Here is a 45965-nt window from a genome sequence, read left to right on the forward strand (position 1 = left end):
GCAAGACCTTCGACAGCGCTTGCTCTTTGAACTCGACAGAATACGTTTGTTTCGTCTTCAACCTACACCTCTGATTTCTTCAAATTAAAAAAATTCAGAGGCGACAACTACTATGACACCGGGGGACAGGTAAGCCTGGTGCTGCGAACGATCCTCGCGCTCTGGAGTATTCCCGTCAGCGCACGCCGTGGCCGCGACTTGGGCGGCCAGAGGACGTTGCCGGCGCAGCGCTGTTTCTTGCCAGTCCTCTCGCGAGTTTCGTTACTGGCATCAACCTGATGGTCGATGGCGGCTGGATGGCCGGCTAGACAGTTGCTCCATTGAGGGTCATAGGAACATGAACCAGATCTCTGCCATGCGCATGTTCGCCAAGGTCGCCGAGTCACTGAGCTTCACCACTGCTGCGAAGGAGTTGCGGGTTTCAACCGCGATGGTGACTCGCAGTGTTGCGGCGCTGGAGACATATCTCAATCTGCGACTGCTGAACCGCACCACCCGAAGCGTGACGCTTACCGAGGCGGGGCATGAATACTGGCAGGGCTGCAGGGAGCTTTTACGCCAGCTGGAGACACTCGAAGCAAACGTCTGCTCGGCCGCACGTGAAGCGGGTGGGTCACTCAAGGTGGCGGCGCACGAATCGTTTGCCGCTGCGGAGCTGACCGAGCTGGTCGCCAGGTACCGCGAGGAAGCGCCTCGCGTGGATTTTGAACTCACGGTTTTTGCGTCGACGCAGGACCTCGCGGTAGGCACCTACGACGTGTGCTTTGTTGCTGAGCGGCGGCTGCGCGACTCCACGCTGGTTTGCCGCCCGCTGACCCAGTTCCGGGATGTGATCGTCGCCTCGCCAGCTTATCTCTTCCAAAGAGGGGCACCGACGCGGCCCGCCGACCTTGCCAATCACGACGTATTGTCGACTTCCGAACCGTGCGTTCGTTGCTGGGAATTCGGCGATGCATACGGAGTTCAGCGCATACCGTTACGGCCGGTGTTCATCTCCTCGAATCTGCTGACTTTGATCCGTGCCGCCAAAGCGGGTCTTGGCATCGCGCGTTTGCCCGCTTCGCTGGTCGCGACGGAGTTGCAGGACGGCTCACTCGTGCCGCTCCTTGAGGGGTGTGAACTGGAGAACGGCGAGCGCACGCTTTGGATGCTGTACTCGGGGCATCGCTACATGACGCCGCGAGTGCGTAGCTTCATCGATTTCGCCGTGGCGCACTACCGGCGTGACGTTCCGCATCGGGACGGATTGTCACTGAGGCCAGCCATGCATTCCGCCCATGCTGGTTCTGCGCCTATGAGCACATCGTGGCGGCTGGGAAGCCCGGCGGTGGAACACGTTGCTTCTGATTGACACGACCGGTCGGCAGGCCGGATTTCAACGCAAGCCGGCAGCATTGCCGGACAGAATGGATACGACATGGATCTGGGAATCAAAGACAAAGTCGCACTTGTAACGGGTGCGGGCGGTGGCCTTGGTAGTGCAATTGCGCTAGCCCTTGCGCGCGAAGGGGCGAAGGTTGTGCTGGCGGACATCAACCCCGCGGCGCTGGAATCCGCCGCCGATGCCGTCCGCAAAACTGGCAGCGAAGCAATGACGCTGGAATGGGATCTCGGCGATCTGTCTGTCATCGACTCCCGTGTCGGCGCAATCGAGACGCGATTTGGCGGCGTCGACATCCTCGTGAACAACACCGGCGGACCGCCGCCGACGCCGGCTTCCGGCCAGCCCGCAGATTTATGGGAAAGGCACTTCCGCTCCATGGTGCTCTCGGTGATCGGAATTACCGACCGCGTGCTGCCTGGTATGAAAGAGAAAGGGTGGGGCCGGGTGGTGACGAGTGCGTCGTCGGGTGTGGTCGCCCCAATTCCTGGGCTGGCGATCTCGAATGCCTTGCGCATGTCACTGGTTGGCTGGTCCAAAACCCTTGCTCGGGAGGTCGGTCGTGACGGCATCACCGCGAACCTTGTCGTACCGGGCCGCATTGGCACGGATCGGATTCGCTTCCTCGATGAGGCGAAGGCTGGGCGGGAGGGGCGTACGGTCGAGGAAGTAACGGCGGAGAGTACCGGCTCGATTCCGCTCGGGCGGTATGGGAAGCCTGAAGAGTACGCACAGGCCGTCGCTTTCCTCGCCAGCGAAGCGGCATCGTATGTGACCGGGTCAGTCATGCGAGTGGACGGCGGCCTGATCGTGAGCGTGTAAGAGATGAACCGTATTGCGATACTCAGCTCGCTTCGAATAATTAGGAAAGCGAAATATGTACGAAAGGTGAAGATGCTTTACACAGGTTTGATCGATCGATCTGTGGGGCATCGGCAACGGATTTTGGTCAAAACTGTATTTCAGGTGAGCGTAATTTCGTCCAACTTAGTCTTTCGTTGTCCACGAAGTTTTGGGGCGTCGAAGAAGGTTTGGAAACCCAATCAATCTCTCTTTCAGGGTCGATCGAAACATGAAACAAAAATTGAAGAATGCGCTTTTTGCCTTGACGGCGACCGGTGCCGTTGCCGTTGCCGTGCCGATGCATGCATTTGCGCAGAGTACGGTGACACTCTATGGCGCCATTGACGAAGGCTTGCAGTACACAAGCAATGTCAAGGGTAAGAGCAATATTGAAACGACGTCAGGGCAAGATTCCGGCGATCGCTGGGGCCTTAAGGGAAGCGAAGATCTCGGTGGGGGACTGAAGGCGCTGTTCCAGATTGAGAACGGCTTTAACCTCAACACCGGTAACCTCGAGAATGGCGGCCGGATCTTCGGACGTCAGGCGTACTTGGGCGTTCAGTCAGACAGTTTCGGCACGCTTACTGTCGGCCGCCAATATGATCCTCTGGTTGATCTGCTTGGTCCTCTGACCGCAAACGGAAACTGGGCAGGCAGCCTGCTCTCGCACGTATACGACAACGACAATACCGACAACTCGATCCGGGTGAGCAACTCAGCAAAGTTTGTCAGCAACAAATATGCGGGCTTTACATTTGAAGGCATGTACGCATTCAGCAACCAGGCCGGGGGTTTTGCGGACAACCGTCTGTATGGTTTTGCGGGGCAATACGCAAATGGCCCGGTTACGGTCGTAGGCGCATATCTGCAGGTCAACGGAAGCGACACCACGAATTCTGGCGGAGCTGTTTCTTCTGCCGATACCGATTTCACCGCCCAACGCAATCAGATCTTCGGCGCCGGTATCAACTACCTGCTGACATCCGCCGCCACGGTCGGTTTCATCTACACGCATACGAACCTGACAAATGTCACCGGAAGCGAGTACTTCGGCAATCTGACCAATCCGGCGAGTTCACTCAGGTTCAACAACTTCGAGGTCAATGCAAAGTACCAGTTCACCCCGGCCTTCTATGCCGGCCTGATGTACACGTACACGATGTCTCATTACGACAGCGCGGCTGGTCAGGCTCGACCGCATTGGGGGAACTTCGGCGGAATGGTCGACTATAACCTGACCAAACGCACCGACGTTTATATGCAGCTCGCCTATCAGCGCGCATCGCACACCGATGGCTTCGCGGCTCCGCTCGGTCAGGCCGTTCTCGTGGGTACGGACGCGCCGTCCTCGAGCCTCAATCAGACGGCGGTGCTCGTCTCCTTCCGGCACCTCTTCTGATAGGTGTGCTAATCCCTCCGTCCTGCGGTCCGATGGTGTGGCAGCAGGAGGTTGGGATTCGCGAAGACGTGGTTGCGCGTCCTGCTCATGTAGATTCACGTCGAAGCACGACGTATTGTCTGAGGTGGACGGCCTGTTGTTACGGCTTCGCTGTTGCAACCGGCCACGCCGGGATGCTTGCGACCCCTATCAGGAGCAATCAGAAGCGAATTTGCACGTTTTTTCGGGCGGGAATAGGCGTAAGTTTCTGCGCCTTGCGCGCATCCCTGGCGGATTCTAGCCGTGCACGCCAACGCGAGCGCTCGCGGGAATGAGGTTTGCTTGGCAACTGGCTTGCAGAAACCTCAAAATTCTTCCTTCGAGGCAGCCGTCGAGCAGGGCGATTTGTCCCAACCGTCAGGAGTTCCGTCATGACCGAGCAGTCAGCTCCCATCCGTATTGTCGACCCGACCGTTGGGCCGAAGGTCGAGGTCCCGCAGGCGCAAAGCCATACGCGTGCCACCCAGCCGGTGACCATGCCCGTTGAATTGAAGATAAACGGCAAGCAGTATCCACTCGCGCTCGACCCGCGCACCACGCTGCTCGATGCGCTGCGCGAGCACGTGCTACTGACCGGCACGAAAAAAGGCTGCGACCACGGCCAGTGCGGTGCATGCACCGTGCACGTCAATGGGCGACGCGTGAACGCGTGCCTGTGTTTCGCGGCAAATCACGAAGGCGACGAGATTACGACGATCGAAGGCATCGGCAATTCACAGTCGCTACATGCCATGCAGGCCGCGTTCGTCGAATGCGACGGCTATCAGTGCGGATATTGCACTTCGGGCCAGATCATGTCGGCGGTCGCGTTGCTCGATGAGCCCGTCGGCCCGAGCAACGCCGACGTACGCGAGGCCATGAGTGGCAACCTGTGCCGCTGCGGCGCCTACCAGAACATCGTCGCCGCGATCCAGATCGTGCGCGGCAAGGCCTGAGGAGCGCGCCATGGAACTCTTTCAACTATCCCGCGCCTCCAATGTCGAAGATGCCGTCCGCGTTGGCGCGACCTCCCATACCGCACAACAGGGCGCCGAGGTGCGCTTCCTCGCAGGCGGCACGACGCTGCTCGACCTGATGAAGCTCAATGTCGAAAAGCCCGGCCGCGTGGTCGACATCAGCCGCCTCCCGCTGGGCGCCATCGAAGCGACGGCCGCTGGAGGCGTGGAGATTGGCGCAACCGTGCGCAATGCCGATCTCGCCAATCATCCGCTGATCCGTGGAGCCTATCCGGTGCTCTCCCAAGCGCTGCTTTCGGGTGCCTCCGCGCAGTTGCGCAACATGGCGACGACCGGCGGCAATCTCCTGCAGCGCACGCGCTGCGTCTATTTTCGCGATACGGCCATGCCGTGCAACAAGCGTAACCCCGGTTCGGGTTGCGCCGCGAAGACGGGCTTTAACCGTACACAGGCCATCCTCGGCGTGAGCGATGCTTGCATTGCGTCGAATCCATCGGATATGAACGTAGCGCTGATGGCTCTCGAGGCGTCCGTGCACATCCAGGGTGCGCGCGGCGAACGCAGCGTGCCCATTGACGAGTTTTTTCTGCTGCCGGGCGATACCCCCGAACGCGAGACGGTGCTCGAACCCGGTGACCTGATCACCCACGTAACGCTGCCGCCGCCAGCGCCGGGCGGCCGTTCCTTGTACCTCAAGCTGCGCGACCGGGCGTCTTACGAGTTCGCGCTCGCCTCCGCCGCGGTAATTGTCACCGTGGTAGACGGGAAGGTAAGCCATGCACGTGTGGCGCTGGGCGGCGTGGGCACGAAGCCATGGCGCTCACGAGAGGCGGAAGCCGCGCTCACAGGGGCCGCTCCGGGCTCGGAGGCGTTCCAGCGCGCCGCAGCCGATGCCCTCGCTGATGCGCAGCCGCAATCGGAGAACGGCTTCAAGGTCGAGCTTGCGCAACGCTGCCTCGTGCACGCGCTGACGCTCGTCACGACGCCGGCCTGATCCCGCCCGTCCCCCAAACAGGAAGCAACCATGTCCGACGTTCTCCATTCCGTACACGAAGTCATCGGCCGCGCGCATTCGCGCATCGACGGTCCTGTGAAGGTAAGCGGCGAAGCCACCTATACCTCCGACATCCATTTCCCTGACATGCTGCATGCCGTGCCGGTCTGCAGCGCGATAGCCGCGGGCAAAATCGTCTCTCTGGATTTCGCCACCGCCGGAGCGATGCCTGGGGTGCATGCGGTGCTGCATCGCGGCAACATCGGCCAGTTCTATCGCATTTCCGGCAACTCCATGGATACGGGCTTTGTAGATGAAGCGCGGCCGCCGTTTGAGGACGACGTGATCCGCTACTACGGCCAGTACGTGGCGCTCGTTATCGCCGAGACCTTCGAGGCGGCCAGCGCAGCCGCGGCGGCCGTCCATGTGAGTTATGAAACAGCGCCGCACGACGTGAGCACGACGCTCTCCACCGACGAGGAACTGACGGTGGAAAGCGAGCGCGGGGACGCGGACGCGGCCTTTGCCAGCGCGCTGGTTACCCTCGACGAAACCTACGTGACGCCCGTCGAGACGCACAACCCGATCGAGCTGCACGCAACCGTCGCGCGCCTCGACGCAGATGCGTACACCTTCTATGAGACGTCGCAGGCGGTCTCGAATCATCAGGGGACGCTCATGCAAATGCTAGGCCTTCCGAAGGAAAAAGTGCGCGTAGTGTCGCGCTATCTCGGCTCTGGCTTTGGCGGCAAACTCTGGATGTGGCCACATTCGCTGCTGGCCGCGGCTGCGGCACGCCATACGGGCCGCCCCGTGAAGCTCGTTGTCAGCCGCAAGATGATGTTTCAGAACGTCGGTCACCGGCCGCTCACGCAGCAGCGCGTGCGGTTATCGGCGTCCCAGGATGGGAAGCTGAGTTCGCTCACGCATGAGTACCTGAATCACACGGCAATCGCCGATGTCTACGCCGAAACCTGCGGTGAACTCACTCCCGGTCTCTATAGCGTACCGAACCTGCGCGTCGCGTCGACGACAGTGAAGCGCAATGTGGGCTCGCCCACCGCCATGCGCGGGCCCGGCGCCGTGCCAGGATTGTTCGCCATTGAATCAGCCATGGACGAACTGGCGGTCAAGCTCGGCATCGATCCAGTTGAGCTGCGGATCCGCAACGAGCCGGAGGTGGATGAATCAAGCGGCTTGCCCTTTTCGTCCCGGCACCTCGTCGAATGCCTTCGGACCGGCGCCGAGAAGTTCGGCTGGGCTCAACGCACGCCCGGCGTCGGCTCGATGAAACGCGACGACGGAGTCGTAATTGGCTGGGGCGTGGGCGCGTGCAGCTGGCCCGCCCTGCGCTTTTCGGCGGAGGCGACTGTGGACTTGCGCGACGATGGCACGGCTCGCGTGGTCTCGGGTACACAAGACATTGGCACGGGCACGTATACCATTCTCGCGCAGTTGGTCGCTGCCCAGACGGGCCTGCCGCTCGACCGGATCGAAGTCGGTCTCGGCGACACGGCATTGCCGCTCGGCCCGATCTCGGGAGGATCGGCCGCAACGGCGTCACTCGTGCCGGCGGTGTCGGATGCAGCGCGCGCCGCGGTAAAGGTTTTGCTGACGCGTGCCGCAACGCTAAGCGGCTCTCCCTTTGCCGGTATAAACCCCGACGAACTGCGCATGAGCGATGGCCGGGTATACCGCAAGGACGAGCCGGCGGCGAAAGGCGTGCCGTTCCAGCAGATCCTGTGCGCGGCGAAGATGCGCTCGGCCTCTGGTAGCGGCAGCGCGAAAGGCGGTTTCGACGACCCGCTCAAGAAGAAATATTCGCTCCACTCGTATGGTGCGCACTTTGCCGAAGTGACGTGGCAGCCGGAGATCGCGCAACTGCGCGTGTCGCGTGTGGTGACCGTGATCGATGCCGGCCGCATTCTTAACTTGAAGGCGGGGCGCAACCAGATCGAGGGTGCCGTGGTGATGGGCGTAGGCATGGCGCTCTTCGAGCACACGAGCTACGACTCGCAGTCAGGCGCGCCGATCAACAGTAATCTGGCCGACTACATCATCGCGACGCACGCCGACACGCCTGAACTCGACGTCACTTTCCTCCACCACCCCGACACGATCTTCAATGAGCTTGGCGCCCGGGGTATCGCGGAAATCGGGCTCGCCGGAATCGCACCAGCGATTACTAGCGCGGCGTACCACGCAACGGGCGTGCGGGTGCGCAAGCTGCCGGTGATGATCGAGGATCTGCTTGCGGCGAGATGAGAGTGTCGCATCCCGAACGGGTGCCGCCGGATGGCAATCACCTGTCGTCGCTGTCCGGCCCTAAGGCATCTTCCGCTTGTGCTGTTTTCCAGGTACTCGCACGTCGGCTTGGTCAGGCAGAAGCCGGTCAGCCCCCGCTCGCAATTCTTGCAAAAACCACAGCCGAATATGACGGCTGTGCATGAGACCGAGCAGCACGCATGCCCGGCAACGGCGGAACGACAGCGCTGATATGTGGGCGCCGCGTTTTATATCTCCGCAACCCGACGTTTGCGCCCCGTAGGCGTGGAGGCGGCGTTGACCGCATGGCAAGGGCCCTTCGATCAGGGTGGCCTGGAGGCCGGACAGCCAGTGCTGATCCCTGCCAACGCGGGCGGCGTCGGACACTTCGCCGTGCAGTTCGCGAGACAAGAGCCCGCGGCCCGTTTTTTGCTGTACGGCAGGGTGTCGCACCGACGTAGCGGATGGTTCTGGATGCGTCGGTGGCTGCATTGGAGATCGGGTCGATGCGCACACGCTGGAGCGATGCGGGGGTGAAGAGCGATGCCTTGACGGCAACTGGCGGCGCGACTCGTCTGTGGATCCTGGCGGCTCTAATCGTGCCGGCGGCCGCTCGTGCCCAGCGCTCGGGAGAGCAGCCGGCACCGCTTAATTACTTCCTTCATGCCGCAGGTCCCGCTGCAGCGCCCACCATGCGGCTCGGCTGGACGCTGACCGCCGTAGCGGTCGCCGTATCCACGCTGGTGGGACTACTTCTGGTAGTGGCGATCCTGCGCGGAAGGCCGCCACGCGATCCCGGCACATTGCTACCCGAAGGCGGCGGGCTGGCCTGGATCTACGTCGGCACAGCTATTTCGTCGGTCGTGCTGCTCGCAATGCTCGTGTATGTCCTGATTACGCTCGAAAGCGTCGCATCGCCTGTGCAGCCGCCTTCGCTCACCGTCACAGTTACCGCCTATGACTGGTGGTGGAAGGTGGCCTACGACGATGCGGCCGATCCTGCACTCAATTTCGTCACCGCGAACGAAATTCACATTCCGGTCGGTGAACCGGTAAAGGTAGCACTGCGAAGCGCCGACGTGGTCCACGCGTTCTGGGTGCCGCAACTGGCGGGCAAGACCCAGACCATCCCAGGCCAGACCAACGAGCAGTGGATCGAGGCGGATCACGCCGGTGTTTACCGTGGGCAGTGTTCGCAGTTTTGCGGTGCGCAACATGCACACATGGCATTCGAAGTGGTGGCGCAAAGCCCGGCAGACTTTGCCGCGTGGCGCGCGGCACAAGCTCAGGGACAGGGCGCACAGCCGGCCGGCAGCCCCGACGTTGCAACCGGCAAGCGGGTGTTCGGTGAGCGCTGCGCCGGATGCCACGCCATACGTGGCACCGATGCTCAAGGCACCCAGGCACCCGACCTCACGCATCTGGACTCGCGCCGCCTGATTGCGGCCGGCGCCTTGACCAATACGGCCGCCCATCAGCTCAACTGGATCGAGCATGCGCAACAAATCAAGCCCGATTCGTTAATGCCGGATATCGCGCTCACCGTCGCCGATGCTGCTGCCTTGTCGGCCTATCTGTCCACATTGCATTGAGCGGAGCGCCAGCCGATGGCCGACCCCACAACCCGACCCGCGAGCCGACCCGTCAACGATGCCGCGGTCCCCCTGGTGCCTTTGCAGGCCGACATGCAGCCCCTTTCGCGGCCGCTGAGGGTGGGCCGCATTGCGCCCGGCAGCGAGGAGGCCGAACGTTTGCGGCAAATCTGGGAAGCGCGGCCCGGCTGGCGCGGATGGTTTTCGACGGTCGATCACAAGACCATCGGTCTGCGTTATCTCGTGACGGCGTTTATGTTCCTGTTGGCGGGTGGCGTCGAGGCGCTGATCATGCGCGTGCAGCTTGCGCGACCTGACGCGACGCTACTCACACCAGAGCAGTACAACCAGTTGTTCACGATGCACGGCGTGACAATGATCTTCCTCTACGCGCTGCCCATACTGTCAGGCTTTTCGAACTACCTGTGGCCATTGATTCTCGGTGCACGCGATATGGCGTTTCCACGTCTGAACGCGCTGTCTTACTGGGTATTCGCATTCGCCGGGGTGTTCCTCTACTCGAGCTTTCCGCTTGGCGAGGCGCCGGATGCCGGCTGGTTCAACTACGCGCCTCTCTCGGGGCTCGAATACAACACCGGGCCCAATATCGACGTCTACGCACTCGGTATGGTGCTGCTCGGTATCTCGACAACGGCCGGTTCGGTCAATTTCATCGTCACCCTGTTGCGCATGCGGGCGCCGGGGATGTCGCTTGCGCGGATCCCCGTACTTGCGTGGGGCACGCTGACCGCCTCGGGCGGCAATCTGCTGGCCGTGCCTTCCGTGAGCCTCGCGTTTTTCCTGTTGTGGCTCGACCGTCGCGTCGGTACGCACTTTTTCGATGTCCTTAACGGCGGTCGGCCGCTTCTTTGGCAGCACCTGTTCTGGATTTTCGCGCACCCATGGGTATATGCGGTTGTCCTGCCTGCCATGGGTATCGTCTCCGACGCACTGCCGGTGTTTTGCCGCCGTCCGCTGGTGGGCTACGGACCGGTGGCGATTTCGACGGTGGCGACCATGGCGATCGGTTTCGGTGTCTGGATTCACCATATGTTTGCCACCGGCATCGCCGCGCCGGTGCTTTCAGTGTTCGGCGTTGCGAGTTTCGTGATTGCAGTGCCGAGTGCGGTGGCTACCTTCGCATGGATTGCCACCATCTGGACGGGGCGGCCGGTATTTCGCGTGCCCTTCCTGTTCTTCGCAGGCTTTGTGTTCCTGTTCGTGGTGGGTGGGGTGTCGGGTGTAATGACGGCAGCCGTGCCGTTCGACTGGCAACTCACCGATACCTACTTCGTCGTCGCCCATTTACATTATGTTTTGCTTGGCATCAACGTATTCCCGGTAATCGGCGGTATCTACTTCTGGTTTCCGAAATTCACTGGCCGGATGATGAGCGAGCGACTTGGACGGGCTGGCTTCTGGGTGATGTTTATCGGCTTTAACGTGACTTTTTTCCCGATGCATATCGCCGGTCTGCTCGGCATGCCGCGCCGTATGTACACCTATCCGGCGGATATGGGTTGGAACACCGTCAATCTCATCACATCGATCGGTTCGTTTGTGTTCGCGCTGGGCGTATTGGTCTTCCTCGTCGACCTGTTTTATAGCCTCAAACGCGGGCCGCTGGCGGGCGACAATCCGTGGGATGCACCGACGCTCGAATGGGCCGTCGCCTCGCCTCCGCCGCCATACAACTTCGCGGTAATACCGCAGATCAACAGCCGCCATCCGTTGTGGGAAGAGCGGCTTGAAGCAGCACATGAGCGCGGCGGTGCAGCGCGCCGCGAGCACGACCGTTCGAGGCTCGACGAGGGATTTCTACTGGGTGATGGCCGGGAGGCACTCGGCACGACAGCACTTGAGGCTAGCCCGGATGTGATCCTGAAGATGCCTGAGGATTCCTATACACCCTTCTGGCTCAGCCTCTTCGCGACGCTCGTATTCGTAGGGCTGCTACTGCACGCGGTGTGGTTCACGGCGGCGATGCTCGCGGGTTGCGCAGTATCGATCGTTGTCTGGCTTTGGCCAGAGCGAAGTCTGATCCAACGCGAACCACAGACCGTCAGCGACAGTGGAGATTGATATGAGCGACGCTATACAGCACCACGAGACCGTGCTGCCGGTTGGTAGCGCTGGAGAGCGCTCGGGGGGATGGTGGGGGTGTCTGGCGTTGATTGCCACAGAGGGGTCGCTGTTCGCCTATCTGATCTTTTCATATCTTTACCTCGCGACCCAGCAGGGGCAGAACTGGCCCCCAGAGGGGTTGCCGAAGCTCGGGCTCGGCATCCTCAACACGGCGATTCTGCTTGTCAGCAGCGGTTTCGTCTGGTTCTGCGAACGCTGTGTGAGACGCCGGCGGTTGCGTTGGGGCGTGGCTTCGATGTCGGTAGCGGTGGTGCTGGGCATCGTCTTTATCGGCATTCAGTTGCGCGAGTGGCAAAACCATCCGTACGGGCTGACCGCACAACTCTACAGCTCACTTTATTTCACGATTACGGGCTTTCACATGGCGCACGTGGCGGTGGGCGTCGTGGTACTCGCGTTCCTGCTGATATGGACTGCGCTCGGCTATTTTGATGAGAGGCGTTGCGTCGCCCTGACCATTGGCGGTCTGTACTGGCATTTTGTCGATGCGGTGTGGTTGTTCATCTTCACGACGCTATATCTCACGCCGTATTTTCTGCGGACGGGATCATGAGCAGGGGTGGATGGCGAACCGCCTCGCGCGTTTTTGGCACGCAGCGTCCACGCTGGATCGCTGCCGCCTCGGCGTTGCTCGTCGGTCTGGTCATGACAATGCACATGTCGGGTCGCGCAGGGTCGGCACACGCAGACGCAGACCCGGAAAGTGACTCGAACCCCGTGCTAATCGCGCGCGGTGCCTATCTCGCGAAGGCGGCCGACTGCGCCGGCTGCCACACGGCCGCACCTGTTCCAACGCAGCCCGGCGCCGTACCGAAACTCACGGTGCCGTTTGCGGGTGGTCTGGGTATGAGTTCGCCGTTCGGGACGATCTATTCGTCGAACATTACGCCAGACCCGGTCAACGGCATCGGCCGCTACAGCTATGACGACTTCGCCCAGGCATTGCGCAAAGGCGTCGCCCCTGGCGGCAAGCGTCTTTATCCAGCGATGCCGTTTCCTTCGTTCGCGAAGATCGACGATGACGACCTGCATGCGCTCTACGCGTATTTCATGCATGGCGTAAAGCCGGTCGCGGCGCCGGCTCCGCCAACCCATCTGCCGTTTCCGTTCAGCCAACGTTGGGCGCTGACGTTCTGGGACTGGGCGTTCGTGCCGGACAGGCGTTACGAACTGGCCCCGACGCATGACGCACAGTGGAACCGGGGCGCGTATCTGGTGCAGTCGCTCGGTCATTGCGGCGCTTGCCACACACCACGCGGCCCCGCCTACGAGGAGCGCGGCTATGACGGCGACGCGCATCTTTATCTGACCGGCGGCACTAACGACCACTGGTTTGCGCCCAATCTGACCGGCGACCCCGGTTCAGGTCTCGGAAGAATGAGCGCGCAGGATATTGCTGCGTTTCTCAGGCACGGGCATGGCGCTGGACTCGTGACCTTCGGCAGCATGGTTCAGGTGATCGAGGACAGTACGCAGTACCTGAGCGACGATGACCTTGCAGCGGTTACGGCATATCTGAAGAGCTTGCCTGCCCGCGAACCGGCCGGACATTACGACGGGCAGTCGCGCGCCGCATCACAAACTGCACAGGCCCTCAAGGCTGGCGACGTGGAACGGCCGGGTGCGGGAATTTTCGAAAGCTACTGCGCACGTTGTCATCAGCAGGACGGCAATGGCGTCGCGCAGAAATATCCCCGGCTCGCTGGCAATCCGGCGGTACTCGCGGCGCAGACCACGTCGTTGGTGCGACTGCTGGTTGAAGGCGGGGCGAGTCCGAACACCGAGGACGGGCCGCCGCCGCGCAAAATGCCCGCCTTCGCCGGCAAACTCACCGACGCTGAAATGGCTGCGGTGCTGACGTTCATTCGCAGTACATGGGGTAATGCTGCACCACCCGTCACGACGCGGGAAGTTGGCGCCATCAGGAGCGCAATTCATAAATAGAATTCAAGAAGGCCGCCTGCCATAAGGCCCTCAGGTTCCGCGGTGTTGGACAAGGCGGTCGCCGTCATTTGTCGCGATGCCCGGGAATCACCGCATCCAGTACCTGCTTCGCTGTCTCGATGATCACGTTGCCCTCGCTAAAGCGAACGGTCGCGCTCGGCAAGAGCGTTCACCATCTCTGCCATGTTCTCGGTTCCCCAAGTGCATAGCGGGACGATCTTATCGGCCAGACTACGACCGAGCGGAGTTAACGCGTAGTCCACGCGTGGCGGCACCTCCTTATAGTCGGTCCGCGCCAGCACACGATCGGCCTCCAGTTCCTTCAATTGCTGGATCAGCACTTTGGCGCTGACACCGTGGACATTGCGTTTGAGTTCGCCGTAGCGCTTCGGGCCGTCGAGCAGGAAGTAAAGGATCAACGGCTTCCACTTGCCCGCGATGATGCTGAGGGTGGCGGCGAGCCCGTAGGAGTACCGGCCACCGCATTTTTCAGAGCAGTCGTTCATTTGACAGTTACCAAAAGGTGCATACTTGTACTGAGGTTATCAGAACTGCATACTGGTCTCAAGTAAGCAGTTCGCTGCTTCCCAACCACGCCAAGGAAGGATGCACATGATGACCAGACTGAATGGAAAGACCGCTGTGATCACCGGTGGGGCTACCGGCATCGGCCGGGCCGCAGCAAAACGCTTCATCGAGGAAGGTGCCTTCGTTTTCATCTTCGGCCGCCGGCAGGAGGCGCTCGACGCCGCTGTCGCCGAACTCGGGCCCAATGTCCGCGCGGTGAAAGGCTCGGTCTCCGACGAGGCCGACCTCGACCGACTCTACGCGGCGGTGCAAGCCGAGCGCGGAACACTCGACATCGTGTTTGCCAATGCCGGGGCGGGAAGCATGCTTCCGCTTGGCAAGATCACCGCCGAGCACATCGACGAAACCTTCGACACCAATGTGAAGGGCACGATCTTCACAATCCAGAGGGCGCTGCCGCTGATGAGCGAGGGCGGTTCGATCATCCTGACCGGATCGAGCGCGGGCACCACGGGTGCGCCAGGAATGAGCGCGTACAGCGCGAGCAAGGCGGCCGTGCGCAACCTCGCGCGAACCTGGGCGCAAGATCTCAAGGGCACTGGCATCCGGGTAAATGTGCTGTCGCCAGGCGCGACGGCCACGGAACTCGCGAAGGAGGCGCTGGGCGAGGAAGGTCAGAAGGCCTATGCCTCGATGACGCCACTCCAGCGCATGGCCGATCCGGCGGAGATCGGAGCGGTGGCGGCCTTTCTTGCGTCGCAGGACAGCAGCTTCATGACCGCTAGCGAGGTCGCCGTCGACGGTGGTCTGGCGCAACTCTGACACCAGGCATATACGGATAGCAACTCAGTGCGCCGTGAGCTATCCATCGCAGTCAAGGCGACATGCATCGATGTAGTCCACTGCGAGCGTCGAGTTCCTCCCTGGATGCTCTCTGGGCCTCCGCCCGACGCATTGTCGCCAATATTGAGTGCCGCTTCCCGGATCACCCATTTGCTTCTCTGCGCCGCGCTGGTTATCGTGCCGGTGTTGGGATGGGTCAACGCATCTTCACGTGGCTGGACCGTAAATTTTTTGGGCGTCGTGCCATTCCCCGGCTTGACCTCGACAGGTTCCGCATTCGGACGCGCGATGGGGGACGTCCATCGAGTCCCGGCGTGGGTGCTGTTTGCACTGATCGCGGTACATGTTGCTGCGGCGTTGTTTCATCGCTTAGTGCTTCGCGATCAGGTCATGCATTGGGTCTTGCCGTAATGTCAGCGTTGTTGCGGCACAGGCGGGACACAGATGTTAAGACCTTTGTGATTCTTGCTGGCCAGTTCATGCGGGCCGGAGTGCTGTCTTTGTCAGGCTCACATTCAAGAATGTCTGACGCAACCACGCTGTGAGTCAACACCGGTTGCAGCGGACACCTTTGTCCGCAAGGGGCAGCGGGGCTAGCGGTGCCACGAGCCACGTCGGATACAAAGAAGGGGCGGGGCTCGCGCTGAAAGGATGCCGCCCATTTAACAGGAATCGCTTACGGCTGGGTGTCCGGCTTATCAGCGCTTAGCTTGTCGAAGTCTTGAGGAGAAATGCCGCGTCCTTTGTAGAGGAACGCTGTCAAGTCCCAGATGGTCTGGTCGTCTTGCGTTTTGCCGAACGCGGGCATCGCGGTCATTTTCACGCCGTTTTTGATCACCCAAAACATCATCTGAGGGTTGTTGCGGCGCCTTGCACTTAGCAATTCCGGCGCAATCGGAAAAATGCCCTGGCCAATTGGGCTCAGCGTTTGCCCCGGTGCGCCGTGACACGCCGCACAGGTGCCCCGATAGAGACGGGCGCCGGCTTCGACATTGGCGACGGTCATCAGGTCGGTCGGCACCTTGATACCGGCCGCATGGCGGTGCAGCGACTGCATGTAGGTCTTATGCAGCGCCCAGGCGACAATTGGGTTGTGCCCCGATGCAGCCGATACATCGTACAGGCCCGAATACATCACTCCGAATCCGGCCGCCGCGATCGCCACAACGGCCGAGACAAATGCGCTGAGCGTGGGATGGCGGAGAAGAAAAGAGGAGCCTTTAGCGATGCTCATGTTTGATCACCTGTTGGAAGCGGTATAACTGTCGGCTAGTTTCGAACAACGGATATGCCTTAAAAAGGCGGCGGTTTCCTGCCCCGCAGTTCGCTTCACGTCAAGGTGAATACGCACGCTCTGCCCAGCGCTGCGACAGACATGGCGGTGGGCCCGGACGACTGGACTTGAAGGCGCCCTGTTGGCGTTGATACCGTGCGGACATTATTGGATCGGGTAAATGACAGCACTCTTGCCCGCTGATTACAGATTTGTCATTTACTGGTAACCAGCAGACTTTGGCAGCGTTTGTGATGGGACGACGCATGCTGGCCGTTTGGATCCAGAAGCATGATTTCGGCCGTACTAGCCGCGTGTAGAAACGGGCATTCAGTCGGGACTGTGCCGCGCAAACGTGACGCCCGACTGTCTCTTGCCAGCGGGCAAGCTGTCGGGAAGAGGATCGCACGAACAGTTCCCGACGATGCCGCCCCGCAGTCGAGGGTATCAATGGGCCCAGTCAGACCCGGTCACCTTGCCCGTTGCGCCATCAGGCGTCTGTACTTGCGAGTTCGGCATGCATCGGTTGTTTGCTGCAGTATCAATGCGCGCAGCGGCGACACTTCTGGATCGGTTTTCATGCCCTGGCTTAGCTTGCGCAACTGGAATTTGACGGTGGCCATGTTCGCCAGCGAAGCCAATGTTTTGTTCTTCCAGGTGATCGGGGAAAGTTCAGGAGCGGTGTCTTTTCCACCTTGCCAGGCCCGCGGCAGATCTGGTTCGATCGCGAGAGCGGTGCCCACGCCGACCATGTCCACACCGCTCTTGACCACCTGTTCGGCAACCTGCCGACGGCGGATCCCTCCGGTGACCATGACCGGCATCTTCGCCACCTTCCGGATGTCGCGTGCGAACTCCACGAAATAGGCTTCGCGCGCCAACGTGCGACCGTCACGAGCCTCACCCTGCATGGCTGGCGCTTCGTAGCTGCCGCCGGACAGTTCAACCAGATCGACTTTCAAACCGTTAAGCATTTTGACCACTTGCCTGGCGTCGTCGGCAGTGAAGCCGCCGCGCTGGAAATCGGCTGAGTTCAGCTTGACGGCAACGGAGAATTGCGGAGAAACCACGGCACGGACCGCTTTGACAACTTCCAGTAGCAGACGCGCACGGTTCGCAAGCGTTCCTCCCCATTCATCCGTTCGTCGGTTCGCGAGCGGCGAAAGGAATTGGCTCAACAGGTAGCCATGGGCCGCGTGAATTTCCACGCCCGTGAATCCCGCCCGCTCTGCGAGTTGCGCGGTACGGGCAAATCGCACGATCACGTCGTCGATGATTTCCTGCGTCATGGCGAGCGGCGTATTAAAACGTTTGGACAACTTGCCCAGGTCGAGCGGTATCGCAGAAGGTGCCCATGTCGCCTGGCCAAGATTGGCTTGCATCTGACGGCCTGGATGATTGATCTGCAGCCAGAACTGTGCGCCCCTGGATCGGCCGATCTGCGCCCAGCGCGCGAATTTTGCCAGGTGCGTGTCGTCCTCCAGGACCACGCCGCCCGGTCCCGTCATGGCGCGGCTGTCGACCATCACATTGCCCGTTATCAGCAAGCCGGCGCCGCCGTTGGCCCACGCCTCGTAGAGCCGCATCAATTTCTCTGATGGACCCTGGCTGGCATCCGCCATGTTTTCCTCCATGGCGGCTTTGGCGATACGGTTGGGGATGACCGAACCGTTAGGGAGAGTCAGCTTGTCGAACACGTTCATAGGAACACCTCAATTGATCGTGTTGCAACTCTAAGTTTGAAGTTAAGTTCAAGGTCAAGCAATTTTTGACGATGAGATCAAAACGGGACGAGCCACGCATGGGTGGCTCGTTGAGTTACCTGCGCGCGTCAGCAGCGGCGCGATTGCACGCTGCTGAAGGCTTTAAGACCCCTTGATGAACGCGAGCAGATCGGCATTGATCGCGTCGGCGTTGGTCGTCGGCATGCCGTGAGGAAAACCGGGGTAGGTCTTTAGCGTACCGTTTTTCGCCAGCTTCGCAGAAAGCGGCCCAGAATCCGCATACGGGACAATCTGATCGTCGTCGCCATGCATGACCAGAACGGGAATGGTGGTGCTTTTCAGGTCTTCGGTGAAATCCGTCTGCGAGAACGCGACGATACCGTCGTAGTGAGCCTTCGCGCTACCCATCATGCCTTGCCGCCACCAGTTCCAGATGATGCCATCAGAGGGCTTCGCATTGGGCCGGTTGTAACCATAGAAAGGACCCGCGGGAACGTCGTAGTAAAACTGCGCCCGGTTTGCCGCGAGCTGCGCCTGGAGATCGTCGAAGACCTGCTTGGGCAGGCCGCCCGGATTACTCTCGGTCTTGACCATGATTGGAGGCACGGCGCTGATGAGTACCGCCTTGGAAACGCGATCTTCACCGTGGCGAGCGACATAGTGAATAACCTCACCGCCGCCCGTGGAGTGGCCCACGTGTACCGCCTTCTGCACGCCGAGATGGTTCACGACCGCCGCAACGTCGTCGGCGTAATGATCCATGTCATGGCCGTCCCAGACCTGACTCGACCTTCCATGTCCGCGCCGGTCGTGCGCGATGACCCGGAAACCCTTGGCCAGAAAGAAGAGCATCTGGGCATCCCAGTCATCCGCACTAAGCGGCCATCCGTGATGAAAGAAAATGACCTGTGCGTCACGCGGGCCCCAGTCCTTATAGAAAATATCGACGCCATCCTTCGTTGTGACAAATCCCATTTTCGCTTCTCCGGTGAGGTGTTCGCAATCAATCGGTGTCGTGCGCCTGGTCGCGGCCGGCCAGGCTATCGTACTGCTCTTCAGTCTGCGGAAATCCATTGACGCCTTGCTTGACCGTCTTTTGACTGTAGGATTAAAGTGAACTTCAAGGTCAACACTTTTTAAAAGTGCCACATGAAAATCGGCGAACTGGCAGAACTCAGCGGCCTCACCGCGTCGCGCATCCGCTTCTACGAGGCGACGGGCCTGATCGCGGCCGTCGAGCGAACGGCAAACGGCTATCGCGACTACCCTCCGGAAGCGCTGTCGATGCTCGAAATCATCGCCAGTGCCCAGCGCGCGGGCTTCTCTCTCGAACAGATCCGGCAACTGCTGCCAACGGGCCAGGGCTCGTGGCAGCATGGCGAACTGGTCGAGGCGCTGAGGCATAAAGTGACCGAAATCGAAAAGATGCAGGAACGCCTGAATCAGAACAGGGCGCAGCTACTCGTAGCTATTGAGAGCATCGAAAACAGACCAGCAGATCTGAATTGTTCAGACAGAAAGGAGTGGGTTCTGGGCCGCCTTCGCGAAAGCGGGGTTGTGCCGGAGCGGAAGAAACACTCACGATGATGACCGGGCGTGATGTTCCCCGCCAGACGTATGTCGGTTTTCACGAGGTCGTAATGGATTAGCTGCGCAGAAATGCTTGACCTTGAAGTTGAGTTGAATCTTAGAGTGTGTCCTGCAGGGGCGATCGGTTTATCACGACCGTCCGCAGGTCAACCATCTAGAAAGGTCAACGGATATGGACAGGCGGTTCACACAGGTCGAGTTTGGATCACACAAGGTTGAAGTTATTGAGGGCGGATACTACGACCGTTTCCGCATGAATCCTGACCTCGACGAGGTGGCGCGTGATCCCGCAGTCGGGAACATCGACTTTTTCCGCAGGATACCGAAGCATCAGGTCGAGTCACGGGTCGGCCCGATATGGGCGCCGAATTTCTACTACCGCACGAGCAGTGTCCAGGTCCTGATGCTGGCCCCGTTGGAGCGATTGCGTTCCGCGCTGCCGACGCCTCTTGAGCCCTTGCATGCATTTCCCGGCTACGGGCTAGTGGCGCTGACTTTCTTCTCGTACTCCGTATGCGATAACGATCCCTACGACGAGGTGTCGGTTGCAGTCGTTATCCGCCGGCCGGGCGCGCGCGGGGCGCATCTGATCGAACTGCTTGACTCGATGCGGCGTCGCAGCTTTTTCGCGCACGTGCTGGCCCTCCCAGTCACCACCGAGATAGCGCGAGTGCGTGGGGTGTATGGTTATCAGTTACCCAAATGGCTGGCTGGCATCAACGTTGATATTGGTGTTGCGAGCGTCGAAGCCGGTATATCCGCCCTCGACGGAAAGCCGGATCTCGTGCTGAGCGCGCCGCTGCCCGCACTGCAGAGCGTCAAGCCGCAATCCCACATGGGAACGTCGACAATGGTGCACGTCATCGACGGTGAGTGGCATCAGACATCGGTCCAGACCAACACGTTATCGTTCGCGCAACGCGTTCTCCCACGGAACGTAAAGCTGGTGCGCGGTGGCGGCCCGTTGAGCCAGCTTCTCGATGGACTGCGCGTCTCGACGATTGTTCGCTTCGACGTGGTCAAGGACGCGCAAGTGGTTCTGAATCTGCCCGCGCGCCTGAAGACCTTCGATTGAGCTGGAAGCGATGTGCAGGTCTGTGGAGACCCGCAACGAGCGTCACGCAAGAGCGGATTCCTGACTAACGACGGAGTATCAAGCCTATGAAGATCGGGGAACTCTCGGAGCGCACCGGACTGACTCCGTCACGCATCCGCTTCTACGAGCGCATTGGATTGCTGAAGGCTGTCCAACGCCAGCCCAACGGCTACCGGACCTATCCGGACGAGGCCCTGCTGGTGCTCGATCTGGTTGCGACGGCGCAGAAGGCCGGCTTCAGCCTTGATGAAATTGGCATGCTGCTGCCGCCCGATCCGACGCAGTGGCAACACGGCAAGTTGCTCGAAACGCTTCGCCTCAAGGTGCAGGACATCGAAGCGTTGGAAGCGCGACTGGCGCAGAGCAAAACGCATCTCGTCTCGTTGATCGCGGAGATCGAAGCCAAGCCAGCAGAGATCGATTGCACGACTAACGCCAGGAGAGTGCTGTCGCGAATGCGCCGCGGCGAGATGGCAAGCCCGACGCTCGCGTCCGACGATGTCAAGGCGCTGGGGAAGGCAAACCGCCGGCGACCGGTCAGGTCCAGCTAGGTCAGCGTCACCGCGACGCTCAATGAAAGGATGTTTCGACATGACAAAACGCATATTGCACGTCGTCAGCAACGTTGCCAATTATGCCGACCAGACGGAGCCCACCGGTCTGTGGCTGTCGGAGTTGACGCATGCGTGGCACGTGTTCGGCGAAAAGGGATACCAGCAGCAGATCGTCAGTCCGAAAGGCGGGGTTTCGCCGCTCGAGCCGCGCTCCCTTAAGTGGCCCCTTGCCGATGCCTCGGTGAAGGAATGGCTCAACGACACGAGCCGGCAGGCGCTACTTTCGGCAACCGCCCGTCCTGACCAGATCGATCCGGCGGACTTCGATGCGATCTATTTCACAGGCGGCCACGCCGTGATGTGGGACTTTCCGGACGACGGCCCTCTGCAGCGAATCACGCTCGACATTTACGAGCGGGGCGGAATCGTCTCGTCTGTCTGTCACGGCTATTGCGGTCTCCTGAACACAACGCTCTCCAACGGCGCGTTGCTGGTCGCCGGACGCCGGCTTACCGGCTATTCCTGGATCGAAGAAGTGCTTGCGGGGGTTGCCAGCAAGGTGCCCTACAACGCTGAGCAGGAGATGGTCCGCCGCGGCGCATTGTACGAGAAGGCGTTGCTGCCGTTCGTCTCGAAGGTCGTCACCGACGGGCGCCTCGTGACCGGTCAGAATCCGCAATCGGCCAAGGCAACGGCGAGCCAGGTTGCAGCACTCCTTGATAACTGAATCTCTCTCCAGGCGAACTGAATGTGTCCACTTTGAATGGCATCAGAACCCACGACTTCGACCTCTATCTGGAGTCCGTTCGAGGCGCCGACGCGCAGGCACTTCTGGACCGTCAGCGTGCCGCCTTTCTCAAGGAGGCGCGACCGGACCATGACCAGCGCAAGGCGCGCCTTGCGCGGTTGCGTGCGGCCGTACTGGCGTACCGCGGTGAAGTGGAAGAAGCGATCAGCGCGGATTTCGGCCATCGCTCGCGACACGAGACGGGCATCATGGAACTCGTCGGCGTCATTCAGGCAATTGACTATCTGACACGTAACCTGCGTCGCTTCATGAGACCCGAACGCCGGCACGTCGGTTTCATTTATCGCTCAGGTCGGGCGTATGTCGAGTACCAGCCCAAGGGCGTCGTCGGTGTGATGGCACCGTGGAATTACCCGTTTTCCCTGACGCTCATTCCGCTCGCTACCGCCCTTGCTGCGGGCAACCGCGTGATGCTGAAACCCTCGGAACTGACCCCTCGCACCAGTGACGTGATCCGGCGCATGCTCGCGGACGTTTTCCCGCTCGAGGAAGTGGCGGTTGTGACCGGTGGTCCGGATGTCGGCGCAATGTTCAGCGGCCTGCCCTTCGACCATCTGTTTTTCACAGGCAGCACACAGGTCGGGCGCAAGGTTATGATGGCGGCAAGCGAGAACCTCGTGCCCGTCACGCTTGAACTCGGCGGCAAGAGCCCGGTGATCGTGGCGCGCGGGCATGTCGACGATCGAACCATGAGCAGTATCGTCTTCGGCAAGCTCGCCAACGCTGGACAGACGTGCGTCGCGCCCGATTACGCCCTGGTCCATGAGCACGACAGGGAAGCCTTTGTTGCGCAGTACAAGGCGACGGTGGCTCGATTCTACCCGGACGGTCCTGCCTCCGATGACTACACGTCGATTGTCAGTGACAGCCACTATGACCGCCTGACCCGTCTTGTTGAAGATGCCCGGCACAAGGGGGCGAGCGTGATCGCGGCCGGCGTCAAACCGGAGAGCGCCGCAGGGCGGCCGCGCACATTCCCTCCCACGCTGATTGTCGGAGCACGCGACGACATGATGGTGATGCAGGAGGAAATTTTTGGTCCGATTCTCCCGGTGCGCACGTACAGAACGATGGACGAGGTCATCGCTTATGTGAACAGTTGCCCGCGCCCGCTAGCGCTTTATTACTTCGGAGCCAGCGACGCTGAATGTGAAAGTGTGCTTCAGCGCACCACATCGGGCAATGTCGGCATTAACAACACCATCATGCATGTCGCGCAGGATGATCTGCCGTTCGGCGGCGTTGGGCCGAGCGGAATGGGGGCTTACCATGGCCTGGAGGGCTTTCGCGCAATGAGCCACGCGAAGGGGGTGTACATCCTGGGGCGATGGAGCTTGGCAAGACTGCTGCATGCACCGTTCGGCAAGCTGGCCAATCTGGCTCTTTCTGCGACGCTCGGGAAATCACATCGTCGTCCTTCGGACCATTTGTCGAAGCCTGGCTTTTGAGGATGGAAACACGCCGCCGCCGCGAGTTCAAGTCACGCGCTATTTCGCCGCGAACCTGAGATTTTGGATCTCGACCCAGTGGCGTAGGCGCATAGTGTCACTGAGTGGCGAAGCACTGTTACACGCGGCGGATGCCGCAATGTGTCGTGCGAAAGTCCAGGCAAGGCGCGTATTGTCGTGCACAAGCCTCACGATTCACCGGTCGGGTTGCACGGTTGAGATCGACGCCCATGTCATGTCGGCCGAACCGCACCAGCCAGCTTTGCGCTGCAACTCGATTCATCTGCACACAGGGCGCCTGGTGTCGCGACCGCTTTATCGAGCTGCGCCGACCACGGGTATCCATAGTTCAGACGTATATGGTGTCGAAATGCGCCATCCGCAGAGAAGACCGGTCCGGGCGCGATGCTGATGCCACTGTTGAGCGCAGCCAGGAAGAGGCGTATCGAGTCGACGTGATCCGGTAGCGCCACCCATGTGAAATAACCGCCGCCAGACCTCGTCGCCATCGCATTGGCCGGGAAGTACCGGCTCATCGCGTCGAGCATCTGCGATTGCTGAAGGGCCAGCCCGCGACGTAGCTTGTGCAGGAAACGTTCATAGCCGCCGTGCTCCAGATAGTCGGCGATTGCGCGCTGCGCCGGCATGCTGGCCGATAGCGTGGTCATCCATTTCGCCCGTTCCAACCCGCCCGCGAACACTCCGGCTGCCGCCCAGCCGATACGATATCCGGGCGCAAGGCACTTCGCAAACGACCCATAATGCGCGGCGTGGTCGCCTCGACGCATACCATCGGCACTGAGTCCGTGGCGCCGAGGTATCGTGGCGCGGTGTCGGGTCGGATTGGCGGTGGCGGAGCGGGACTGGGCGCATTGCTGGCTTCGCTCACCTTCCTTACGATGTCGGCGTTGTTCCCGGGTGAGCAGTTCGAGGCGTGGGGCTGGCGCTGCATGTTTTTCACGGCATCGTCAGTTCGATGCTCGGACTCTTTGTCTTCAACAGTCTCGAAGAGTCGCCGCTGTGGAAAAAGCTTGCGGCCGAGAAGGCCGCCAAAGCGGCTGCGATTGCTTCACGCGACGGCATCGGCAACGCGCCTGCCGAGGTTGTGCGCTCGCCGCTGCGCACGTTATTTTCCAGGGACTATCGCTCGATCCTGCTCGTGAACCTGCTGCTGACCATCGGCGGCGGCAGCGGCTACTACCTGACCTCAGGCTATCTGCCGACCGTGCTGAAGGCGGTCAGCCACGTGCCGAATGGCTCGGCGGCTGCGATCCTGATGATCTCCAGCATTGGCGTCGTGATTGCGTCAGTCGGGGCTGGCCATCTCAGCATCTTCATCGGCCGCAAGAGCACATTCATATGGATTGGCCTGATCCGGCTCTTTGCGTTGCCGGCACTGTTCCTGCTGCTGCCTACCGCGCAGAGCATGACGATGATCGGCGTCTATGCGGAAGTGTTGAGCGCGCTCGGTAGCGCGGGCTATGCGCCGATCCTGATCTTTCTCAACGAACGGTTTCCGACAGCGATTCGCGCGACCGGCACAGGCCTCTCCTGGAACATTGGCTTTGCCATTGGCGGCATGATGCCGACCGCCGTGTCGCTGGTCGCCAAAGACGCAAGCGAGTTGCCGCTGACGCTGGCGGTCTTCGTGGGCGTGATCAGCGTGATCTTCCTCGCCGGCGCGTTTGTGGTGCCTGAGACGCTCGGCAAGCTCGACAAAACGGTTTTCCGCGAAGCGGTTTAAGGCACGCTGAGGGCGTTGGGCGAGCGCCCATGAAGACCGCCAGCGTCAGCGCACAGACACACCGGTCGTCATCCGGCGAATCTCGTCCGTGATGATTTCGATCAGCGCGTGCGCTGCCGGACCGATAGGCCGCTTCGGATGGCTCACGCGAATGATGTGCCGCACGATCGGCGGCGAGACGATGGGATAGGCGCGCAGCAGGCCTTCGTCGACCTCGCGCTGCACGACGACACGCGGCAGGATCGTCGCCACCTGACTCTGTTCGACGAACTGCACAATCGTGCTCAGCAGGTCGATTTCGAACGTCGGCTTGATGACGATATCGGCCGCCATCAATTCCGCGTCGAGCACGCCGCGCAGGCCGTTGCGCCGCGTCGGCAGCACCAGTTCGACGGCAGGCAGATGGGCGAGGTCGACTTCCGCGGACAATTCGACGCCGTGTGCGGCACTCGTCACGGACACCATCTCTTCGTCGAGCAGCGGCGCCACATCGAGTGAGAGGCGCCGCGCGGCTTGTTGATGATGGCCGCATCCAGTCGGCCCGCTTCAACGGCGTCGATCAACTGCGTGCTGAACCCGTCAGCCACCGAGACTTCCACTTGCGGAAACAGCGCGTTGAACTTCGCGAGCGATTCAGGCAAAACGCTTTGCGCCTCGGACGCGACGATGCCAAGCGAGACCCGGCCGGTGACGATCACATCGCGCTGGCTCAATTGCTCGCGTGCATGGTCGATGTCGCGCATGACAGTTTTTTAGTGGACAAACGCGCGCGTGGGCTACCCCCGTGCACAGCACGCATCCGTCAACGGTAGGGCCACAGTAGGGCGCGCAGGGCCGATTGTCTTCCCTATGCCTGCGCAGTTTTTGCGGAATGCTGCCGTACTTTCACATCTGAAGGCTGCGCAGCTGGGGGCGCAGAGATCCGACAAGTCTTCGCAGAAAAGGAGCACCTGATCGACCTTGAGGATGCCCTCGAGTTCGTCGGCACTCTGAATCCTCGTGCGTCGCGTGAATTTCGACAAGGTCCTGCCACAGCTGAAGCTTGCGTCAGGGTTGAATCCCGGTAGGTCGTTCGATGCGCCAATGCCCAAAAATCGAGGCGTCTGTCGCCACACGGACGCCTCGATCTCGCACAAAAAACGCTCCTGCGAAGTCTCGTAGGAGCGAGCGTCGCAACGCTACTGCCCCAGATGTTTGCGCACGTCCTTTACCTGATCCGCCGTCACGCGTGAAGCGTTATTGCCCCAGCTCGATCTGACGAACGTCGCCAGTTCGGCGACCTGTTCGTCGTCGTAGCGCCAGGCGAATGGCGGCATGGCAAGCGGCGACGGCGCGCCTGCAGTCGACGGCAGACGCGAGCCATTCAGGATGACTGTAATCAGCGAGTCAGAGTGGGCTGCGAGCACCATCGGGTTGTTGGCGAGCGAAGGGAACACCCGCGACGCGCCCTGCCCATTCTGCCGGTGACATGCCGCGCAGCTGTCGATGTAGATGCTCGCGCCCGGCCCCGTTGCCGAGCCGGCCATGATCGACTTGAGCGTCGCATCGCTCGCCTGGAACGACGTCGCATCTTGCTGGCGAGACGACAGGCTCTTCAGATACGTCGCGATCGCATGCAGGTCAGCGTCGCTGAGATACTGTGTGCTGTGCTCGACCACTTCGCCCATTGGACCCGTCACGGCAGAGTGAGGACCACGTCCGGTTTGCAGTAGCGCGACAATATCCTGTTCGGACCAGCTACCCAATCCCGATCCGGCATCGCTGCGCAGATTGATCGGCGAAGCATGATCCAGCACGGCACCGGACAGATAGAGCGAGGTCTTGCCGCTCAGGTCCAGCTCCTGCATGGCCGCCCCGCGCGGCGTGTGACACGCGCCGCAGTGGGCGAGACCTTGCACGAGATAGGCGCCGCGATTCCATTCCGCGCTCTGGGAGTCGACGGGCTGGAAGCGTGAGTCGTCATGGAACGCGCGGTCCCACAGCGCGAGCGGCCAGCGGACGCTCAATGGCCAGACAATGTCGGCACGCCGGTTTGGCTGACTCGAAGCCGGCACCTTGGTGGTGAAGTACGCGTACAGATCCTTGAGATCCGCGTCGCTCACTTTCGCATAGGACGTGTAGGGCATCGCAGGGTACAGATGCCGTCCGTCCTTTGCGACACCTTCACGCATGACGAGCACGAAGTCGTCGAACGAGTAGCCGCCCACACCATGCTCGTGATCCGAGGTGATGTTGGTCGAATAGATCGTGCCGACCGGCGTCTTGAAGGGGTAGCCGCCCGCGAACGGATCGCCGCCCTTCGCCGTGTGACAGGCCATGCAGTCGGCGGCGCGGGCAAGGTATTCGCCATGCACGGGGTCGCCGGCACGCGCCGCGACATCTGCGGCCACGTTCACGGCGGGCTTGCTCCATGTGGAGGCCCAACTGCCTGCAACGACAATCGCGATCGCGGCGATGGGGATGAGGAGTCTCTTGCGCATCGTCGTCTCCCCTTATGCCTGGACCATCGGTCCGGGGTTCTTCAGGTACTGCGAGCGGATGTTGCTTGCCGCCCAGTACGCGAGACCTCCCACCAGACCCGTCGGGTTGTAGCCGATCCCGTGAGCGAACGTGTTCGAGCCGAGCACGAACAGGTTGGGCACATCCCAGCTCTGCAGGTACTTGTTGACCGCACTGGTCTTCGGATCGGCGCCCATCGGCGTGCCGCCGCACACGTGCGTGCTCTGGTACACGCGTGTATCCCAGTGCATGCCCGGCTTGAAGACGCGGCCCGAGATGCTCTTCGGATTCATCGCGTGGCCGATCTCCATCATCTTGCCGCCCACATACGCAGCCGAGCGCAGATCGTTGTCGTTCCAGTCGAACGTGAGGCGCAGCAGCGGGGTGCCATACGCGTCCTTGTAGGTCGGATCGAGGTCCGCGTAATACGCACGGTTTGCGAGACTCGTGCACTGCGATTCAATGCGGCCGGTGTGCAGGAAATTATCGACGACAGCCTGCTTCCAGCCGGTTCCCCACTTCGGCGAACCACTCGGAAGCGGAACGCCGCGTACCGGACCGTTGCCCGTCTGACGCCCCCAGATCACGCCGCCGCCAATAAAGCCGAGCGGGCCATGATCGAAGTTGTCGGCATTGAATTCCTCAATCACCTGGCCACCGCCGCCTGTCCCGATGAACTGGTTGATGTAGACGTCCTTGTCCCAGAACACGTTGACGCTGTTGATGTACTGGTAGCAGAGGTTGCGACCCACCACACCTTCGTTCGTGTCAACGTTGAACGGCGTGCCGATTTTCGACGACAGCATCAACCGGATGTTGTGCAGATGGAACGCGGCGAGCACGACCATGTCCGCGGGTTGTTCGACTTCGTTGCCTTCGGCGTCGATGTAAGTCACGCCGACCGCGCGTTTGCCGCTGTTGTCCAGATTCACGCGCGTCACATGTGAATTCACGCGCAGTTCGAAATTGGGTTTGCGCAGCAGGGCAGGGATGATCGTTGTCTGCGGCGAGGCCTTCGAATAGTTCAGGCAGCCGTAGTCGCTACAGAAGCCGCAGAAATTGCACGGTCCCAACTGGCAGCCGTATTCGTTCTGGTAAGCGCCCGACGCGTTGCCGGCCGGCAGCGGGAACGGCTTGTAGCCGAGGCTTTTCGCGGCGGCCGCGAACAGACGCCCGGTCGGATGATCCGGAAGCGGCGGCAGCGGATATTCGCGCGAGCGATAGCCTTCGAACGGGTTGCCCCCTTCGACCGGCGCGCCCTTGATGTTGCCTGCCTTGCCGGATGTGCCGCACACATATTCGAAGCGGTCGAAGTGCGGTTCCAGCTCATCGTAGCTGACGCCCCAGTCTTGCAGGTTCATGTCCGAAGGGATGAACTTCTCGCCGTAGCGCTCCTTCACGCGGCTATAGAGACGCAGTTCGTCCGGCGCCACCCGCGACTGCACGCCCGACCAGTGTGTGCCGGCACCGCCCACGCCTTCGCCCGGTTTGAACGAGCCCATCTGGCGATACGGCAGCGCGACGTCTTCCTTCCGGTGACGCGCCGTGATCGTGGTCTTCGCGAGATTCTGAAGCAGCGCCTGGCGTGCGGAATATTTCACCTCGTCGACGATCTGCGGATACGCGAAGTCAGGAATCGTATCGCGATTGTCGCCGCGCTCGAGCGCTACGACGTCGAGGCCGGCGTTCGCCAGTTCGATTGCCATGATGGCGCCGGTCCAGCCGAAGCCGACGATCACCACGTCTTTATGCGGTTTCTTGATGGTTGCCATTCGCTTAGCCTCGCTTGCCGTACATGCTGACCGGTCCATACGGATAAGGCTTGGATTCGACAGCCCATTCCAGATAATCGGCGCGCACGCCGGGGTAGCCGATCATTTTCCAGGCGGCCATGTCTTTGTTGCCACCGTGCATCGGATCGCAGAAGTAGCCTTCCATGACGTTCGTCAACAGGAAACCGCTGAAGAACGACTTCAGATTGAAGTCGTCCTTGATCTCGCCCGCTTCCATCTGTTTGAGGAACTGCGTCTGCTGTGCAGGCGGCAATTCGGCGAAGGTCTTGCCCGCGAAATTCTTGCGGAAATACGCGTTGATGGCGCGGATGCCGAGACGGTATTGCTGTTTCGGCGTGAGCTTGGACTGATAGCCGAAATCGGGCGCGCCCTTCAGGAACGGTCCTTCCATGTACCAGCGCGACGCGTCGCCGTAGGGCGTCTGCATCTGCCGGTCGATGTACTGCGGCACGCCGAGCTCCACCGCGCCGGGTCCTACGTGGTCCTTAGGAATCAACTGGTCGCAGGCGGCATTCACGAAGGCCCATTCTTCAGGCGTGAAATAACCGGGGCGGTAGTTTTCTTCGGTGGGTTGATTGGGCGGAGGGGCGCTCAACGCGCGGTCTGCGTCCGTCGGCAACAAAGCGGTTGCTGAGGTTGAGATCGCTGCGATGGGGGCAATGACTATCGTTCTCTTGAGAAACGAGCGTCGACTGTTGTCCTGTGAAGTCGTCATTCGGTTTACCTTTTGAAAGTGATCGGCCGCGTTGCGTGGCCGGCCTCAGAAAGCGATGCTGCCGGTCGGGCCGGCAAGACGGGTGTGTGCTGACGGGCGTCACGTGATCGTGAAAACCTCTACGAAGCTGTGCAACTGGGCGGACTGCTCGTTGAGCGCCTGTGCCGCGGCGGTGGCCTGCTCGACGAGTGCCGCGTTTTGTTGCGTGATCGCGTCCATCTGACTAACGGCCGTATCGACCTGCTCGATGCCCGCGCTCTGCTGGACGGCTGCCGCTGCAATCTCGTTCATGATGCCGCTGACCTGGCGCACGGAGCTCAACACTTCGCCCATGGTCTTGCCTGCGTCCGCCACGAGCTCCGTACCCAGCGCGACGGTTTCGCTCGATTCGGCTATGAGGTCCTTGATTTCCTTCGCGGCGGCTGCCGAGCGCTGCGCAAGGCTTCGCACTTCGGATGCAACGACGGCGAAGCCCCGGCCCTGTTCCCCGGCGCGGGCGGCTTCGACGGCCGCATTGAGCGCGAGGATGTTGGTCTGGAAAGCGATGCCTTCAATGATCCCGGTGATATCGGCAATCTTGCGAGAGCTGTTGCTGATGTCGCCCATTGCGCTGACAGCGCGATCGACCTTTTCGTTGCCCTGAGAGGACACCACGGATGTCTTGTCGGCGAGCGATTGCGCTGCGCGCGCATGTTCCGCGTTCTGCTTTACCGTGGCGGTCAGCTCGCTCATGCTCGAGGCAGTCTGTTCGAGCGATGCAGCCTGTTCTTCGGTGCGGGACGACAGGTCCATTGTTCCCGATGCGATCTCACGCGTGGCGGTGGTGATCGCTTCACTGCTGTCGCGCACGGCGCGTACAGTCTTGGTGAGGCTTGCCCGCATGTCTTCGACGCCATGCAGCAACGTACCCATTTCGTCGTTCGTGAGAATCTCGAGAGGGCGGCTCAGATCTCCTGCGGCTATGGCCCGGAAGTGGTCGAGCGCATTGTTGAGCGGACCCATGATTGCGCGTCGCAATGCAATCCAGCTGACGCAGGCAGCGAGCGCGCCGATCACGATCATGCCGACCGATAGCACGAAGAAGAGACGGAAGCTCGATTCGGCGGCGTCGTAGTGGTTCTTTGCATTCGCGTAGAGCGCCTTCTTGACGTCTTCGTTAGCCGCGCTCATCTGCGAGTACAGATCGCTCAACTGTGTCATGGCGATGGAGTCGATTCGCGCCCGGTCGTTCGCCTTCACGGCGCCGATGAAGGCCATCACCGCGTCGCGCATCGCCTTGCGGCGCTGCGTTGCCTGGTCGATCATTGCCGCTTCATTGGGCTCGTGAACCTGATCGACAAATTGCTGCCACCACTTATCGGACTGCGCAAAAAAGCCGCTGGCTCGCGCGAGTTGGTCACCTGCCTGCGGATCGTCGGGATGTAGCGCGACGCGATCCAGCACGAGGCGCGTTCGGGCGATGTAAATCTCCGCGTTTCCGATGTTTGTCGCAGCGGTCAGCTTGTTCTGATACGTGTCGCGGTTCGCGTCGTTGGCGCGCTTTGCTCCCACCAGGCCGAGAATGCCGATTGCCAGCATAAGGACTGCCAGAAAACCCATCGTCAGGGCGATACGCGCCTGTAATGAGACGGTTGCCTTACTCGAATTCATTTCAACTCCCAGATACCGCAGCATACGTTGTAAATATTTACAGATAACAAGAGCTGGGTCGCACCGCCCTTTTGCGCTTCCGATGGTTGAGCGAGGCGGTCTTGACTGCGTCTCGCTCATGGTTTTTGAATGCAAAATTCAAAATACCCTATATACATCGGCAAATTCCGGAGGAAATTTAGGGTTGTTTTCAACTTCTTTGCGGAGAAGAGGGCATTCGATGCAATCTAATGCGTGCCCCGTGGACGTGGCGATGCCATGAAATAACGCGAAGAATGGAGGAGATGGCTGATGTACGGCGACGATTGCCTGCTATTGCAACGTCGCTTTCAATGCGCGTGATGTGCTTCTGGCGCCAGGGAACAACCTTTCAACGTTTCACAATGAGTCGTCCTGCGCAGGCGGGGCGGCGCCGAGTGCCGCTTCGTTGCTTTGTACGATGCGATTGCGGCCCTCGCGTGGGAGCCGAAAATATAAATGCCGAGCGGCGATGAAATGACCGGCGACGCCGCCCCCGCGCCCCTATCGCCGTAGTAGTGAAAAAGTCACAAAAATGAGTTTAATTCGAAAGACACGGGTGTCGGTCGTGGAAAGAATATCGGGTACAGAGTGTCCCGAACCGGAACCGGTTGGACTCGCAATGTGCGAACAACGCACCAGGAAGGTCGCGATTGTCTCCTAATGAAGGGTCGCCGAGACCTCGCAGAAAGCAGGGTGCTATGGGCGGGGCCGCTGGTTTCCGTACAAGGTGATGGTTCGTTGCAGTGGAACTCCAGGCATCAAACCTTCCTTGGACTAGCACCTATGATTCGCATCGGCTCGCTGGACATTGACCTTGAACATCGGCAATTGCTGCGCGACGGTGCGCAGTTGCGGGTCGGCAGCCGCGCGTTCGACGTTCTCACCGTACTGATCGAAGCACGGGGCGAGTTGGTGTCGAAGAATGATCTGTTGAGGCAAGTCTGGCCCAATACGATCGTCGAGGAAAATAATCTCCACGTTCACCTGTGCCGATTGCGAAGCCTGCTAGGGGAAAGCCGGGGGCTTCTTCAGACGATATCTGGGAGGGGGTTCCGGCTAACCGGCGCGAAGGCGCATGAGAGCCCGGTTGCTGCATCGCTTGATTCGTCGGGGACGACAGAATCGGATGCTCAACGTCTCGTGCCGAATAACCTGCCACGGCGCACAACGGAGATAATCGGCCGTGATGACGCGATCGCCGCCGTCGTTGACGCGCTCACGTTCGGCAAGCACGTTACGCTGGTCGGTGCCGGCGGAATCGGCAAGACGAGACTCGCAGTCGAAGTCGCCCACCGGATGCTGAACTCGTTTCGGGACGGCGTCTACCTGATTTCGCTTGCGTCCGCGACGGATTATGAAAGCGTTCTGGATGCGGCGTCGAGCGCATTGGGTATCAATCCGATAGAGGGGCCGCTGTCACTTGCGCGCATCGGCAAGGGGATGGGCGGTCCGCGCATATTGTTCGTACTAGACAACTGCGAGCAGGTCGTGGAAGCAGCTGCCGAACTGGCGGAATCGCTTGCCGGAATCAGCGATGAGGCGCGAGTAGTCGCGACCAGCCGGGAACTGCTCAGGATTCCCCGTGAGAGCGTGTACCGGGTCGAATCGTTGCAGGTGTCCGCTCAGTCCGATCGCATGGACGACACTGTGCAATGCAGCGCTGTGCAATTGTTTTTCTCACGCGCCCGCGCAATCGATCCCCTGTTCCCATTCGACGAACGAAGCGTCGAACTGATTCACACTGTCTGCCGGCGGCTTGACGGCATTCCCCTGGCGATTGAGCTCGCCGCAGCGCGCGCGACCATTCTCGGTGTAGAAACCTTGTCCGCACTCCTCGATGACCGATTTCGCGTGCTGACCGGCGGCAACCGCTCCGCACTGCCGCGACATCAGACGCTCAGGGCGACGTTCGACTGGAGTTATGCGCTGCTCGATGAAACGGAGCGCGCCACGCTTCGGCGGTTGAGCATATTTTCGGCGGGCTTTACGATGCCCGCCGCCATCGCAGTCGTGGCCGATGACGCGTTGGACGAATACGCGATCATTGCAGCCGTGTCGAGTCTCGTAGAAAAGTCATTGATCGTGCGGCCGGCCGGTGGGACCCAGGTTGCGTATCGGCTGCTCGAAACTACCCGTGCGTATGCATTGGAAAAGCTCGATCACAATGGCGAGAGACGTATGGTGAGATTGAGCCACGCCAGACATCTCACGAGTCTTCTTGGGGACGCGTCGTACGCCGCTGTGTCGAGAAATTCCGGGGCATGGCACCGCGATATGCGTGAATTGCTTGAAGACGCGCGCGCGACTCTCACATGGGCATTCTCACCGCAGGGCGATAAATCCGTTGGCGAGGCGCTGTCGGTGCGTTTCGTGCGGCTTCTGTTCGAGTTGTCGCTAGTCGATGAATGCTGCTCGTGGGCGCGCCGATCGCTCGAAGCAATGCAGAACTGGCCGAACGATATCGATAGCCGTAGGTTGAAACGCGTTCGCATGGATCTGAAGGCTGCGCTTGCTGCGGCGCTCTTCTACGTGCAAGGCCCGATTAAAAAGACGAGTGAGATCTGGTCCGAAGTATTGTCTCTGGCGATCGCATTCGGCGACCGGAACCTCGAGGCGCGTGCACTATGGGGCATGTGGAACTCTTCTCAGAGCGCTGGCGACGCGTATGACGCGGTTTCGTTCGCCTTACGCTTTGGCGCGCTGGAACAGCAGGCTTGTCAGGTCGGGGAGAGCGACGGGAGCACGGCTGGCAGCGACCAGATGCTTAGGCATCGTATTATCGGCATCGCTTTGCACTACGTGGGCGACCAGCACGAGGCGTATGCCGCATTGCAACGCTTCCTGCCGCACGCGCGTGGCTTGCGGTCATGGATGCCGCTGGGTCGCTCGATTGATCAGCAAGTCGTTGCTAGCGCGACGTTCGCGCGCGTGTTGTGGATGACGGGGGAACGTGACGAAGCAATGCAGATCGCCGAGCAGTGTTTGGCCGAAGCGCTCGCACAGGAACACGCGATTGTCACGTGTTACGTATTGATCGAGGCGGCCGTTCCTATCGCCCTGCTGTCGGGCGAACGGGAGCGCGCAGCGGAAGCCGTCGCCGTATTGCACGAGATCTCGACCCGTATCGGTCTGAACATTGGTGAGGCATGTAGTCGCGCGTTTGACGCCTATCTAGCCTCTCTCGACGACTCGACTGCCGTGCGCCTGCGAGAATTTGCCGAGACGTTGACCCGCCTCGATGAACTCGGCTTCTGCGCGCCGAACGCCATGCTGGTCGCTCAATATGCGAAGGCGCTGGCGCGAGCCGGAAGACGAGACGAAGCGCTCGTGGCCGTTGCGCGTGCTCTAGAGCGCTGCGAGGAAACCGGGAACATGTGGTTCGCGAGCGAACTATATCGCATCCGTGGAGAGTTGTTGATCAGCGAATCCCTCGACCTCGGTGGGTCGTCGCCCCACATGACCCTAGCCGATGCCGAAAGATATTTCATTACAGCATTCGATACGGCAGTGCTCCAGGGCGCCGCGTCGTTGCAATTGAGGGCGGCCCTTAGTCTTGCGCTGCTCTGGCATGCGCAGGGCGATGACGTCCGGGCGCGCGGCGTGTTGGAACCCGCGTGTGCATTGTTTCCCGGAGGTCGAAATTGGCCGGATTATCAGGAAGCCATGCGGTTGCTGCAAACCGTTCAGCGGGCGGACAGATCACAGCGGCTTAATGCGGGCACGCAGGCGGTTGGCGGCGTGGTTTCGTCTGTCAAAGCGCCCTTCACGGAAGTTCAATCAATTTGCGCAGCTTTTTCCAACGAACGGCAAGCAAAGCCTGTTTAGCGGCGTTCATCAATCGCCACAGCCTTTCGTTGCTCGTCGGTCATCGTTTGCAGAGTCAAAGCCATGGTTGCCTCCAGAGACTGGTCAAGGAGTCAAAGTCGCACTGCCTGAACGGTTGAACGCGCTGTTTGTTTGGGCGGCACGCTTAAAGAAAATTAAGAACCTTTAGCGGCTACTAGACCTACACTCCATACGCGTCCTGTTGATGGAAAGACTGTTCGATTTCGGGCTACAGCGTGGGCGCCATGCTTTCGACGTGATCGTCGAAACCGGCGCCAGGCAGCGGGCGCCGGATGTGACCGGACAAGGAGAAGCAATGACGGCGCAGGTCGCAGGAGTTGCGATACCGGACAGTGAACTGGCGCGGCGGGCGATCGCCTTCGTTGAGCAGGACATGCCTCGTGTTTTGATTGGCCACGCATTCCGCGTATTCCTGTTCGCGTCTCTTATCGGCCGACACAGGATGCACGATTTTTCCGAAGAACTGCTGTTCGTCGCCGCTGTATTCCACCACCATGGACTCGCGCCGCGTTTTGGCGGCTCTAATCGCAGGTTCGAACTGGACAGCGCGGACGCCGCATTTAATTTTTTAAAGTCGCATGGAATCGCCGAGCAGGAAGTACGCAATGTATGGTACGCGATCACGCTGCATTCGACATTCGGCCTGGACGGATTCGACTCACCGCTCGTCGGCCTGCTGCACGCTGGCGTCGAGACGGATTTGATGGCCTTGCACTTCGACGAAATATCGGACAGCGACCGCGCTGCGGTGGTCCGTGCGTACCCACGCGAACGCGCGTTCAAAGCGCTGGTGATCGACGCGCTCGCCGACGGCATGACGTGGCGGCCGGAAACAACGTTCGGCAACGTCAATGCGGACGTAATGGAACGATGTAATCCGGACTACAGCCGGATCAACTTCTGCGGTCTGATCCTCGGTTCTCAATGGGACGAATGAGAACGGCCTGTGCCTGACCTGCTCATATCTTCTTTCTGTTTGGGAATTCGGTCACCAAGGGCATTCATTCGCAAGGGAAAGACGAGCAACATGCGAACAAACGGATGCTCAATCCGGCCTTCGCCAGCGAGTGACATCGGCGCTGCCCGAATTTATTTCGACAGAAGCGACGTGCTCGCCACGAGCTGGTGTCCCATTGGGATCAGTTGTGCGCCGATCACCATCCCCAGTAATCCGATGAGGGCCACAATGGGCGGCGCTGGCGAACGCACACGAATTACGCTGTATATCGTGCCGGCGAGAAGACCGGCAAGAAGGGAGAAAATATAAGGTTCCATTTGTCGACATTCAGCTTGATAGTTTGACGCGTCCGGTCATCTGCTGCTGGCGCGGTGCGTGCAGTGAAAACCGGAAGAGGAGGCCGCAAACGGGCAGGCAGCGGAATTGAGCCAATCCGGCTGCGAGCCCGCTCGGGTCGGGTCAGCAGGGATGGCCGGTTCAACTCTTCGCCGGGACGGCCGCGAGCGATTCGTGCTTCGCTTGCGTACGCTGGGGTGCTTTGTGGACCATCGTATAAGCGTAGTCGACGCCCATGCCGTACGCGCCCGAATGCTCCTTCGCGATCTTCATCACGTCTTCATACGTTTCGCGGTGAGCCCAGTCGCGTTGCCATTCGAGCAGAACCTGCTGCCAGGTGACCGGTACGGCGCCCGCCTGGATCATTCGCTGCATCGCGTAGTCATGTGCGTCCTGCGACGTCCCGCCCGACGCGTCTGCAACCATATAAATTTCGTATCCGCCTTCGAGCATCGCGCAAAGGGCGAACGTGGTGTTGCAGACCTCGGTCCAGAGTCCGGATACCACCACCTTGTTCCGGCCGTTCTTCTTCAACGCATCCCGAACCTTCTGGTCGTCCCACGAGTTCATCGACGTACGTTCGAGCGTAGGATGGTCGGGGAAAACGTCGAGCAGCTCCGGATACGTGAAGCCAGAAAAAGATTCGCTTTCGACGGTCGTGATGGTGGTCGGAATATTGAATGTCTTCGCGGCTTTCGCCAGACCGACCACGTTGTTCTTTAGCGTTTGCCGGTCAATCGACTGGACCCCGAATGCCATTTGCGGTTGCTGGTCAATGAAGATGATCTGGCTATTCGTTGGGGTAAGCACTTCCAGTTTCTCTTTGCTCATGATGTCGTCCATTCGTAGAAGGTTTTCAACCGTTACGCCCTGATCCTGCAGGGATCGTCACCTGATATCCGTCACTGGAGCCACGATAGATGGCATGTCCGTTACTGGCGGATCGAGGCGTGCCATTGCCGTCGCGTGGCCCTGGATAAAGCATAGTCGAGGCACTCGAAATCCGTAATAGCTGTGCAGCCCATTAAGAATTTTTAATTCATTAAGTATCCTGAATGTTCTTCTATTTAGAAGTAGAAAATCATAAGCTTCGGTGGGAAGAAAAAGCGAGGCGCGCTGGGAGCATTCATGGAGAGGAATCGATGAAAGCGTATGTGCTGTCACTGCTTGCGGGAATTCTCATAGGCCTCGTCTACGGTTGGATCGGCGTGCCGTCTCCGGCGCCGCCGGTCGTGGCGTTGATCGGCCTTTTAGGCATCCTGGCGGGCGAGCAGATTATTCCCGTCGCAAGAAAAATGCTCTCGGGGGCTCATTTTCGCGTGGCGTGGAATGAGGAACACTGCAATCAACATTTATTCGGGGCGTTGCCCGGCCGCAATTCCGGCCGGTCTCAACCCAGGGCGGGAATTTCATCCGAGGAGAAGCGTTCATGACATCCCACCAAGATGCGCCGGAACTGATTCTTTTCAATGGCCGGTTCACGACATTGGACAAATCGCAGCCGAGTGCGACTGCGGTTGCGATCAGGGGCGGGAGATTCACCGGCGTCGGCAGCGACAGCGAGATAAATCAACTGAAGACCGACAGTACGCGCATGGTCGACCTGAAAGGCCGCTCGGTGCTTCCCGGCCTGATCGACAATCATCTTCACATCATCCGTGGCGGCCTGAATTTCAACATGGAGCTGCGCTGGGACGGCGTGCGCTCTCTCGCGACCGCGATGGAGATGCTCAAGGCGCAAGTGGCTGTTACGCCGCCGCCGCAATGGGTGCGCGTCGTCGGCGGATTCACGGAACATCAGTTCGACGAAAAGCGTTTGCCGACCATCGAGGAGTTGAATGCTGTCGCGCCGGATACCCCTGTCTTCATGCTCCATCTTTATGACCGCGCGATGCTCAACGGCGCGGCGCTGCGAGTGGTCGGATACACGAAGGACACACCCGAGCCGCCGGGAGGCGAGATCGTGCGCGACAGCGCGGGTAATCCGACGGGTTTGCTGCTGGCGAAACCCAATGCGGGCATCCTCTACGCGACGCTGGCGAGAGGACCCAAGCTTCCTCCGGACTACCAGTTGAATTCGACGCGTCACTTCATGCGCGAATTGAATCGTCTGGGCGTGACGGGCGCCATCGATGCGGGCGGAGGTTCGCAGAATTTCCCGGAAGACTACGAAGTCATCCAGAAGCTGGACGCCGAAGGACTGCTGACCATCCGGCTGGCGTACAACCTCTTCACGCAGAAGCCGAAAGGCGAGAAGGAGGATTTTCTCAACTGGACCAAGACGTCGAAGTACAAGGACGGCAATGATTTTTTCCGTCACAACGGCGCGGGCGAAATGCTCGCGTTTTCGGCAGCGGACTTCGAGGACTTCCGGGTGGCGCGTCCCGACATGCCGCCCGAAATGGAAGGCGATCTCGAAGGCGTCATCCGCGTGCTCGCGGAAAACCGCTGGCCGTGGCGCATGCACGCCACTTATGACGAGACTATCAGCCGCGCGCTCGACGTGTTCGAGAAGGTGAACCGCGATACGCCGCTAGCCGGACTCAACTGGTTCTTCGATCATGCAGAAACCGTCACCGAGAAGTCGATGGACCGCATTGCGGCGCTGGGTGGCGGCATTGCGGTTCAACATCGAATGGCTTATCAGGGCGAGTATTTCGTCGAGCGTTACGGCGAAAAGGCAGCCGAGGGTACGCCACCTGTCGCGCGCATGCTCGAAAAAGGTGTACAGACGTCGGCCGGCACCGACGCGACCCGGGTGGCGTCGTACAACCCGTGGGTCTCGCTATCGTGGCTCGTGACCGGCAGGACCGTCGGCGGCCTGCGCATCTATCCGCAGCGCAATTGTCTTGACCGTGAGACGGCTCTGCGCATGTGGACCGAGAAGGTCACGTGGTTCTCGAACGAAGTCGGCAAGAAAGGGCAGATCGCCGTGGGGCAGCTCGCTGATCTCATTGTTCCCGACCGCGACTATTTCGCTTGCGCCGAAGACGACATCGCCGGCGCTTCATCGCTGCTGACGGTCGTGGGCGGCAAGGTGGTCTACGCCGCGGGCGAATTCGCTTCGCTGGACGGCAATCCACCGCCGCCCGCGATGCCCGACTGGTCGCCGGTGCGAACGTACGGCGGGTTTGCCGCATGGAAGCAATACGGCGAGTCCGGCGCGCCGCTTCAGCAGGTCGCGGCCGGATGCGGGTGCGCTCGCGCGTGCAACGTGCACGGCCACGATCATCGCCGCGCGTGGCTCGGCAATGCACCGACCTCGGACTATAAAGGCTTCTGGGGAGCACTCGGATGCGCGTGCTGGGCGGTCTGACGGGAGGCTCCGGGTTGGATAATCCATCGTGGGTCGTGGTATTGCTGCGTCAGCCGTGGGTCATGCCGTTCGTCCGGATTTGCCTCGTCTCCGCGTACCTGATCGGCGGCGTCACCAAGCTGCTGCATTTCGACGCCGCGGCCGCGGAGCAGGTGCGCTTTGGCCTCCATCCTGGATGGCTATGGGCTGCCATTGCAATCTTCGTGGAGCTTGCCGGATCGCTCTGTATCATCTGCAACCGGTTCACGTGGCTCGGCGCGGGCGGGTTGGCGGCGTTGACGCTGGTGGCCATGTTGGTGGCAAACAACTTCTGGCGTTTGGAAGGGGCAGCGCAATTCATTGCACTGAACAGCTTTTTCGAGCATCTGGGGCTCATCGCTGCGTTCGTGATGGTCACCTGGATGGCGAGTGGCGAGCGATGCTCGTCTGAATAACGGGACAGGAAATTTACGACTATGCATAACGTTCAATCTCTCGGCGTCGCTGTTGCCCTGGCTTTCGGTCTGATTGCGGCTGTACCGTCGACATCATTCGCCGAGGCAGCCAGCGGGGAGCCACAATCGACATCGTTCGCGGTCGGCGCGCAATACGACACGACCCACATCTACGTGGCCCCGGAGGACTTCGACAAGTTCACCGACAGCTTCGTCGCTACATTTGGCGGCCACAAATCGCAGCAGGGTGTGTTTCAGGTAACGCCGACTCCCAGCCAGACAATGTCGCAACTGGTCTTCACACCGGTCGGAACGATTTCGGTATTCGGCTTCAAGACACCGGTTCCATTTCCATTCGGTGACGAGCGCACCGGCTATCTCGTTTCGGACATGGATGCCGCCGTGAAGTCGGCCAAGGCGCACGGCGCCGACGTGATCGTCGACACTTTCCCAGACCCGATCGGACGCGATGCGATCGTTTCGTGGCCGGGTGGCGTGCACATGCAGCTCTACTGGCACACGAAGGCGCCGAACTACGACCCACTTGAGAGCGTGCCGGAAAATCGGGTGTATGTTTCCCCGGCGAGCGCGAATGCGCTCGTCAGGAACTGGCTCGCGTTCTCGCATGGCAAGCTTGTCTCCGACAATCATCATGCGCCGGGCGTGGAGATCGGCCGCCCGAACGACACCTTCCGGCGCGTGCGGCTCACCTCGGGCTTCGGCAACCTGACGGTCTTCGCGACCGACGGCCATCTGCCATACCCGTACGGGCGGGAAGTGACCGGCTACGAAGTGAAGGACTTCGACGACACCATGAAAAAGGCTCAAGCGGCCGGCGTCTCCGTGCTCGTTCAGCCTTTCACGTCGGATCATCGCGAGTCGGCGGTCGTTCAGTTCCCGGGCGGATACATCGCGGAAATTCACGCAGCGGCGAAATAGGATTTACCGTGTCATCACGACGAAAGCGCATCGACGCTCGAGAGGCCAATTCTCGCTAATGCTTCTTGATAGGGTGGTCAATGAATGACGACAACGTGCTTTCGGCGACCGCGGGCTACGTCGACACGCTCAGCTTTGTCTCGCTGTTCGGCCTGTTCACGGCACATGTCACGGGTAATTTCGTGCTTATCGGCGGGGGTGTCGCGGGGTACGGGCAAGGCATCTTTTTAAAGCTGATGGCGTTTCCCGCTTTCATCGTCGGCGTCGTGCTGAGCAGTCTCATCATCCGCACCCGCAATCCCGGGACGCCCATGCGGGGAGCATGCATGCTCTATGCCGTACAAGCGATTCTGCTGCTGGCGTTCTGTGTTGCGGGGATCAACCTCGGGACCCGATTCAGCCCCGAGAGCTGGCCGGTCGTAGTGTGCGGGATGATCGGCGCGACAGCAATGGGTGTGCAGAACGCCCACAGCCGGCTGGTCGCGCGGCCCGGCGTGCCGAACACCGTGATGACCGGCAACGTGACCCAGGCAATCCTCGATCTGCTCGATCTGTGTTCGCCTCGCGTCTCGGCAGATGCGAAGCGAGCATCGCGAGCGCGCGTGGCGAAAATGCTCCCGGCCATCGTCGCGTTCGGGCTGGGTGCGATCGCCGGTGCGCTGGCCTACCGGAATGTCGGCTTCTGGGCTTTGCTGTTGCCGGTCGTCGGACTCGCCTCGCTGGCAACGCGCGCGTGGTTGCGCCGTAATGCGGCCGGCAAGCCAGCCTCCTGAATCTTGTCGATTACGCGGACATGCTCATTGCGCGACAACACAGGGTTGTCGTCGACGACGCATTCATTCAGGCCGGGCGAACAACCTTTAACAGGACGGGAGGGCAATGCGGATGCAAGTCGCGGCACACATCGGGATTGCCGTTGCTGGGCTTGCCCTCGGCCTGTGTCAGTACGCGCGGGCTGATAACGAAGCGCAACCGTCGCAGCAGGAGGCTGGGGCGACGCAGACGTGTGACGCAAAGCGGCCAGTCGTCATGTTCAATCGTTGGCAGGAGGACTGGAGTGTTCTTCGGGACCCCTGTGTACCGCGCAAGCCGCTCGACAGTCTCAAGTACATTCCGCTGGGCGGCGATCCGGATTCCTGGCTCTCGCTAGGTGCCAACCTGCGTGAGCGACTCGAGGTCAGCGACACGCCGCTGTTTGGATTGAGTCCGGTGGCGAAGTCGGACACCTGGCTGATTCAGCGCATACAGGTTCATGCTGACGCGCAGCTGGGTCCGTACCTGCAGTTCTTTGCCCAGCTCGAAGATGCGAGAGCCTTCGGTAAGGACACGGTCGGCCCGACGGACAAAAATCCACTGGATCTCGAACAGGCGTTTGCGGCGTGGGTCAGCCCGGCCGGGCCCGGCACATTTAAGTTGCGTGTCGGCCGGCAGGAAATGGCGTTCGACCTGCAACGGTTTGTCTCCGTGCGCGATGGCCCGAATGTGCGGCAAGCGTACGACGCGGTATGGGCGGACTACGAGTATGAGAAGTGGCGCTTCATCGGGTATGCGACGCGGCCGGTTCAGTATCGGGACGTCGTTGCATTTGATGATGCCTCGAACCGCCATCTGACTTTCAGCGGCGTGCGCTTCGAACGTCAGGGCGTCGGCGTGGGCGACCTGTCCGGCTACTATTCGCTCTACACGCGCGCGGGTGCGCAGTTTCTCGATGCGAAAGGCGACGAGCACCGCAACGTTTTCGATCTGCGATACACGGGCAAGATCGCTGCTGCAGACTATGACGTCGAGTCGATGTATCAGACGGGTCATGTCGGCGCGAGTACGATCGATGCGTGGGCAGTGGGCTCGCTGTTCGGCTACACGCTCAATTCGCCATGGACTCCACGATTCGGCGTACAGATCGATGCGGCATCGGGTGATCGGCATCCGAACGATGGGCGCGTCGAGACGTTCAATCCCCTTTTCCCCAACGGCTACTACTTCACGCTCGCAGGGTATACCGGCTACGCGAATCTTTTCCATGTAAAGCCTTCGCTAACGCTTAAGCCGTCCAGCAAGCTCTCCTTGTTGTTCGCCGTCGCGTTTCAATGGCGGATGACCACGAACGACGCTATCTACCAGCAGGGAAATGCCGTCGTTCCGGGCACCGCCGGCCACGGTACGCGATGGACCGGCTCCTACGCGCAGATACGCGCCGAATGGACCGTCGCGGCGAATCTGATTGCATCGGTCGAAGCGGTCCGTTTCCAGGTCGGAAACTCGATTCGTGAACTTGGCGGCAGTAATTCGGACTATGTCGGCGTTGAGCTGAAGTACGGGTGGTAATTACGTGGATCTATTCGCGATCCGCTCGTTCGGGATTGCCGGCAGATGTCAGCGGACGGCGGAGCGAGAGGGACCGGCCCCCGCGACGTGCGAATTAAATCGCCAACCTTCCAATTTCATTTCCACGGAGTAAGATATATTACAAACAAATGTGAGCGCCGGTGCGCCGCGAAGGTCTCGAGGAGGGTCCGTTGAAAGCCGATTCGACCAGCTCATTAGCGATACCGGAGTCGCACTGGAGTCAGCGGCCGGTAGTTCGTTCGCAGGAAGAAGATTTTCGTGCAATCCTCAGCAAATGGAGCCTTCCTAAACCGAAGCAGCCGCTTGAGTTCAGGCAGGAACTCACCGACGGCACCCATACTGTCACCGTCAACCGGAGTGTTAGCGCGGGGCGATTCCTGGTCGGGAAGAAAGAAGTTTCCCTGAGCAATGTCCCCATTCGCTCCAGTCTGCTCGTTCCTCCGGGTGAGTCGACCCGTATTGTTTTTACAGAGGCTGCGGACGCCTATCGCCTTTACCTCTCTCAGGCACTGCTGTCGGAGTGCCATGAACATATCTTCGGTGTTCAGGCAAGCGGCGATATCGTGCTGTCGAATATCACCTTCCTTGACGACCGGCCGACTCGTCACCTGATTGAGGCGATGCTCGAAATTGGTGAAGAAAATTGTCCCGCCAATCAGTTGGTGTTTGAAAGCATCAGTCTCGCCATCGCATCGAGGTGCATCGCACTGAATGTGCAGAGGCCTGCCACCAAGGCTCGCGTTGGGCCGTTGGCCAACTGGCGACTCCAGCGAGTGACGGAATACATTGACACCCACCTGTCCGAGCCGATTTATCTGCGCGATCTGAGTAATGTCGCCAGATTGACGAGAATGCACTTCCTGACGCAATTTCGCCTGGCGACGGGTTTCACGCCAAGCGCTTACGTCACAAGAATGAAAATGGAGCGTGCGCGGCGACTGCTTGAAGAGACCGATCTTTCGATCATCGATATATCGGAAATGTTGGGCTTCAAAAGCCAGAGTCATTTCACTTCGGTCTTCGGGAAAATTGTCGGCCATACACCGGCGCGCTGGCGTATGGCCTCCAAGTGAGCAGATTCCAGCATCGGCCGTGATGGCGTTCGTCATAACGCTGCGATGAACGCCGCCTGACGACCGCTCCAGTTGCGGGCGATGTATTGCACTCAGGCGTGCTTGTCCGAATGAGCAGCGCCTTGTTCGATCAGCTTCGCGACCGCAGTCGGTTGGGAAATGCTGGCGACATGGCTCAATTTAAGCTCGACGCTCGCCCTCCCGCGCTGGGCCATGAAGCGTTCGAGATCGGGATTGGTCGGGCGGTCGGCCGCCGCGACGACACCTGGGTGGCGATTTCCATAAATTGCCTAATGCTCTGACTTTAAATGAATATGTCGTTTAATTTGAGTGGGGCTATATGTGTTGATATGCGTTTTCACGTATGGCGCCAATACTCAGAGCTCACGCGCCACGCATGCGCGCGCGGCACGTCGTGGTGGCAGTAGACCCTCTCCAGATCGAACTGGTCGTCAGGCAGTCAAACCTGGTGGGGCTTTGCGGGCAGTCGTTGTAGTCGGTTGCCTTCCGCCAAAACATTCCAGATCAGACAATGCCACCGAGTTTTCCATCTTCACGGTTTGCCAGGATGTGCTGCAACTTGGCGAGTGATAAAGGCTTGGTGAGGTGATAGTTAAAACCCGCGGCCAATGCCCGGGACTTGTCGGACTCTGCCGCGTATCCCGTAAGCGCTACGAGGACGACGTCGTCGAGCTGGCCGTCGGCTCTCACGGCGCGCGCGACATCGAATCCATCCATGTCGGGCATGAGAGGTGGCCCCGGAAATCTGGACAGTCGGTTAGGTGGAATCGCTGGGTTCTGAGATAGGCATAATGCCTACAAAGGAAACCAGACGATGACGAAGAGAACCCGGCGCACGCACTCAGCGGCGTT

Annotated in this window: 39 protein-coding genes and 4 pseudogenes; 30 read left to right on the plus strand and 13 right to left on the minus strand. The window is 60.4% G+C overall.

Annotated elements, in window-relative coordinates; genetic code table 11:
• Positions 1-152: 152 nt before the first annotated feature.
• From FQ755_RS24185 to FQ755_RS24240, 12 genes and pseudogenes are all read left to right on the plus strand, one after another.
• Positions 153-308 (plus strand): annotated as a pseudogene (locus FQ755_RS24185) (SDR family oxidoreductase); the annotation flags it as partial.
• Positions 309-337: 29 nt separating this feature from the next.
• Positions 338-1351, plus strand: a complete 1014-nt coding sequence (locus FQ755_RS24190; protein WP_144157545.1) for a LysR family transcriptional regulator — start codon at positions 338-340, stop codon at positions 1349-1351.
• 66 nt (positions 1352-1417) lie between these two features.
• The gene (locus FQ755_RS24195) at positions 1418-2203 is read left to right on the plus strand and encodes an SDR family oxidoreductase (RefSeq protein ID WP_144157546.1); all 786 of its coding nucleotides are present in this window, start codon (positions 1418-1420) and stop codon (positions 2201-2203) included.
• Positions 2204-2453: 250 nt separating this feature from the next.
• Entirely contained in the window at positions 2454-3623 is a 1170-nt protein-coding gene (locus FQ755_RS24200) for a porin (protein ID WP_144157547.1), read from the plus strand.
• A gap of 410 nt (positions 3624-4033) precedes the next feature.
• Positions 4034-4597 carry a (2Fe-2S)-binding protein gene (locus FQ755_RS24205; RefSeq protein WP_144157548.1) on the plus strand — a complete coding sequence of 188 codons (564 nt, stop codon included), beginning with the start codon at positions 4034-4036 and terminating at the stop codon, positions 4595-4597.
• Positions 4598-4607: 10 nt separating this feature from the next.
• Entirely contained in the window at positions 4608-5612 is a 1005-nt protein-coding gene (locus FQ755_RS24210) for an FAD binding domain-containing protein (protein ID WP_144157549.1), read from the plus strand.
• A gap of 30 nt (positions 5613-5642) precedes the next feature.
• Positions 5643-7877: a xanthine dehydrogenase family protein molybdopterin-binding subunit gene (locus FQ755_RS24215; protein ID WP_144157550.1), complete on the plus strand. Its 2235-nt coding sequence runs from the start codon at positions 5643-5645 to the stop codon at positions 7875-7877.
• A gap of 291 nt (positions 7878-8168) precedes the next feature.
• Positions 8169-8297: pseudogene (locus FQ755_RS38295) on the plus strand (NADP-dependent oxidoreductase); the annotation flags it as partial.
• Between the two features lie 44 nt (positions 8298-8341).
• Positions 8342-9469, plus strand: coding sequence for a cytochrome c oxidase subunit II (coxB, locus tag FQ755_RS24225; protein ID WP_260858836.1), 1128 nt, complete (start codon positions 8342-8344; stop codon positions 9467-9469).
• Between the two features lie 93 nt (positions 9470-9562).
• Positions 9563-11551 carry a cytochrome c oxidase subunit I gene (gene ctaD / locus FQ755_RS24230; RefSeq protein WP_260858842.1) on the plus strand — a complete coding sequence of 663 codons (1989 nt, stop codon included), beginning with the start codon at positions 9563-9565 and terminating at the stop codon, positions 11549-11551.
• Position 11552: 1 nt separating this feature from the next.
• Positions 11553-12167 (plus strand): heme-copper oxidase subunit III, encoded by a 615-nt coding sequence (locus FQ755_RS24235; protein WP_144157553.1) that lies wholly within the window; start codon positions 11553-11555, stop codon positions 12165-12167.
• A gap of 104 nt (positions 12168-12271) precedes the next feature.
• The gene (locus FQ755_RS24240; protein ID WP_260858843.1) at positions 12272-13558 is read left to right on the plus strand and encodes a c-type cytochrome; all 1287 of its coding nucleotides are present in this window, start codon (positions 12272-12274) and stop codon (positions 13556-13558) included.
• A 137-nt stretch (positions 13559-13695) separates the two neighbouring features.
• Here the strand turns inward: FQ755_RS24240 and FQ755_RS24245 are convergent, their stop codons facing one another.
• Positions 13696-14064 carry a winged helix-turn-helix transcriptional regulator gene (locus tag FQ755_RS24245; RefSeq protein WP_144157554.1) on the minus strand — a complete coding sequence of 123 codons (369 nt, stop codon included), beginning with the start codon at positions 14062-14064 and terminating at the stop codon, positions 13696-13698.
• Between the two features lie 109 nt (positions 14065-14173).
• On the opposite strand from FQ755_RS24245, the gene FQ755_RS24250 reads away from it, so the two are divergent.
• Both FQ755_RS24250 and FQ755_RS24255 read left to right on the plus strand, forming a co-directional pair.
• Positions 14174-14908, plus strand: coding sequence for an SDR family NAD(P)-dependent oxidoreductase (locus FQ755_RS24250; protein ID WP_144157577.1), 735 nt, complete (start codon positions 14174-14176; stop codon positions 14906-14908).
• A gap of 105 nt (positions 14909-15013) precedes the next feature.
• Positions 15014-15340, plus strand: coding sequence for a cytochrome b/b6 domain-containing protein (locus tag FQ755_RS24255; protein WP_144157555.1), 327 nt, complete (start codon positions 15014-15016; stop codon positions 15338-15340).
• A 265-nt stretch (positions 15341-15605) separates the two neighbouring features.
• Here FQ755_RS24255 and FQ755_RS24260 read toward each other — a convergent pair whose 3' ends face one another.
• The 3 genes from FQ755_RS24260 to FQ755_RS24270 all read right to left on the minus strand — a co-directional run bounded on the left by FQ755_RS24260 (position 15606) and on the right by FQ755_RS24270 (position 18901).
• Positions 15606-16163, minus strand: a complete 558-nt coding sequence (locus FQ755_RS24260; RefSeq protein WP_144157556.1) for a c-type cytochrome — start codon at positions 16161-16163, stop codon at positions 15606-15608.
• 509 nt (positions 16164-16672) lie between these two features.
• Positions 16673-17905, minus strand: coding sequence for an NADH:flavin oxidoreductase/NADH oxidase family protein (locus tag FQ755_RS24265; protein ID WP_144157557.1), 1233 nt, complete (start codon positions 17903-17905; stop codon positions 16673-16675).
• Positions 17906-18067: 162 nt separating this feature from the next.
• A complete protein-coding gene (locus tag FQ755_RS24270; RefSeq protein ID WP_144157578.1) occupies positions 18068-18901 on the minus strand; it encodes an alpha/beta fold hydrolase in 834 nt (277 codons plus the stop codon).
• Between the two features lie 174 nt (positions 18902-19075).
• Between FQ755_RS24270 and FQ755_RS24275 the strand changes: the two genes are divergently transcribed.
• The 5 genes from FQ755_RS24275 to FQ755_RS24295 all read left to right on the plus strand — a co-directional run bounded on the left by FQ755_RS24275 (position 19076) and on the right by FQ755_RS24295 (position 23422).
• Positions 19076-19513 (plus strand): MerR family transcriptional regulator, encoded by a 438-nt coding sequence (locus FQ755_RS24275; protein ID WP_144157558.1) that lies wholly within the window; start codon positions 19076-19078, stop codon positions 19511-19513.
• A gap of 175 nt (positions 19514-19688) precedes the next feature.
• A complete protein-coding gene (locus tag FQ755_RS24280) occupies positions 19689-20591 on the plus strand; it encodes an acetoacetate decarboxylase (protein WP_144157559.1) in 903 nt (300 codons plus the stop codon).
• Positions 20592-20677: 86 nt separating this feature from the next.
• Positions 20678-21163 (plus strand): MerR family transcriptional regulator, encoded by a 486-nt coding sequence (locus tag FQ755_RS24285; protein ID WP_144157560.1) that lies wholly within the window; start codon positions 20678-20680, stop codon positions 21161-21163.
• A 40-nt stretch (positions 21164-21203) separates the two neighbouring features.
• Complete coding sequence (locus FQ755_RS24290) at positions 21204-21893, plus strand: type 1 glutamine amidotransferase domain-containing protein (protein WP_144157561.1); 690 nt, start codon at positions 21204-21206, stop codon at positions 21891-21893.
• Positions 21894-21916: 23 nt separating this feature from the next.
• Positions 21917-23422, plus strand: coding sequence for a coniferyl aldehyde dehydrogenase (locus FQ755_RS24295; RefSeq protein ID WP_260858837.1), 1506 nt, complete (start codon positions 21917-21919; stop codon positions 23420-23422).
• 233 nt (positions 23423-23655) lie between these two features.
• On the opposite strand, the gene FQ755_RS24300 is transcribed toward FQ755_RS24295, so the two are convergent.
• Entirely contained in the window at positions 23656-24108 is a 453-nt protein-coding gene (locus FQ755_RS24300; protein ID WP_260858838.1) for a hypothetical protein, read from the minus strand.
• Between the two features lie 81 nt (positions 24109-24189).
• Here FQ755_RS24300 and FQ755_RS24305 point away from each other — a divergent pair.
• Positions 24190-25166, plus strand: a pseudogene (locus tag FQ755_RS24305) (MFS transporter); the annotation flags it as partial.
• A 45-nt stretch (positions 25167-25211) separates the two neighbouring features.
• Here FQ755_RS24305 and FQ755_RS24310 read toward each other — a convergent pair.
• The 5 genes and pseudogenes from FQ755_RS24310 to FQ755_RS24330 all read right to left on the minus strand — a co-directional run.
• Positions 25212-25912, minus strand: a pseudogene (locus tag FQ755_RS24310) (LysR family transcriptional regulator substrate-binding protein); the annotation flags it as partial.
• A gap of 432 nt (positions 25913-26344) precedes the next feature.
• The gene (locus FQ755_RS24315; RefSeq protein ID WP_144157562.1) at positions 26345-27646 is read right to left on the minus strand and encodes a c-type cytochrome; all 1302 of its coding nucleotides are present in this window, start codon (positions 27644-27646) and stop codon (positions 26345-26347) included.
• A gap of 12 nt (positions 27647-27658) precedes the next feature.
• Complete coding sequence (locus FQ755_RS24320) at positions 27659-29437, minus strand: GMC family oxidoreductase (protein WP_144157563.1); 1779 nt, start codon at positions 29435-29437, stop codon at positions 27659-27661.
• 4 nt (positions 29438-29441) lie between these two features.
• Positions 29442-30053, minus strand: coding sequence for a gluconate 2-dehydrogenase subunit 3 family protein (locus tag FQ755_RS24325; RefSeq protein WP_260858839.1), 612 nt, complete (start codon positions 30051-30053; stop codon positions 29442-29444).
• A 219-nt stretch (positions 30054-30272) separates the two neighbouring features.
• The gene (locus tag FQ755_RS24330; RefSeq protein WP_313957472.1) at positions 30273-31823 is read right to left on the minus strand and encodes a methyl-accepting chemotaxis protein; all 1551 of its coding nucleotides are present in this window, start codon (positions 31821-31823) and stop codon (positions 30273-30275) included.
• 804 nt (positions 31824-32627) lie between these two features.
• Between FQ755_RS24330 and FQ755_RS24335 the strand changes: the two genes are divergently transcribed.
• Positions 32628-35669 (plus strand): ATP-binding protein, encoded by a 3042-nt coding sequence (locus tag FQ755_RS24335; RefSeq protein ID WP_186308652.1) that lies wholly within the window; start codon positions 32628-32630, stop codon positions 35667-35669.
• Positions 35670-35874: 205 nt separating this feature from the next.
• Positions 35875-36627, plus strand: coding sequence for a phosphohydrolase (locus FQ755_RS24340; RefSeq protein ID WP_260858840.1), 753 nt, complete (start codon positions 35875-35877; stop codon positions 36625-36627).
• 152 nt (positions 36628-36779) lie between these two features.
• Here FQ755_RS24340 and FQ755_RS24345 read toward each other — a convergent pair whose 3' ends face one another.
• Together FQ755_RS24345 and FQ755_RS24350 are read right to left on the minus strand one after the other, a co-directional pair.
• Positions 36780-36965 carry a DUF1427 family protein gene (locus FQ755_RS24345; protein WP_144157567.1) on the minus strand — a complete coding sequence of 62 codons (186 nt, stop codon included), beginning with the start codon at positions 36963-36965 and terminating at the stop codon, positions 36780-36782.
• 160 nt (positions 36966-37125) lie between these two features.
• A complete protein-coding gene (locus FQ755_RS24350) occupies positions 37126-37815 on the minus strand; it encodes a hydrolase (protein WP_144157568.1) in 690 nt (229 codons plus the stop codon).
• A gap of 311 nt (positions 37816-38126) precedes the next feature.
• Between FQ755_RS24350 and FQ755_RS24355 the strand changes: the two genes are divergently transcribed.
• From FQ755_RS24355 to FQ755_RS24390, 8 genes are all read left to right on the plus strand, one after another.
• Positions 38127-38417 (plus strand): XapX domain-containing protein, encoded by a 291-nt coding sequence (locus FQ755_RS24355; RefSeq protein WP_144157569.1) that lies wholly within the window; start codon positions 38127-38129, stop codon positions 38415-38417.
• Positions 38414-40300, plus strand: coding sequence for an amidohydrolase (locus FQ755_RS24360; RefSeq protein ID WP_144157570.1), 1887 nt, complete (start codon positions 38414-38416; stop codon positions 40298-40300). The genes FQ755_RS24355 and FQ755_RS24360 overlap by 4 nt, the downstream gene beginning before the upstream one ends.
• The gene (locus FQ755_RS24365) at positions 40279-40734 is read left to right on the plus strand and encodes a DoxX family protein (protein WP_144157571.1); all 456 of its coding nucleotides are present in this window, start codon (positions 40279-40281) and stop codon (positions 40732-40734) included. The genes FQ755_RS24360 and FQ755_RS24365 overlap by 22 nt, the downstream gene beginning before the upstream one ends.
• A 21-nt stretch (positions 40735-40755) precedes the next feature.
• Complete coding sequence (locus FQ755_RS24370; RefSeq protein ID WP_144157572.1) at positions 40756-41673, plus strand: VOC family protein; 918 nt, start codon at positions 40756-40758, stop codon at positions 41671-41673.
• Between the two features lie 80 nt (positions 41674-41753).
• Positions 41754-42446, plus strand: a complete 693-nt coding sequence (locus FQ755_RS24375) for a YoaK family protein (RefSeq protein WP_144157573.1) — start codon at positions 41754-41756, stop codon at positions 42444-42446.
• 106 nt (positions 42447-42552) lie between these two features.
• Complete coding sequence (locus FQ755_RS24380; protein WP_409937588.1) at positions 42553-43998, plus strand: alginate export family protein; 1446 nt, start codon at positions 42553-42555, stop codon at positions 43996-43998.
• Positions 43999-44189: 191 nt separating this feature from the next.
• Positions 44190-45092, plus strand: a complete 903-nt coding sequence (locus FQ755_RS24385; RefSeq protein WP_144157574.1) for a helix-turn-helix domain-containing protein — start codon at positions 44190-44192, stop codon at positions 45090-45092.
• Between the two features lie 122 nt (positions 45093-45214).
• Positions 45215-45394, plus strand: coding sequence for a hypothetical protein (locus FQ755_RS24390; protein ID WP_144157575.1), 180 nt, complete (start codon positions 45215-45217; stop codon positions 45392-45394).
• Between the two features lie 223 nt (positions 45395-45617).
• Here the strand turns inward: FQ755_RS24390 and FQ755_RS24395 are convergent, their stop codons facing one another.
• Entirely contained in the window at positions 45618-45839 is a 222-nt protein-coding gene (locus tag FQ755_RS24395; protein ID WP_260858841.1) for a response regulator, read from the minus strand.
• Between the last annotated feature and the right edge of the window lie 126 nt (positions 45840-45965).

Source organism: Paraburkholderia sp. BCC1885, assembly GCF_900996235.1.
Classification (GTDB): domain Bacteria; phylum Pseudomonadota; class Gammaproteobacteria; order Burkholderiales; family Burkholderiaceae; genus Paraburkholderia.

Coding starts and splice junctions, on each gene's coding strand:
- coxB (WP_260858836.1), top strand. CDS start 8,342: ATGGTTCTGGATGCGTCGGTGGCTGCATTGGAGATCGGGTCGATGCGC.
- FQ755_RS24360 (WP_144157570.1), top strand. CDS start 38,414: ATGACATCCCACCAAGATGCGCCGGAACTGATTCTTTTCAATGGCCGG.
- FQ755_RS24210 (WP_144157549.1), top strand. CDS start 4,608: ATGGAACTCTTTCAACTATCCCGCGCCTCCAATGTCGAAGATGCCGTC.
- FQ755_RS24270 (WP_144157578.1), bottom strand. CDS start 18,901: ATGGGATTTGTCACAACGAAGGATGGCGTCGATATTTTCTATAAGGAC.
- FQ755_RS24200 (WP_144157547.1), top strand. CDS start 2,454: ATGAAACAAAAATTGAAGAATGCGCTTTTTGCCTTGACGGCGACCGGT.
- FQ755_RS24350 (WP_144157568.1), bottom strand. CDS start 37,815: ATGAGCAAAGAGAAACTGGAAGTGCTTACCCCAACGAATAGCCAGATC.
- FQ755_RS24340 (WP_260858840.1), top strand. CDS start 35,875: ATGGAAAGACTGTTCGATTTCGGGCTACAGCGTGGGCGCCATGCTTTC.
- FQ755_RS24275 (WP_144157558.1), top strand. CDS start 19,076: ATGAAAATCGGCGAACTGGCAGAACTCAGCGGCCTCACCGCGTCGCGC.
- FQ755_RS24205 (WP_144157548.1), top strand. CDS start 4,034: ATGACCGAGCAGTCAGCTCCCATCCGTATTGTCGACCCGACCGTTGGG.
- FQ755_RS24345 (WP_144157567.1), bottom strand. CDS start 36,965: ATGGAACCTTATATTTTCTCCCTTCTTGCCGGTCTTCTCGCCGGCACG.
- FQ755_RS24335 (WP_186308652.1), top strand. CDS start 32,628: ATGATTCGCATCGGCTCGCTGGACATTGACCTTGAACATCGGCAATTG.
- FQ755_RS24235 (WP_144157553.1), top strand. CDS start 11,553: ATGAGCGACGCTATACAGCACCACGAGACCGTGCTGCCGGTTGGTAGC.
- FQ755_RS24285 (WP_144157560.1), top strand. CDS start 20,678: ATGAAGATCGGGGAACTCTCGGAGCGCACCGGACTGACTCCGTCACGC.
- FQ755_RS24245 (WP_144157554.1), bottom strand. CDS start 14,064: ATGAACGACTGCTCTGAAAAATGCGGTGGCCGGTACTCCTACGGGCTC.
- FQ755_RS24215 (WP_144157550.1), top strand. CDS start 5,643: ATGTCCGACGTTCTCCATTCCGTACACGAAGTCATCGGCCGCGCGCAT.
- FQ755_RS24330 (WP_313957472.1), bottom strand. CDS start 31,823: ATGAATTCGAGTAAGGCAACCGTCTCATTACAGGCGCGTATCGCCCTG.
- FQ755_RS24255 (WP_144157555.1), top strand. CDS start 15,014: ATGCTCTCTGGGCCTCCGCCCGACGCATTGTCGCCAATATTGAGTGCC.
- FQ755_RS24355 (WP_144157569.1), top strand. CDS start 38,127: ATGAAAGCGTATGTGCTGTCACTGCTTGCGGGAATTCTCATAGGCCTC.
- FQ755_RS24260 (WP_144157556.1), bottom strand. CDS start 16,163: ATGAGCATCGCTAAAGGCTCCTCTTTTCTTCTCCGCCATCCCACGCTC.
- FQ755_RS24265 (WP_144157557.1), bottom strand. CDS start 17,905: ATGAACGTGTTCGACAAGCTGACTCTCCCTAACGGTTCGGTCATCCCC.
- FQ755_RS24320 (WP_144157563.1), bottom strand. CDS start 29,437: ATGGCAACCATCAAGAAACCGCATAAAGACGTGGTGATCGTCGGCTTC.
- FQ755_RS24365 (WP_144157571.1), top strand. CDS start 40,279: ATGCGCGTGCTGGGCGGTCTGACGGGAGGCTCCGGGTTGGATAATCCA.
- FQ755_RS24395 (WP_260858841.1), bottom strand. CDS start 45,839: ATGCCCGACATGGATGGATTCGATGTCGCGCGCGCCGTGAGAGCCGAC.
- FQ755_RS24370 (WP_144157572.1), top strand. CDS start 40,756: ATGCATAACGTTCAATCTCTCGGCGTCGCTGTTGCCCTGGCTTTCGGT.
- FQ755_RS24380 (WP_409937588.1), top strand. CDS start 42,553: ATGCGGATGCAAGTCGCGGCACACATCGGGATTGCCGTTGCTGGGCTT.
- FQ755_RS24280 (WP_144157559.1), top strand. CDS start 19,689: ATGGACAGGCGGTTCACACAGGTCGAGTTTGGATCACACAAGGTTGAA.
- ctaD (WP_260858842.1), top strand. CDS start 9,563: ATGCAGCCCCTTTCGCGGCCGCTGAGGGTGGGCCGCATTGCGCCCGGC.
- FQ755_RS24315 (WP_144157562.1), bottom strand. CDS start 27,646: ATGCGCAAGAGACTCCTCATCCCCATCGCCGCGATCGCGATTGTCGTT.
- FQ755_RS24190 (WP_144157545.1), top strand. CDS start 338: ATGAACCAGATCTCTGCCATGCGCATGTTCGCCAAGGTCGCCGAGTCA.
- FQ755_RS24290 (WP_144157561.1), top strand. CDS start 21,204: ATGACAAAACGCATATTGCACGTCGTCAGCAACGTTGCCAATTATGCC.
- FQ755_RS24375 (WP_144157573.1), top strand. CDS start 41,754: ATGAATGACGACAACGTGCTTTCGGCGACCGCGGGCTACGTCGACACG.
- FQ755_RS24250 (WP_144157577.1), top strand. CDS start 14,174: ATGACCAGACTGAATGGAAAGACCGCTGTGATCACCGGTGGGGCTACC.
- FQ755_RS24195 (WP_144157546.1), top strand. CDS start 1,418: ATGGATCTGGGAATCAAAGACAAAGTCGCACTTGTAACGGGTGCGGGC.
- FQ755_RS24240 (WP_260858843.1), top strand. CDS start 12,272: ATGTCGGGTCGCGCAGGGTCGGCACACGCAGACGCAGACCCGGAAAGT.